Below are 56327 nucleotides of genomic sequence, written 5' to 3' on the forward strand. Positions count from 1 at the left end.
GTCAGATTATTGTCGTGGAGGTTGAGCTCGGTCAGGTGAGTGAGGTTGCCCAGCGACTCGGGCAGGGCGGTCAGTTCGTTACCGCCCAGGTCGAGCGTGGTGAGGGCGGTGAGGTGACCCAGCGACTCGGGCAGGACCGTCAGATTATTGTCGTGGAGGTTGAGCTCGGTCAGGTGAGTGAGGTTGCCCAGCGACTCGGGCAGGGCGGTCAGTTCGTTACCGCCCAGGTCGAGGAAGGTGAGGGCGGTGAGGTCGCCCAGCCACTCGGGCAGGACCGTCAGCTTGTTGACGCGCAGGTTGAGTGCGGTCAGGTGAGTGAGGGCGGTGAGCGATTCGGGAATCGTCTCCAGGCGGAGATGGGACAGGTCGAGTGTGGCCGATCCGTCTCGCAGGCAGTCGCTGATCCGTTCGGCGGCGACCGACTGGCCGTCTTCGGGCCTGACCATGTCTTCTCCTCGTCGTTGCCGGCGTTTCCGGGCTTGGCCCTGTCGCGCCAGATGCGCAAGCCGGTGACGAGGCTAGGGGCCGGTACTGGGAAACGGCTTGTAGATCACTCCAGCACATCGAGGAGAAGGCCGGACCGGATTGGGGCCGGGCCTTGAGCGACATCGGAACGGTGGATGGCGGCAACTCCGCCCGTGTCGGCTCGCTAACGCCACTGGCCGTTCCGTTGTCGATCAAGCCCCGCCACCGGGAGCCCGCTCCCATTCGCGACTCAACAACCCGATGATGACCACACCCCTGCGGTCTGCTGACCCAAACCTCACACCAAATCCCTTTGTCAGCAGGCTCTAAAGAGGAAGAAGCTTCACCAATTCCGAGAGTCCATCAATCGCTGGGCCGACACGCTCTACGTGGAAAACGTGCTGGTCCTGAGGGCAAACGGACTAAGAAGGCTCGCGCGAACTCCGGGGTTATTCCTTGAATCCGGTCCCGCCGCGCCCGGAGATCCTGACCGGACGGCGGTGGGTACACTTCAAGATCATGCGCCGACTGTTGACCGCCCTACTGACCCGCGCTGTCTTCTCGGCGCACGCGATGGCTGACTCGAACATGATCGCGGCCAAGAGGGTGTGGCGAAAGACCCCGGTCGACCCGCCGGTCGCGGAGACCGTGCGCGGGCTCACCGCCTTCGGTCACGCCCTGTTCACCGAGATCGCGGCCCCCGGCGCCAACGCCGTCCTGTCGCCGCTGAGCATCGGCTACGCCTTCGGCATGGCCAGGGCGGGTGCCACGGGGGGCACCGCCGCCGAGCTCGACAGGGTCTTCGGCTTCCCCGTCCAGGGACCGCACACCTCCCTCAACGCGCTCACCCGGCGGATCGTCACGGTCGGCGGCCCGCCACCCCGCACCGAATCGGGCGTCGAGCGGGAGGCCGGGGCCAAGCCGGAGCCGCCGGTCGTCGCCATCGCGGGCGGGCTGTTCACCCAGGAGGGGCTGAGCGTCCAGCGGGGGTTCCTGCGCACGCTCGCCGCCCAGTACGGGACGGGCGTGCGCCAGGTGGATTTCACCCGGGAGGCCGCCCAGGTCATCGACGCGTGGGCCGAACGGGAGACGGCCGGGCGGATCAGGAAGGTGTTCGACGACCTGGCGCCGCAGACCCTGCTTGTCATCGCCAACACCGTGTACCTCAAGGCCGAGTGGGAGACGCCGTTCACCGGCCCGTCGGAACGGAACGCCGCCTTCACCCGGGCGGACGGCACTGCCGTACGGACCGACCTGATCCGCCATACGGGCAGCCTCCCGTACGCCGCTGGAGAGGGCTGGCAGGCGGTGGAGCTCCGCTACGTCAAGGGTGAGCTGGCGATGTGGGTGCTGCTCCCGCGGGCGGGCGGCTCCCCCGCCGGCCTGCTCGCCCCGGAGGTGATGGCGCGGGTGGCCGCCGGGCTGAGGGAGCGTCAGGTGGAGATCACCATTCCCCGCTGGGACTTCTCGACGAGTTTGGACCTCATGAAGTCGCTCTTCGGGCTCGGGCTCACGAGGACCGACTACTCCGGCATCGCCGACGACGTCGACCTCGACCTGACCCAGGCGGTCCACCACGCCACCGTGACCGTGGACGAGTGGGGCACCGAGGCCGCCGCCGTCACCGCGCTGGCCCTCGGGTATACGGGCCCACCCGAGCCCGTGCCCGAGGTGGAGGTGGAGGTGCGCGCCGACCGGCCGTTCGCCTTCGCGATCATCCACCGGCCGACGTTGACCCCGCTGTTCATCGGCCAGGTCACCGACCCGACCGCGAAGGGCTGAGCCCTGCACGGCCCCGGCGGGCGGGGCTCAGGGATCGGCGGGGCAGGGCGGGGCGAGGTGTTCAATGACGGCGGCGATTACTTCGCTGCCGGGCCGGGTGTTCGGAGCGGGCGGGAAATTCTCGCGGTCCGGTACCGCAAGAAGGCGGCGCCTGCTCCGACTCCATGGTGAACGGCACCTTTGGGGGCGCCGCCCGACCATTGAGGGAGACGACGTTGAAGTTCATGTTGATCATGCACAACAACCCGCAGATCTGGGACGCGCTGACCGAGGAGGAGCGCAACGAGGTGATGAGCGGCCACGGCCCGTTCATGGAGACCATCAAGAAGTCCGGGGAGATGATCGGCACCACCGCGCTGGCCGACCCGTCGCAGAGCGCCGTGGTCAGGGTCCGGGGCGGCGTCCCGGCGGTGACGGACGGGCCCTACCTTGAGGCCAAGGAGTACCTCGGCGGCTACTACCTGGTGGAGTGCGACAGCCGGGAGCGCGCCCTGGAGCTGGCCGCGCTCATCCCGGACGCCGGCGTCGAGGGCCTCGGCATCGAGGTGCGGCCGGTGGTCTACGCGGGCACGGCCGACGACTGAGCACGCGGTGAAGTTCCTGCTGAGTCTCTACCCGAGCGCCGCGGCCCTACCCTGGGGAGGGCTCGACCATGAGGAGTTCCTGGCCACGGCCGGGCAGGCAGGGGAACTGATCAGTGCTCACGTGTTCGCCGATCCGTCCATCAGTGCCGTCGTACGGGCTCGGGACGGCGTGCTGACCGTGACCGAGGGCCCGTACCTGCAGACCCCGGATCATGTCGTCGGTCAGTACGTGGTCGACTGCGAAAGCCGGGAACGCGCCGTGGAACTGGCCGCCCTGATATCGAGTGGTCAGGTCGGCGGCGTGGAGGTGCGGCCGCTGATGGACTCGGCCGGGATGGAGATGTGAGCACGACCGAACGCCTCGGGGACCTGCTGCGCGAACTCGCGCCGCAGGTCCTCGGCGTGCTCCTGCGCCGCTACGGCGGATTCGAGGAGTGCGAGGACGCGGTCCAGGAGGCGCTGCTCGCCGCGGCGACGCAGTGGCCCGCCGACGGGGTTCCGGACAGCCCGCGCGCCTGGCTGGTCACCGTCGCCTCCCGCCGCCTGGTCGACCAGGTACGCAGCGAGCAGGCGCGCCGCCGCCGGGAGGTCACCGCGGCGGTGCGGGAGGCGCCGGACGCCGCCGTCGCGCCGGCGCCCGGCGAGGAAAACCCGGGAGACCAGGACGACACGCTCGCGCTGCTGTTCCTGTGCTGTCATCCGGCGCTGACGCCTGCCTCTCAGGTGGCGCTCACGCTGCGCGCCGTCGGCGGGCTCACCACCGCCGAGGTGGCGCGGGCGTTCCTCGTGCCGGAGGCCACCATGGCGCCGCGGATCAGCCGCGCCAAGCAGCGGATAAAAGCCGTCGGTGCGTCGTTTGAGATGCCGAGCGTCCAGGAGCGGGCCAAACGGCTGGACGCCCTTCTGCACGTGCTCTACCTGATCTTCAACGAGGGCTACACCGCCAGTTCCGGACCCGACCTGCACCGCGGCGAGCTCACCGCAGAGGCGATCCGGCTCACCCGTATGGTGCATCGGTCCTTGCCGGATGACGGTGAGGTCGCCGGGCTGCTGGCACTGATGCTGCTGACCGACGCCCGCCGTGCGGCTCGCACCGGCCCGGACGGCGTCCTCGTACCGCTGGCCGAGCAGGACCGGAAGCGGTGGGACGCCGCCCTGATCGAAGAGGGCACCGCGCTGGTCACCGGCGCCATGTCCTCCTCACCCCTCGGCCCCTACCATCTCCAGGCGGCGACCGCCGCGCTGCACGTCCAGGCACCGCGGGCTGAGGACACCGACTGGGAACAGATCCGCATCCTGTACGCGATCCTCGGCCGGATCGCGCCGAACCCGATGGTCACGCTCAATCACGCCGTCGCGGTCGCGATGACCCGCGGGCCCCAGGCCGGACTCGAACTGCTGGAAAGCCTGGACGGTGACCCCCGGATCGCCCGTCACCACCGCCTCTACGCCGTCCGTGCCCACCTTCAGGAACTGGCGGGCGAGTACGCCGCCGCACGAGAGAACTACCGGCTGGCGGCCCGGCGTACCACGAGCCTCCCCGAACAGCGCTACCTGCGGGACAGGGCAGAGAAGCTGGAGCGATAGCAACCGGCGAGAACGCGCCTGCTCGACGGGGACCGGTGGACGCAGCCCAATGCCGCCCCTTACGCGCCGAACGATATCGCCCGTCGTCGGCACGGCCGGTCGAGGTGGAGCTTTGTCAGGCTACTGTCGGGCGCCGACGGCTTCGGCGGGGTGCTGTCTGAGCGCCAGTCTGGCGGGTACCTCGGTGGCGATCAGGGCGAGTCCCGTCGCCACCGCGACCACCACCAGGTAGGTGACGGGAGACACCGACGGTACGGCGGAGCCGGTCATGCCCAGGCTGAAGGCCGACAACGTCGCCAGCGCGATCGCCGAGCCGAACACCGTGGCGATCAGCACCGCGGTCAGCGTCTCCATACGCAGCATGCGCAGCACCTGGCGCCTGGTGGTGCCCACCAGGCGGAGCAGGGCCAGCTCGCGCGATCGGTCCGAGGTCGACATGGCCAGCGTGTTGACCACGGCGATGGCGGCGAAGGCGATGATCAGGCCCATGGCCACGTAGTTCACCTCGGCGTTGCCCAACTGGATCTCCGTGGCCCGGATCGCCTTGAACCCGTCGAGTTCGGCGTTCCGGCCCGCGACCAGGAGCGACGGCCTCGGGTCGTCCACGTGCTCGGCCACCAGGCCGTGGGCGAGGGTGATGTCGCCGAAGCCCAGGCCGCGCGTATAGACCGCGGCCACCGTCAGCTTGGCCGGAGTGCCGTCGCCGAGGGTGAGCCTGACGGTGTCGCCGGGTTTGACGCCCAGTTGGCCGGCGGTCGTGCGGCTCACGGCGAGGGAGTCCTTACTCAGGTTCTTGATCGAGCCCGCGGTCACGCCCAGGTCCATGGTCTGGTCCAGGCCTTCCGGAGTCACGGCCTGCGCGCCGTACTTCGTCAGCCCGATCCGCACCGAGGTGCGTACCACCTCGGTCACCGCCGTCACGCCCGCCACCTTTCTGACCGCCGCGGCCGAGCCACCGGGGATGACGTAGTCGGCCTTGGTGCCCGACTCGGCCTGGACCTGGGCGGCGTTCTGCATGGTGGTCTGGACGAACAGGATCGTGCAGGTCATCGCGACCATGAGCCCCAGAGGCACGATGACCGAGGCCAGGCGCTTGGCACTCGAGCCGAGGTTCTTGGCCGCCAGCCAGCCGCCCACCCGGGAGGTCCGCAGCGGCACGGACAGGACCGCCGTGGCCGTCCTGGCCAGCAGCGGGCCGAGCACCGCCACGGCGATTATCCACAGCAACGCGGTGAACATGGTCACCGGGCTCGAGGCCGCCTCGGTGGTCAGGCCCGACAGGAGCACGGTCAGCACCACGCTGCCGGCCACGATCAGCAGGCCGAGCACCAGCCGGCCCCAGGGCAGCCGCGCGCTCGGCAGAGCCGCGTCGCCCAGCGCCTCGACCGGGCGGATGCGCGTGGTACGGCGGGCCGAGACGCGAGCCGCGGCCCAGGCGGCGCCCACGGTCGCCAGAAGCGCCGCGAAGATCGGGAACGGACTGAGAACCAGGGCCAGATTCTCCGGCATCGCGCCCAGCGCCACGAACCTGGAGCGCAGCCAGAAGCCCAGCCCTAGCCCGGTGAGCGCACCCAGCGTGCCTGCGCCCAGGCTGACCATCAGCGCCTCACCGCCGATCAGCTTGCGGATCTGCCTCGGCGTCGCCGCGACCGCCCGCAGCAGGGCGAGCTCGCGCTGGCGCTGCTGGATCGACAGCGCGAAGGTGCCGACCACCACCAGGATCGCCACCAGCAGCGAGGTGCCGCCCATCGCGCCACCCAAGCTGATCAACTTCACCCGCGACTTCTCCGCGTCGATGAACTCCACGGTGCCACGATCGTCTCCGGTGTAGGCCACCGCGCCCGGCGTGGTCGCGACCGCCGTCCGCGGGAAGACGCCGATGGCGCTCACCAGCCCGTCGCGCCCGGCCAGCCTGCGCGCCTCGGCGGTGCTGAAGAAGATCGTGTCCTGGCTCGGCAGGGCCTGCTCGGTGACACCCACGACGGTGTAAGCACCGATTTTCGCTCCCACAGGGATGTCCGCACGGGCGTCCACGACTACCTCGTCGCGGCCTTCCGGCGCCGTGCCCGCCTTGATGGTGAAGGGGGTGAGGGGCGCCGACTCCCAACCGTGCGCGAGGAAGTTCTGGAAGGGAAAGGTCACCTCGGTGACCACCTTGTCCACGCCGGGCGCCTGCTTCAGCCGATCGGCCACGGTGGCCGGAATCCAGCGGCGTTCGGCCAGCGGCTTGGCCTTGGACTTGGTCTTGCCGTCACCCTTGTCGATCGTCTCGCGGACGAACTGGTCACCGGCCACGATCACCGGGGCGCCCGCGTACCGTTCGGGGGCCACGCGGCCCCGCAGCCCGGTCTCCAGCAGCATGCCGCAGGCCGCGACCAGCGCGGCCGCACAGAACAGGGCCACGAACGCCCCGGCGAAGGCGCCCTTGCGATGGCGCAAGGACTTCAGTGCGAAAGAGAACATCAGACCCACGCCCCCAGGTGCGTCATGCGAACGGCCACCTTGTCGGCGGTCGGCGCGGCCATCGTGTCCACGATCCGGCCATCGGCCAGGAACAGGACGGTGTCGGCGTACGACGCCGCCACCGGGTCGTGTGTCACCATCACCACCGTCTGCCCCATCACGGACACCACGTCGCGCAGCAGGCCGAGCACCTCGCGCGCGGTCATCGTGTCCAGCGCGCCCGTCGGCTCGTCGCCGAAGACCACTTCGGGCCTGGTCACCAGCGCCCTGGCGATCGCCACCCGCTGCTGCTGCCCGCCCGACAACTGGGCCGGGCGGTGCGTGGTCCGGCCCTCCAGCCCGACCCGGTTCACAACCTCCGACAGCCAGGCCTGGTCAGGACGGACTCCCGCCAGCCGCAGCGGCAGCGTGATGTTCTCCAGCACGGTCAGTGAGGAGACCAGGTTGAACATCTGAAACACGAATCCGACCCGCTGCCTGCGCAGCTCGGTGAGCCTGGTCTCGTTCATCCCGGCCAGCTCGGTGCCGCCCAGCCGTACGGAACCGGAGCTCGGCACGTCCAGCCCTGCCGCGCAGTGCAGGAACGTGCTCTTGCCCGACCCCGACGGGCCCATCACCGCGGTGAAGGTTCCGCGCGGGATCGCCACCGACACCTCCCGCAGGGCGGCGACAGCGCTCTGGCCCTTCCCGTACACCTTGCTCACCGCGTCCATGCTCACTACATCTGTCATGCCCTCTACTCTGCTGAGCTGTGCTTTCTCCTTCCAGAGAGATCATCACGCGTTCGACATGACATCATCATGATTCGGACACTGGTAGACATTCCTTGTGATCAGAGTCCTTATCGCCGAAGATCAGCACGTCATCCGCGGCGCCCTCGTCGCGCTCCTCGGCCTCGAGGACGACCTAGAGATCGTCGACTCTGTCGACTCCGGTGACGCCGCCGTGCCCTCCGCCCTGGCCCACCACCCGGACGTGGCCGTCATGGACATCGACATGCCGGGCACCCTGGACGGGCTGGCCGCCGCAGCCGAGCTCCACACGCGGCTGCCCGGCTGCCGCATCCTGATGCTGACCGGGTACGGCAAGCCTGCCCACCTGCGCAGGGCGCTCGCCGCCCAGGTGGACGGCTTCCTCCTCAAGACCGCCCCACCCGAGGAGCTCGTCGCTGCGATCCGCAAGGTCGCCGCGGGGCAGCGCGTGCTCGACCCCTCCCTCGCCGTCACCGCCTGGGACCTGGCCGACAACCCCCTGACCGCGCGCGAGGCCGACGTGCTGCGCCTGGCCGCCTCGGGCGCCGGCGCCACCGACATCGCGGCCCAGCTCTTCCTGAGCGCGGGGACCGTCCGTAACTACCTGACGACGATCACCACCAAACTCAACGCCCGCAACCGCACCGACGCCGTCCGCATCGCCACCGAAGCCGGCTGGATCTAACGGCTACCCACCGCGGCGTCCTCGTACGGAGCCCAGGCCGTCAGCTCGAACCGCCCTTCCCCGTGCGAGGTGGCGAGCCGCCCGCCCAGGGTCTCGAGCCGGGTGGTCAGATTCCCCACCCCCGCCGAACCAGGACGCCCCTTCACCGAGGTCACCCCGTCATTGCGGACGCGCAGCCGTACCCCCTTCCCCTCCGTCGCCGTCGCTATCGCGCAGTGTCGTGCGGAGCTGTGCCTGAGCACATTGGTGACCGCCTCACGCAGCACCGCGCTCAGCACGGTCTCGGCGCCGGAGGCGAGCGTCTCGTGCCCAAGTGACAACGACACCTCAATCCCCGCGGCCGTCAACACGGAGCGCGCGGACTCCGCCTCGGCGGCGAGCTCCAACTCCAGCTGCCCACCGGACACGGCGCGCAGATCAGCCTTGGCCCGCTCGGCCATCTCCAGAGCCTCGGCGAGCTCCACCCGCGCCCGCGGAGCGTCGAGCCGCCTGGCCAGCTCGCACTTCAGCAAGATTGCCGCCAGGCTGTGCCCGAGCAGGTCGTGCAGGTCGCGGGCGGCGCGCAGCCGTTCTTCGACGACCGCGATCCTGGCCAGCTCCTCCTTGGCCTCCCGCAACTCCTTCACTACCTGGGCGAGCCTGCTCAGGCTGTAGATGACCAGTCCCGTCACCAGTGTGCTCACCGTGTAGTTGACCACGACGGGTGTCGGCAGCCCGAGCAGGAAGCCGATCACCGCCACGCTGGCCATCACCCCCGCCACCAGGTGCAGCCCCCATGCCCACGGGAAGACGAGCAGCAGTGGCCCGGCCAGGAACCCGGGGATGCCCAGCCAGGCCTGGCCGAACAGCGCTATCGGCGCGTACGTCAGCGCCGCCATGACCAGCAGTCCCACCGTGTGCCGTCCCCTGACCGAGCGCAGTTGCACGAAGACGATCGCCGCCAGCAGGACGAGGCCGGGGATGAGCAGGCTGGAGGGGACCTGGAGCAGTGCCTTGGCGCTGAAGCCCACGAGGATGGCGGTCAGGAGGCTGATCGACAGAGCGTAGGCGTGCTCCTCGTCGTACAGGGTGGCGCTCTCTTCGGCCGGCTGCGGGAGCATGGCCTCGACGACATGGTGGCCCTGGGGTGACAGGCTGGTGGTGAGGGTGCCGCCTGCCTCCGCAAGCCGGGCGGGCAGGTCGCCGAGAAGTTCGTCGCCGGCGTTGGGCACGCCGTCGTTCGTTACACGGAGCCGTACCTGATGGGCGAGGACGCGGGTCTCGATCGCGCAGAAGGTGGCGCCGCCGTGCCGTACGACCTGGGTGACCGACTCCCGCAACACCGCCGCGAGCAGCGCCCCCGGGGGACCGAGCGGTTCGGTGTGGCTGATCTGGATCTCGACGGGGATGCCGGCGGCGCTCAGCATCGCCCGAGCCGTGGTGATCTCGGGCGCCAGCGAGGTGGCGCGGTAGCCGGAAGCCGCGGCCCTGGCCTCGGCCAGGGCCCGGCGCGCGGCGCCGACAACCTCGGCGATGGACTCACGGCTGGGATCCTCGGCCGACAACCCCTGGGTGATCCCTGTCAGGCCCCGGCCAAGACCGTCGTTGAGCTGGGCGGCAATGCGCAGCCGTTCCTCCGACACCGCTGCGGCGGCCAGGGCGAGCCTGGTGGCCTGCACCTCGTCGACCTGCTCGACGAGCCGCGTCAGACCGTAGATGACCAGCGAGATGAGGATCATGGAGATCGTGGAGTCGAGCGATTCACGATCGATGATCGCAGCGCTCACCGCGACGGGGATCGCCAGCGGCCAGAGCCGGGTCAGCAGCAGCGAGCCGCCGAGGAAGCCGAGCAGGCCGACCGACATGTCCAACCAGGCCGTGGCGGCGTAGGCGATCACGGCCTGGGCGGGAAGGAGGCGAGCGGGACGGGAGAGCCGCAGGACGTACGGCAGCTGCATGACGAACATCGGGCCCGCCAGAAGGATGCCGTAGGGGGCGGCTAACACGTAGACGCTGGAGAACCCGGCGAGCACGGCGATGACGATCCAGCGTGCACGACGCGACACAACAACCCTCCAGAATCATGACGGATCGCTATATCACCACATGGGGGCGATGTTCCTCGCACAGGTGCCCTGGTTTCCGGCAGAACCGCGCCGTCGTGTGTCATCGCCTGGTTGTCGGACAAGACCTTCGCGCTCTTGGGTGTCGCCGTGGTCTCAGCGGCCGCCTTCAGTGGGAGGAAAGGGGACTGTGCCCGAGCTGGAACCAGACCGTTCCGCCGGTTTCGTCGTGCCGGCTGCTGCCCCATCTGCTCGCCAGGAGATTCACCCAGCTCAGGCCGCGCCCAGTGAGGCTGTCGTCGTCGGCCGTCCGGATCGCGGGCACGCTGGTGGCCGAGCCGTCGTCGATCACCTCGATGTGGATCAGGCTGTCGCCCAACCCCACCCGGACCGTCACCAGCCCGCCGGGCCTGGCCGAGTCGCTGTGCAGGACGGCGTTGGTCACCACCTCGCTGACCAGCAGTTCGAGCGTTTCCAGCGTCTCGGCGGTCGCCTGGCCGTCCAGGTGCGCAGTGAGCAGGCGCGCCGCCGCCGGGAGGTCACCGCGGCGGTGCGGGAGGCGCCGGACGCCGCCGTCGCGCCGGCGCCCGGCGCCTCGCCGCATCGCCCGGACCGCGAGGTCGTCATGTGGTGACGCCCCATCGTGGCGGATACGAGAGATGTCCGCCCGTACCGATGTCAAGAAGCTCTCGGCCGCTCCGACTAACCGGCGAAACGTCGAGAGAACAGGGAGTTTCGGATATGCGAGTCAACCGGGCATGGCTGGGACTGGTAATCCTCATACTGCCGACATTGCTCGTCGCGATAGACACGACGGCGTTGCTCCTCGCGCTCCCACAGCTGGCTGCCGATCTGGGTGCCACCAACGTCCAGCAGCTGTGGATCAGTGACAGCTACGGATTCATGGTGGCCGGTTTCGTCATTACGATGGGTACGCTCGGCGACCGGATCGGCCGCCGACGGCTGCTGATGATCGGCGGGGCGGCGTTCGCGGTGCTGTCGGTCGTGGCCGCCTTCGCGACCAGCCCGCTGATGCTGATCGTCGCGCGTGCGCTGCTGGGTGTCGCCGGCGCGACCCTGGCGCCGTCCACACTTGCCTTGATCACCAACATGTTCCGCGACGAACGGCAGCGCGGGCAGGCCATCGCGATCTGGGCGACCTGCCAGTTCACCGGCGGCGCGCTCGGACCCGTACTCGCCGGATTCCTGCTCCAGCACTTCTGGTGGGGATCGGTGTTCCTGGTCGCCGTGCCGGCGATGGCGTTGCTGCTGCTCGCCGGGCCGGTCCTGCTGCCGGAGTTCCGCAGGGACCAGGCCGGCCGGCTGGACCTGGCCAGCGTCGGGCTGTCGCTCGTGGCGGTGTTTTTGATGGTCTACGGCTTCAAGCAGCTGACCGTCGAGAGCGTGCCGGTCGTGCCGGCGGTGGCCCTCGTCGTCGGCGCAGCCATCGGATTCCTGTTCGTACGCCGGCAACTGCGGCTGGAGACGCCGCTGCTGGACCTGCGACTGCTCCGCAACCGCCCGTTCACGGCCGTACTCGTCGGGCTGGCCTTCGCCGGCATCGCCATGGCCGGTACCGGCCTGCTGGTGACCCAGTACCTGCAGAGCGTGCTGGGCTTCTCGCCGTTCGCGTCGGCGGTGCTGTTCGCACCGATGGGCCTGGGCGTGGCGGTCGGCACCATGGCCGCGCCGGCGCTGGGCCGGCGAATGAAGCAGACGACCGCGATCGCCGGTGGGCTGGCGGGGTCGGCGCTGGGCAGCCTGCTGCTGGTCGGCGTCGACGGTGCGAGCGCCCTGCCGCTGGTGATGATCGGCATCACCGTACTGGCGCTGGGCACCGGCCCACTGTTCGCGCTGGGCACCGGGCTGGTCGTCGGGTCCGTACCACCGGAGCGTGCCGGCTCGGCGGCGTCGATGTCGGAGACCGGCAACTACCTCGGCGGTTCGCTCGGTTTCGCGCTGCTCGGTGTGGTGGCCGCGGTGGTCTACCGCAGCCGGATGGACGGCACGTCCGACTCGCTGGCCGGCGCGGTCGCCGCCAGCCGGCACCTTCCCGCCGACCAGGGCGCGGAACTGCTGCACACCGCGCGGGAGGCGTTCACCGCCGGCCTGCACATGACCGGCGTCGTCGCCGCGGTCATCTTCGCCGGGCTGGCCGTACTGATCCTGACCATGCGCCCGGCAACCCGGACCACCCCGGCCGCACTACCCACGTCGACTCGCTGAGCAGGCGCGAGACGGAGCTGTTGCGACAGCTCGCGCAGGGCCACTGATCGCGATGGAGGTAGCGGTGCCCGGCCGGAGCCCGCTTCGCTCCTCGCGCGGCCGGGGTCTCAGGGGCGGAACGCCTTGAGGGTGAGGTCCACGAGGGCGTCGGCGTACTCGGACGTGAGGGGGCCGGAGCGGTGCAGCCAGCGCTGGTAGAGGGGGGCGTAGAGCAGTTCGAGTACCAGGTCGAGATCGGCGTCCGCCGCGATCTGGCCCGCTCGCTGCGCGCTGCGCAGCCGGGCTTTCTTGGCCTCGTCGACGGGGTCGGCCAGCTTCTCGCGGTACTGGGCGGCGAGGTCGGAATCGTTGATGATCTCCGTGTTGAGCGCCCGGATCGGCGCCTCGAAGTCCGGATCGGCGAACTCGGCGACGGTCGCGCGCATGACGACCTTGAGGTCGGCCTCGATGTCGCCGGTGTCGGGCAGCGCCATCCCCTCCCCGTGGGCCCCCTCGCTGAGCGCCAGGAAGGAGTCGAAGACCACGGCTCCCTTGGACCGCCACCACCGGTAGATCGTCTGCTTGCCCACGCCGGCCCGCGCGGCGATGGCCTCGATCGAGACCTTCGCGTACCCCACTTCGGAGACCAGCTCGCGCGCGGCATCCAGAATCGCCCGCCGCGACCGCTCACTGCGGCGGGCAGGGTTCGGTTTCTTGGCGGTGGACATGCCGCTGAGGATAGCAGATGGACAAGACGAGACGGTCCGTCTTGACATGGCGGGGAGGCGGGTGCAGATTAGGGATCGCAACACGACGAGACGTAACGTCTCGTCTTGAGAGACGATCCAAAGGAGGTGAGGGCCTGTGACGAACGGCCGAGTATGGTTCATCACCGGCGCGTCCCGGGGCCTGGGCAGGGCGTTCACTGAGGCCGCACTGGCCGCGGGAGACCGTGTCGTGGCCGCTGCCCGCAATATCGATCCACTCGCGGAACTGGCTGAGGAGTATCCGGGCAGCCTCGTACGGCTGCCGCTGGACGTCTCCGACCGCACAGCCGTGCGGGAGGGGGTGGACCGGGCGGTGGCGGCCTTCGGCAGGCTCGACATCGTGGTCAACAACGCCGGCGGCCTGCTGTACGGCATGCTGGAGGAGGCCACCGAGGAGCAGATACGGGCCCATTTCGACGTCAACCTCTTCGGCGCGGTCTGGGTCGCCCAAGCCGTCGTCCCGTACCTGCGGGCGCAGGGTTCCGGGCGCATCCTCCAGGTCACCTCGATGGGCTCCGGCGGCGGTTTCGCCTCAGTCGGGTTCTACGGGGCGGGCAAGGCGGCGCTCGACTCGGTCAGCGAGGCGCTGGCGATGGAGGTCGAGCCCTTCGGCATCAAGGTCACCATCGTCCAGATGGGCGGGTACGACACCGGGCTGTTCACGGTGGGCACCACGACGACACAGGCTCATCCGGCCTACGAGCCCCTGCGGGTCAAGCTGGCCGAGATGTGGGGCGAGGACGCCGGTCCCGCCCCCGGTACGGCCGCTCCCGTCATCATGGAGTTGGTCGACCTGCCGGATCCGCCGCGGCGGCTGATCGTCGGCGGTCACTCCTACGACCTCGTCCAGCAGATGGATCAGGCCCGCACCGAGGAGTACCGCGCCTGGGAACACCTCAGCCGCAAGGCCCCGGGCTGACCGGCGAACGCGAGGTGGCGCCGGCTGGGAATCCCCCGCACCGTGGACACCTCTTGTTCGTGGCCTTCCAGTCGCCGCCGGACGAGGTGGCCGCATTGGTCATGCGCGCTCTGGTCACCTTGTCTTCACCCGCGAGACCGGGCTCCACGATCACGCCTGCGCCCTGTCGGCAGTGATCCGCTGGTATCGCCCGCCGCCGCGCTCGCCTGGCTGACGGCGAGTTACCTTGACTCCGTACGAGGTCAGGTCATGCGGTGATTCGTTCGATGTAGTCGGCGGCGGCGACCCGCGCATCCGCTTGGGCGAGCAGATCACCGATCGATGAACGACCGGTTGCCGGACAAGACCGGCGCGCTCTTGGGGGTCACCATAGTCGCACCGACTGCCTTCACCGTGCGGGAAGGGGATGGTGTCCTGATGAGAGGGGGCTCTGCTCGAGCTGGAACCAGACCGTTCCGCCGGTTTCGTCGTTCTGGCTGCTGCCCCATGTGCTCGCCAGGAGATTCACCCAGCTCAGGCCGCGCCCAGTGAGGCTGTCGTCGTCGGTCGTCCGGATCGCGGGCACGCTGGTGGCCGAGCCGTCGTCGATCACCTCAATGTGGATCAGGCTGTCGCCCAACCCCACCCGGACCGTCACCAGCCCGCCGGGCCTGGCCGAGTCGCTGTGCAGGACGGCATTGGTCACCACCTCGCTGACCAGCAGTTCGAGCGTTTCCAGCGTCTCGGCGGTCGCATGGCCGTCCAGGAGTTCCAGCACCCACTTGCGAGCGGCCCCCGCTGACTGCGCGATGCCGGGAAAGTCCCGCTGGCCCAGGATCCGAAGCCCGTCCCAGCGCTTGACCGCCGCGTCTGCCGCGCCGGGGCCGTCATGTCCCCGCGCGCTCACGCGGTCACCGCGGATGCGATCATGTCGGCTGCGTTGTTCGCCTCGGCCCAGATCCAGTCACGCCGCCAGATTACCGACCACCAGGGACGCCAGATGAACACCCAGCCGCAGGCACGGCGGGATACCTGGATGCGGACCCGTACTCCTTGGGAGGACATGAGCTCCAGGATCGGCGGCCCTTCGACGGGGACGACGAGCGCGGTGGACACCCCGAGAGCTCGCAGGTCCCAACCGAGTCGCATCAGGTGGATGTACTGCTCTTGCTGGGGATCGCGCCTTCGCGCCGGTATCGCCATCCCTCCACCATTTCTGTAGTCGTTCGATTACACTCCGCTAAGCTACCTTGGGTTGTATGTCCTTGGTAGTTACCTCCAAAAATTTCCTTAGGTAGTTCCCAAACACGAGATCCAGAGAAAGGTGCGGCCATGACCGCCGACACGAGTCCCACCGTGCGCAGGCGTCGCCTGGCATCGGAACTGCGCCGGTTGCGTGTCGAGCGCGGTCTGTCCATGCAGGAGGTGGCCGAACGTATGGAGCTGACGGCGGCCTCGATCAGTCGGATCGAGACGGGCCGTAGAGGCATCCGGCCGCGTGACCTCCGCGCCTTTCTCGACATGTACGAGGTCCCCGAGGCCGACCGGGACCCGATGCTGGCCCTGTCCAGGGAAGCGCGACAGCGAGGATGGTGGCAGAACTACGGGGACGTGCTGCCTGGCGAGTACGCGACACTCATCGGCCTCGAAGCCGAGGCGACATCCGTCAAGACCTATCAGCAGACGCTGGTCCCCGGTCTGCTGCAGACCGCGGACTACGCGCGGGCGGTTGTCGCGGCCACTCGCCCCGGAGACATGCCAGAGGAGATCGAACGCAGGGTCTCCGTGCGGATGGAGCGTCAGAAGCGGCTCGCGGACGACAACCCGCTGGAACTATCCGTAATTCTCGGGGAGGGTGTGGTGCGTCAGCATGTGGGAACAGCCGAGATCACTGCCAGTCAGCTCAAGCACCTCGCCGAAGTCGGCCGGCAACCCAACATCATGATCCAGATCCTCCCCTACCGGGCCGGCGCGCATCAGGCGATGACCGGATCATTTAACATTGTGGGTTTTCCTGCTCCGAGCGACCTGGACGTCATCTACCTGGAGAACATGTCCAGCGGTCTGTACCTGGAAGACAGCGCTGACGTCCGACGCTACGTCGCGGTGTTCGACTACCTCAGAGCAGCGGCACTCAGCCCGGCGGACACGACGGTTATGCTGATGAACGCGTCAAACAACCTGGTATGAGTGTCCAGCGGAAGGGCCGTGCGATGTCCAACCCGGTAGACCTGACCAAAGCCGTGTGGCGAAAGAGTTCGCTCAGCGGAGGCAACGGAGACTGCGTAGAAGTCGCGAACCTGGACGATGCCGTAGCCGTCCGGGATTCCAAGGACCCCGAGGGGTCCAGGCTCGTCTTTGCCCGTAACACCTGGGCGGCATTCGTAGCAGACCTGAAAAACGGCGCGTAGACCGTGGCGCAACCAGCATTCCACAGCGGGATGGTGGAGCCGGTCTCGGTGACTTCACCATTCTGTCGGTTAGCGCTAGTGCTGTGTCACGATCCGTTGCTGTCTATGATCGAGACGCGGGCGCCGCTTTTCTCATCGAGGATCGATCGTCCTGCTAGAGGGGCCTTCAGGGGCAGGTCCACCTTCAACGGGTAGCCCACCAAGGTGGTGGCTTCCTGCTCCCAAGGAAAGACGGGCGCGCAGTTATTGCGCAGCTGAATCCCGATGATCACCTGAGAGGCGAATTCCTCTACCTTTTTCTCCACCACCTCGTAACAGGAAGTGCCGTCGGCCTTGGGAGGCCCTATGATCATCTCTGCGGTGATTGTCAGCTCATCGGCCGAGACTGTCGCGACGGCGATCTGATCCCAGTAGGCCTGCCTGCCGCATGCCCCTAGAACCAGTGTCTGACATGCTAAGACGAAGACGAGGCCGGATTTTCTCAGAGCAGAGGCGGGCGTGCAAGGCATGTCCATTAACTGATTTTCCGTTTCTTGGTATCACCGCCAAACTCCCCGATGACGTCGTGGATGGCCTGAACAGGCGGTAATGTGCGTGCCACGAGCGCAGGTCCTTGTGTCGTGCGAACCTTGGTCGGTTCAATACGGCAACCTACGCTCGTTCCTTTTTGCACCGTATCCTGGACGCGACCCAGCTGACCAGAGGCATCGCAACACCCATTGAGGAACGCGGCACCGGTACGTGCAGGATGCATTACTTCACGAATCGCCGGATGGCTGTTTCACCCTAACGGGCCATCGGTTCTCCTTTTCTAGGACAGCCCGTTCTCCGAGCGGCTTCTTCAGATTGAGCTTCACCGGGAATATGTAGCCAACGTCGAAAGTGTTTCTTTGTTCCCAGGGGAAGGGGGCGGCGCAGGTGTTGACCACTTGGATCCCGATGACTACTTGGGAGGAAGATTCGAGCACGTCCGTGTCCGTCACCTGCTCACAGTAGGTGCCGTCAGGCTTGGGCTGCCCAAATAGCAGCTCCACAGTCAAAGTCAGCCCATCAGAGGACAGTGTTGCGATGCTAATCGCCTGCCAGGATGGTTGACTGCCGCACGCCGTCAGCAACAGCATTTGGCAAGCCATGATAACTATGAGGCCAAGCCTTAAAGGGGCAGGGGCGGACACGAGTGCTCCTTTTGTTAACCTAAGTTGCGCTTCTTGACGTTGCCGCCGAATGCCTTGATGGCGTCATGAATATCGGTAAAGTATTCGACGCAATCGTTATACCCCCGCCGCAGAACGCGGTCGTCGTCCGCGCCGATGAGTCGGGGCCGGTAACCCCACGCACCTTCCCACCCGCACCCACTTGGTCACCGGACGGCCACCGGATCAAAGTGTCACTGGCACGCCTTTGACCAGAGAAGCGATGGTTGAGAATCATCATTTCCGTCTCCGTGCTCGGACGGCCATGACCGTAAAGGCGACAGTCGCCGTCAGAGACGTCACTAACACTGGATTGACGTAGGTCGGCACCAGATCGCTTGTCGTTCCATCTTCCCAATGACAGAGATGCCGGAGCGGGAACCATGTCCAGGAAACAGGCGGGGAGCCCAAAGGCTTGCTACTGCAGCACTCACTGAGTGGGAGAAGTGTCGCGAATTCACCGTTCCAGAGCCCATGCGCATAGACGGTGCCAGCCACAAGCAGAGTCATACACGACATGGCGGCCCAGCGGCGATAACTCACAGATCATCACTCGCTACCACACTGCAGCGATTGAATGCGCGCACTCTCTTCGTTCACCAGCGTCATTCGAGGATCTCGGTAGCGTTAGCGTATCGCGTTTCCATCAAATTCGTCAGCCTTTGAAGCAAATCTCGATTCTTTATAATAATCGCGTTTTGGGCATCGACATAAGCGGCCCGCCTAACACCGCTGTAGTTAACTTGCAGTCGGCACTGCTCATCAGCAACAGCGGTCTTGATCTCTAGCGTGCTCACGGTACGGCGGCCGCGACCAGAGTCTCCCGCCTGCCAACGTGGGTCACTTTGAGCCTCGAACGGCTCCTTGTACGAGAATCCTTTGCTCTTCATGCAGCCACTCCACCACACTGCGGCTTCGGCGATCCGCTTATCCTTAAAACCTATTACAGCTGCGTCCTCCATCAGAGAGTGCAGCCGTTTGAAGTCGTATTCTTTAACAAGCTTGGTTCCGTCCAGGCCGGTTGCTCCAGCGTTGAGCGCTCGCTCGGCTTCGCCCGCACATCCCATCTTGGGAACCTTGATTCCATTGACTCTCGAAGTGCTGTGCCCTGAATGCGCGGCATCCTGCTCAGCCGGAATCACGAACGCGCGAAGCCCGTCGAGAGCGGCAAACTCTTCAGCGCCTTGATTTTTCGGCCCGAGGTAGCCGTAGTGCGCGACGTCTTTCTCGCCCAGCCAACCCAGGTAGGCGGCATTCTTTGGATACCGTATAGGTGTTACATCATGCTTCGGCATCGTGAATCCAAACTTTTTTAGACAGGATCCCAGAACCTTGAAGCGAGCTTCCTGTACATACGCGCGCCGAACATTGTCCAAATCATAAACATCCATCGGCAATGTGAAATCTTCCATCGAATCAAAAGGTGGATAATTGCTTTGAGTCACCCCTTGCTTGCCGTGCCATGTGTCGAAGTTGAATGCAGAACAGCCACTCAAAAGAAAAACAGTCAATGTCGAGAAAGACAGAAATCGCCATGTTCTCGATAAATCTCTTATCATGAAGCCCCATTTTAAAATCATGGTGCTGGACACCCGTGTCCAGCACCATGAATCGTCGCCGGACGAGGTGGCCGCGTTGGTCATGCGCGCTCTGGTCGCCTTGTCTTCACCTGCGAGGCCGGGCTCCACGATCACGCCTGCGCCCTGCCGGCAGTGATCCACTGGTATCGCCCGCCGCCGCGCTCGCCTGGCTGACGGCGAGTTACCTTGACTCCGTACGAGGTCAGGTCCTGCGGTGATTCGTTCGATGTAGTCGGCGGCGACCTGCGCATCCGCTTGGGCGAGCAGATCACCGATCGATGAACGACCGGTTGCCGGACAAGACCATCGCGCTCTTGGGTGTCGCCATGGAGGCCACCGTAGTCTCGCCAACTGCCTTCATCGGGAGAAAAGAGGATTATCGTGGGCTTTCCTGCTCCGAGCGACCTGGACGTCATCTATCTGGAGAACATGTCCAGCGGGCTGTACCTGGAGGACGCCGCTGACGTCCGACGCTACGTCGCGGTGTTCGACTACCTCAGAGCAGCGGCACTCAGTCCGGCGGATACGGCGGTTATGCTGATGAACGCATCAAACAACCTGGTGTGAGTGTCCAGCGGAAGGGCCGCGCGATGTCCGACCCAGTAGACCAGACCGCCGCCTGGCGGAAGAGTTCGTTTAGCGGAGCCAATGGAGACTGCGTCGAAGTCGCAGACCTGGGCGATGCCGTAGCCGTCCGGGATTCCAAGGACCCCGAGGGGCCCAGGCTCGTCTTTGCCCGTAACACCTGGGCGGCATTCGTAGCAGACCTGAAAAACGGCGCGTAGACCACGGCGCCACCAGCCTTCCGCATGGCGCAAGAGCAGCCGCAGTGGTGGCAACGGCCGGTGCGTCGAGGTGGCCGGCAACCTCACCGGCATCGTGGCCGTCCGCGACAGTAAAAACCCACACGGCCCCGCGTTGGTCTTCTCGCCTTGGACTGCCCGGAGGGCGGCGCGGCACATGACCTCGGGGCCTGGGCACGCGCAGGCCTGAGGTTTGTGCGTCACACGGCCTGTGCGGGCGGGAGGCCTCAGCCGGCGGTGACCCTGCTGTACTCGTAGAAGGTGCGACCGTTCTCATCCCCCTGGTGCCGGCGGCCGGTCATGACCAGAGGGGCGAACGCCTGCGAGGAGTGGTTGCTCTCCGTCATGGCCGCGGTCCACTGCCGGGAGGTGATCCGCACCTGACTTCCGCGCCAGTGCAGCGTGCCGACGAGGTACCACGTCAGACCGTTCTCGTCGCCCTGATGCCTCCTGCCGATGAGGACCTGATCGGCAGAGGCGGAGAAGTACGAGTTGCTCTCCTTCATGCCGTAGCTCCAATTTCCGGTCTGCACGGTGACCGCTTCACCGTCGATGCGGATCTGGCCGCACCGGTAGCGGGTCCAGCCGTTCTCGTCCCCCCAGTGGGCGCGGTCGATCAGCACCTCTCCGGCTGAGCAGACGAAGGTGCTGTCCGGTTCCCTGAGGGTGATGGCGGGTCCGAAGATGGTCTCGATTGTCGGAGCCGCAGACGCGGGTGCCGGGGCCGGCGTGGACAGGACGGCCGCCGCCATCGCGACGGTCAGGGCCTTCTTGTACATCTCCATGTCCTCCGGTTCGCGTTCCGCTTCGTCCGATATGCACTGAGAGCGCATGCGCCGACAGCTCACGCCATCAGGTCTGGGGACAAGGTTGCGGGCGGCACTGAAGATCGTCTTGGAGCTGACTTGCGGGTTTCTGGGAACGATCCGGCTTCCGTTCCTCACGGCATCGACCCTGCGCTGTGTCGGAGAGACACGCGTCAGCTACGGCGATCAGCCTGAGCGGTCTCGTCGCGAGAGCTTCAGCATCGGACAGCCCACTGAGCGGTCGGGGAGTGAGCGACTACGGTTCGCACGCCGCACGGCGGGGTGGAAGGCGCGGAGGTGGGTGGGTGCTCCGGCCGGCGTATGAAAGCCCGCAACCACCGCGCCCGAGCAGGCCGGAGGCCTGAAACACCAGAGAGCGACTGAGACGGCCGGCCGGAGCACCCACCCACCGGAGCGCGCACGCCCGATCGCCCGTGACGGCGTGGGAACACCCGATCAAGCGACAGCGGGCTAGGGAACGCGACACCACAGGTGCCGCCCCAAGTCGAACAGATGACTTTAGGTAAGGTGCCTTATGTCTAATTGGTGATGACATAAAGGGATACCTCATGGGCGTTTCTGCGGCGTACGTGACCTTCGCGGACCCGGACAAGCTCGACGACGAGCAGGGAATCGTCGTCGCGGCCTGGGCCGAGGTGGGAATCACCGGCCACATCGTGCGCTGGGACGATCCCGAAGTCGACTGGGCCGGGTTCGACGCCGTCGTGGTCCGTACCCCCTGGGACTATGTGACGAGGCGGACGGAGTTCCTCGACTGGGCCCGTCACGTCGAGTCCGTCACCCGGTTGTTCAACCCGGCCGCCGTGCTGGAACGCAACACCGACAAGGTCTATCTGAAAGACCTGAAGGCGCCGATCATCCCCACCTCCTGGGTCGCGCCGGGCGAGGCCGCGAACCTCCCGCTCCTCGACGAGTACGTGGTCAAGCCGTCGATCTCGGCCGGAGCCCGCGACACGATCAGGACAGCGGACCGCGAACAGGCCGAGGAACACGCCGCCAAGCTGGCCGCCAACGGGCGGACCGCGATGATCCAGCCGTACCTGGACATGGTCGAGGGCGAGGGGGAGACCTCGATGCTCTACTTCGGCGGCAGGTTCAGCCACGCCGTCCGGCGCAACCCGATGCTGACCGAGAGTGCCAGCAAGCCGGGACAGGGCAACGACCACGGGGAGCTTCGCACCCCCGAGCCCGACCAGTTCGCCCTGGCCGAGCAGGTACTCGGCGAGTTTCCCGAACTGCTCTACGCCCGGGTGGACCTGGTCCGGCTGGCCGACGGCAGCCCGGTCCTCATCGAGATCGAGCTCACCGAGCCCTACCTGTTCCTGAGCTACGCGCCCGGCGCCGCCGCCAACCTGGCGACCGCCCTGGCCAAGGCGATCTGACGCCCCGCGGAGAACAGGCTCACAAAGAACAAGCTTGCAGAAAACAAGCCCGCAGAGAACAGGCCCGTAAAGCAGGCCCACAGAGACGCACCGGAAACGGCGCGCGCCCCGCGAAGGGACGCGCGCCGTACCGGATTACTGCGGCAGCACCACCGCGAGCGGAGAGACCCCCGCGGCACGCAGCGCGTCGGGGACCTTCCGCGCCCAGGGGTGCTCGTGCGCGTCGAGACCCTCGGGGTTGGCCACGACGAACCGGACCGTGCCGCCGGAAGCGGCCTGCTCGGTCCAGGTGGCGCCGAAGCCGTTCAGCGCCGCGGCGGCCTTGTCACGGTCGGAGGCGGGAACCGTGACCCGGAGCGGTGACTCGTGCTCCGGGATGGCCGCGGCGGCCTGCGAGGCGTCCGGGGCCGGGGCGAGCGTCCGCGCCCGCGCCGAGGCGGACGGCAGGTCGGCGGTGATCGCGTTGGCGACGATCTTCGCCGTGCCGTCGCTGAAGGCACGGAAGTTCGGCTCGGCGGCGAACAGCACCGCGTGGCCGGTGCCCACCGGCTCGTCGACCACCGCCGCCGTTCCGGCGAGTTCCTCGGCGCCCAGCGCGAAACCGGACAGGAACCAGTCGGGCGAGTCGGCGGCCGGGTAGGAGGTCACCACGTGCGAGGGGTTCGAGGCCCGCATGACCAGGTCGTACGCGTAGAACTGCATGACGCTCGACCCGACGTCCTTGCTCAGCGGCCCCTGGGCCACGTTCGTCCGGAGGAGCGTGCCGGGGATGTCCGAGGTCGGCTCGGTCAGCGTCACGCTGGAGACACCGGCCAGGGCGGCCAGCCGGGCGCCGCCCGCCCAGCCGACGTAGCGCCCGCCGCCGCCGACCCAGTCACGCAGCGCCGCGCGCCCGGCCTCGCCGAGGGCGTTGTTCGCCGAGTTGGACGAGCCGTCCGGTACGAGCAGCACGTCCAGCCCGCCCAGCTTGCCCGCGGCGACGTCGGCCGGCGTGAGCACCTGGTAGGACAGCTTCCAGTCGCGGTCCAGACGGTGGCGGAGCCAGCCGGAGGACTCGGCCGCGTTCTGCGCGGTGCCACCGGACAGCTGCAGGACTCCGATCTTGCGGGAGGTGGTGACCTTGACCGAGGGGGCGTCCACCGCCTGCACCGGCGTCGCGGCGGGCAGCAGCACCTGGCCCGAGGAGCCGCCGGAGACGTTGCCGAGCAGCGGCAGGCTCCACGCGGTCACGTCATAGAAGTAGGGGAACGGGGTGTAGGTGTCCTCGTTCAGCATGGACTGGACCCAGTGCTTCTGCGCCTGGGCCAGCGGGATCCAGTAGGTGCCCTTGGGCAGGGTGGTCTTCGCCTCGGGCCTGCCGTACGCCTTGAAGTCCTTGACCGTCAGCGGCGTGGCCAGCTTGTACACCTGGACGTCCATCCGCTGGAGCCGCCGCACGACGAGGTCGGTCTCCGCCTTCTTGGCCGGGTCGTCGGCGCGCAGGAAGTAGTGGCGCACCTTCCGGTCGGGCACCTGGGTGATGACCTCGTGGCCCGGGTTGTAGACCTGGTTCGGCTCCAGGTGGCCTTCGGTCCCCTGCTTGAGGGCGTCGGCGTACATGCCGTGCCAGGTGGTGAGGATCTCGGTCTTCTTGGCCGCCGCCGCCGAGAGCGAGACCCACTGGGTGAGCCACTGCTCGAAGGTCCGGGCCGCGATCGGGGAGGCGTTGCCCTTCTCGAAGGTCATGCCCGCCGCGTTGAACCCGCCTGCCGGGACCGTGTCGCCGTAGCCCATGTAGAACATGTCGTAGACGCTGCGGTTGAAGAACGGGATCCCGCGCTTGGTGAACTCGCCGATCATCGCGGCGCCGTAGGTGTTGTTGATCCAGTCGACCGTCGGCTCGGCGATGTCGTGGTAGATCGGGTCGGCGTTCGGCGGGAAGAAGTACTCGGTGCCGCCCATCTCGTGGGCGTCGATGAAGAGCTGCGGCGGATACTTCCGCATCAGCTCGATCTTGCCGTCGGTCTCCGGCTGGGTCCGCGCGAACCAGTCGCGGTTCATGTCGAAGGCGTAGGCGTTCCGCCTGGTGTCGGCCTCGCGGCCGTCGGGGTTCTGTGTCGGCAGGATCACCACGACGGCGTTGTCCAGGATTCGCCTGGCCGCGCAGTCGTCCCGCCCGGCCAGGTCGTAGAGGGTCTTCAGCGCCGCGTCGGTGCCGCTCTCCTCGCCGCCGTGCACGTTTCCGGCGACCCACAGGATCGCGGGCGTGTTCCTGGCGAGGACCTTCGCCGCGGGGGCGGGGGTGAGGGGGTCGCGCAGCCGCTTGATGGAGTTCTCGATCGCGCGCAGGTTCCGGATGTTCTTCGGGGTGCCGACGATCGCGTACTTCAGCGGACGTCCCTGGGCGGTGGTGGCCAGGGTGCCGGAGACGACCCGGTCGCTGGCCGCGTCGATCGCGGTCAGCAGCGTGTCGGACTCGGCCGAGGTGACCTCCCGCTCGCCAAGGTCGAAGCCGAGGACACTCTTCGGCGTCGGCACCTTGCCGTGGTAGACGGCGGGAGTCTGGGTGGCGTCACAGGTGGTCACGGGTGGTGCGGCCGGAGTGGGGTCCGCCTGGGCGGCACCGGCTGGGAGGGCGATGGCGACGGCCAGAACGGCCGGCGCCACCACCTTGAAGCGCTTCTGCATGAAGTAAAGCTGTCATCTGTGAGAAATGACAGCAAGAGGTAAAATTTTACACTTGCGTTACGAATGGTGCTTTTGGGGCAAAGTGTGATTGAAGGAGCGGATGATCCGGTCGTGGGTGGAGAGTCCGGGAGCTACGCGTGCCCGGAGATGCCGCCGTCCACCGGGATCACGGTCCCGGTGAGGTAGGCGCCGGCGCGCGAGGACAGGAAGATCGCGGTGCCCGCCATGTCGTCGGGGTGGCCGATCCTGCCCAGCGGGACGTGGGAGGCGACCGCCGCGCGCATCCTCTCGTCCTGGAGCGCGAAGGCCATCATCTTCGACTCGAACGGCCCGGGGGCGATCGCGTTGACCGTGATCGACTCCTTGGCGAGCCGCTGGGACAGGTGCCGGGTGAGCATGTGCACCGCCGCCTTGGCCGCGGAGTAGGCGTAGTTCTCCATCGAGGGCACCCGGATACCGTCCACCGAGCCGATGTTGATCACCCTGGCCGGGGACTCGGGGCTCGCGGCGGCGCGGAGCAGCGGCAGGAACCGCTGGGTCAGGTAGAACACGCCCTTGACGTTGATCCCCCAGAGCTTGTCGAACGCCTGCTCGGGGTATTCCTCCAGCGGCGCGCCCCAGGTCGCCCCGGCATTGTTGACCAGCACGTCCAGCCGGGACTCCCGTTCCGCGACCGCCTCGAACAGGGTGGAGACCCCGTCCTCGGTGGACAGGTCGGCCGGGATGGCCGTGCATCCCAGCTCCGCGGCGGTTTTCTCGACCTCGGCCGCCTTGCGGGAGGAGATGTAGACCGTGGCTCCCGCGTCGACGAACCCGGCCGCGATCATCCGGCCGATTCCCCTGGAGCCGCCGGTGACGACGACGATCTTGCCTTCCACCGAGAACAGAGTCATGTTCTGTAGCATGCCGCACCCCGACCGCCTCGTCCATACCGGACGGTCGGTCCAGCATTCCGCGGCAACCCCCGGGGACACATAAGCCCCTTTGTGTCGATTCGTGCCGAAGGGAGTGAAAAATAATGTCGGTAAATAAAACGAGAGTGAAACAATCTTCCACCGCTCGTTGACACGCGCCGTTTGTATGGTGTGCCTTCGTTGTCAATAAGTCACCGATCCGAAGGTGGGGCACACCATGGTCAGAACGGGGACGCGCCTGGCGGCGCTGAGCCTGGCGCTGTCGATGGCGACACTTTTCGTGGCGCACGCATCACCCTCTGCCGCCCAGACCTCCCAGACCTCCCAGGGGACGGCCGTGCGGGCACCCCAGACCGAGAAGAGGATCGTCCGGCTGGGCGCGACGCAGAGCATGGACTCGATGAACCCGTTCCTGGCGGTCCGGGTGGTCTCGACGTCGATCCACCGCTGGATGTACGGCTTCCTCACGGTGCCCGATTCCAAGACCCTGAAGCCCAGCCCCGACCTCGCCGAGTCGTGGGAGACCTCACCGGACAAGCTGACCTGGACCTTCACCATGCGTGCCGGAGCCACCTGGTCGGATGGCAGGCCCATCACCGCCCAGGACGCCGCGTGGACCTTCAACAAGATCATGACTGATGACGGGGCCAAGACGGCCAACGGCCCCGCCGTCGAGAACTTCGACACCGTGACCGCGTCCGACGACCGGACCCTGGTGATCAAGACCAAGAAGCCCCAGGCCTCGATGCTGGAGCTGCCGATCCCGATCATGCCCAAGCACGTCTGGGAGAGCGTCCCCGACATCGGCACCTACGAGAACGAGACCTACCCCGCCGTCGGCAGCGGCCCCTACATCGCCGTCGAGCACAAGAAGAACGGCTATGTGAGGCTCAAGGCCAATCCGTCGTACTGGCGCGGCGCCCCCGGCATCGACGAACTGCACGTCATCTTCTACGAGAACCCCGAGGCGGCGATCGCCGGTCTGAAGAAGGGCGACATCGACTGGATCGGCCGCCTGCAGGGCCCGCAGTTCGAGGCCCTCGCGGGCGATGTGAACATCACGCAGTGGAACACCCAGGGCCGCAGGGCCAGCTACCTGCAGTTCAACCCGGGCGCCGCGACGGCCGGCGGCGAGCCGATCGGCGACGGGCACCCCGCGCTGAAGGACGTCAGGGTGCGCCGGGCCATCCATCACGCGATCGACAAGAAAGCCCTCGTCGAGCAGGCGCAGAACGGTCTCGCCGTACCGGCGGACGGTTCGATCATCCCGCCGATGTACCAGGAGTTCTTCTGGAAGGCCGAGGGTGACAAGGCCGTCACCTTCGACCTGGCGGAGGCCAACCGCATCCTCGACGAGGCCGGCTACGCCAAGGGCGCAGACGGCGTTCGCACCATGCCCGACGGCGGGCGCAAGCTGGAGATGCGCTTCAGCATCCACACCGACGAGCCCGTCGAGGACAAGATCGCCCAGTTCCTCACCGGCTGGCTGAAGGACATCGGCATCCAGCTCACCACCCGCAGGCTCGACTCCAACAAGTTCACCGAGGAGACGGGCAGCACGGCGCTCTACGACATCGCGATCAGCGGCTGGTCGGTCAACCCGGACCCGGAGGAGATCCTGGCCACCCACCTGTGCAGCCGCAGGCCCACCGCGAGCGGGCAGGGCGGCGGCACCGAGTCGTTCTTCTGTGACAAGGAGTTCGAGAGGCTCTACCAGGCGCAGCTGGCCGAACTCGACCGGCCCGCCCGGGTCGAGCTGATCAAGCAGATGCAGGAGCGGCTCTACACCGAGGCCCCCGTCGTCGCGATCTACTATCCCAACAACCTGGAGGGCTACCGCAAGGACCGGATCGCCTCCATCACCCCGATCCCCGAGGACAAGGGCATCCTGTACGGCGGGAGCAGCTACTGGCCGGTCTACTCGCTGCGTGCGGTGGAGCGCGCCGCCGCCCCGGCCGGGAGCGGTTCGGGAAGCGGCACCGTGGTGGCCGTCGTGGTGGCCGTCGTGGTGGTTCTCGGCGCCGGGGGCTTCCTCCTCCTGCGGCGCCGCCGCGCCGCCGCCGACGACCGCGAGTAGCGGCCGATGCTCACATCGCCGCAACAGGCGAGGGGCGACACCGAGGAGGGCGGTACCCGCCGGGCCGTGGCGCGCTACGCGCTGGTCAAGCTCGGCGGGGCACTGCTCAGCATCGGACTGGTGATCGTCGCCACGTTCTTCCTGTTCCGTCTGATCCCCGGCGACCCCACCATCGCCTACACCCGCGACGTGCCGGTGACCCCGGAACAGCTCGCCCTGCTCAGACGGCAGATGGGCCTGGATCGGCCGCTGGGCGCGCAGTTCCTGGACTTCGTGGGCCGGACCCTGCGGCTGGACCTGGGCACCTCGTACGAGTACCGCAGGCCGGTCGCCGAGCTCATCGGCGACCGGGTGGGGCCGACGTTGCTGCTGGTGGGCACCGGGCTGGCCGTCGCGGTCGGCCTGGGCATGTGGCAGGGCACCAGGGCCGCCTGGCACCACGGCGGCCGCTTCGACCGCCTCTCCACCGGGACCGCGCTGACCCTGTGGTCGGTGCCGACCTTCTGGCTGGGACTGCTGCTGCTCATGGTTCTCGCCGCGGGGATCGGCCCGGTACCGGGCCTGTTCCCCACCCGGGGCATGGAGGATGTCGACGCCCCCGACGGGCCGCTCTACCTGCTGCACGTCGCCCACCACCTGGTGCTGCCCTGCCTCACCCTGGTCGCCGTCGTCTACGCGCAGTACCTGCTGGTCATGCGCTCCTCGCTGCTGGAGGAGATCGGCCAGGACTACGTGACCACCGCCCGCGCCAAGGGCCTGCGCGACGACGACGTCCGGCGCCGCCACGCGGTGCCGAACGCGCTGCTGCCGACGGTGACCCTGGTCTTCATGCAGATCGGGTTCGTGGTCGGCGGCGCGGTCTCGGTGGAGTTCGTCTACTCCTGGCCCGGTCTCGGGCTGCTGTTCGTCGAGGCGATCAGGGGACCCGACTACGCCGTCATGCAGGGCACCTTCATGCTCGTCTGCGTCGCGGTGATCGTCATGAACACGCTGGCCGACGTGGTCTACCACGTCCTGGACCCGAGGGTGAGGTCGGCTTGAGCACGATCGCCCGCACCCGCCGCCGCGCCGCTCTGGCGCGGTTCTGCCGCCGGTACGCCAGGCAGCGAGCCGGGCTGTACGGGGCGGCGATCCTGCTGGTCGCCGTCCTGGCGGCCCTGCTCACGCCGCTGCTCACCGACCCGTCAGGGATGGACGTGACGAGGGCGACGGGCGCCAGGATGGCACCGCCGAGCATGGAATTCCCGCTCGGCACCGACGAGTCCGGCCGCTCGGTGGCGCTCATGCTGCTGTGGGGCGCGCGGGTCTCGCTGCTCATCGGGTTCATGTCGGCGCTGCTCAGCATGGTGATCGGCACGGTGTTCGGCATCGCGGCCGGGCACTTCCGGGGCTGGGTCGCCGCCGTGCTGATGCGCGTCACCGACTGGTTCCTGGTGCTGCCCGCGCTGGTCCTGGCCATGGTGCTCGCGGCCATCCTCGGCGGTGGCCCGTCCACGATCATCCTGGCGATCGGGGTGACCTCCTGGGCGTCCACGGCGAGGCTGATCCGGGCGCAGACGCTGGCGGTCGAGGCCAGGCCGTACATCGAGAGGTCCAGGGCACTGGGCGCCGGGCACTGGCACGTCATGACCCGGCACGTGCTGCCGAACGTCGCCCCGCTGGTCCTGGCCAACACCACGCTCATGGTGGCCAGCGCCATCGTCACCGAGTCCACCCTCGCCTTCCTGGGCGCGGGCTCCGGCCAGGTCTCGTGGGGCAGCATGCTGCGCGGCTCCTACGACTGGGGCGCGGCCACCTCGGGAGCCTGGTGGTACGTGCTGTCGCCCGGCCTGTGCATCGTGGCGGTGGTCCTGGCGTTCACCCTCTGCGGGCGCGCCCTGGAGACCGTACTCAACCCGCGGCTGAGAGGAGCCTCGTGACCCTGCTCGAACTGCGCGACCTGGCGGTGACCTACCGGGGCGAGGCCGGGGACGTGCCCGCCGTGCGCGGCGTCTCGCTCGGCCTGGAGGCCGGTGAGGCCCTCGGCGTGGCGGGGGAGTCGGGGTCGGGCAAGTCGACGCTGGCCATGTCCCTGCTGCGGCTGCTGCCCAGGAACGCGCTGGTGTCCGGGGAGATCCTGCTGGACGGCGAGGACGTCCTGGCGATGAGCTGGGGGCGGTTGCGCGCGGTCCGGTGGGCTTCGGCCTCGCTGGTCTTCCAGGGTGCCCAGCACGCGCTGAACCCGGTGCGCCGGATCGGCGACCAGATCGCCGAGCCGCTGCGGGTGCACGGCATGGCGGCCGGGGCCGAGGCGCGGCGCAGGGTGGCGGAGCTGCTGGAGCAGGTCGGCCTGCCGGCCTGGCGGGCGCGCGGCTACCCGCACGAGCTCTCCGGCGGCCAGCGCCAGCGGGTGATGATCGCCATGGCGCTGGCCTGCTCACCCCGCCTGATCATCGCCGACGAGCCGACCACCGCGCTGGACGTGATGATCCAGGCGCAGGTGCTCTCGCTGATCCGCTCGCTCATCGCCGAGCACGGGATCGGCCTTGTCATGATCTCCCACGACCTGTCGGTCCTGGCGTCGACGTGCGACCGGCTGGCGGTCATGTACGCGGGCCGGGTGGTCGAGTCCGGCCCCTCGCGCGAGGTCTTCACCGGCGGGCGGCACCCCTACAGCAGGGCGCTGGCCGAGGCGTTCCCCACCGTCGGGGACCCCGCCTCCAGGATGGCGCCCAGGGGACTGGGCGGTGACCCGCCCGACCCCGCGCACCTGCCCGCGGGGTGCTCCTTCCACCCGCGCTGCCCGGTCTCGCTCGTCTCGTGCGCGTCGGAGCCGGTCGAGTTGCGGGCCGCGGGCGACGGCATCGGAGCGCCGCACACCGCCGCGTGCGTCCACGTCAGTGAGGAGAGCCGATGACCCTGCTCGAAGCGCGGGAGGTACGGGTGGAGTTCGCCTCGCGCGGGCGTCGCGCCCGCGCGGTGGACGGGGTGAACCTCGCCGTGGGCGAGGGGGAGATCGTCGCGCTGGTCGGCGAGTCCGGCTGCGGCAAGACGACACTGGCCAGGACCCTGCTCGGCCTGGAGCGGCCCACCTCGGGGTCGGTCCGCTACGGCGGTGTCCCGCTGGCCTACTCGTCGCGCGCCCTGCGGGCCCACCGCCGCGAGGTGCAGCTCGTGCTCCAGGACCCCACCGGATCGCTCAACCCCCGGCACACCGTCTACGAGGCGGTGGCCGAGGGGCCGCGCATCCATCGCCTGCCCGGCGAGGGCGACCTGGTCGCCTCCGCTCTGTCGAGGGCCGGGCTGCGTCCTCCCGAACGGTTCTTCGACCGCTACCCGCACGAGCTGTCCGGTGGCCAGCGCCAGCGCGTCGTCATCGCCGGAGCCCTCGCGCTGGAGCCCAGGGTGCTGGTCGCCGACGAGCCGGTGGCCTCGCTGGACGCGTCGGTACGCGGCGAGATCCTCGCCCTGCTGCTCCGCCTCCGCGCCGAGCTGGGCCTGTCGGCCCTGGTCGTCACCCACGACCTCGGGCTGGCCTGGAACATCGCCGACCGGGTCGCGGTGATGTATCTCGGCAGGATCGTCGAGTCGGGGCCGGTGGAGCGGATCCTCACCTCGCCCTCGCACCCGTACACCCAGGCACTGCTGTCGGTCCTGCCGGAGTCGCGGTCGCCCGTGGTGCTGGGCGGCGAGCCGCCGGACCCCACCCGGATCCCGGCCGGCTGCCGCTTCCACCCGCGCTGCCAGGTGCTGGCCTCGGGCGCGGCGGCCGAGGCGGGGGTCGAAGGGCTGTGCGCGTCCGGGGAACTGCCGGTCCTGCCCTCCTCGGCCGGGGCCCAGGTCGCCTGCCACCACGCCGAGGCCCGCTCCGCCCGGCGCGAGGCGGAGGCGGAAACTGAGCCGGAAACGGAGGCGGAGCGGCGGTGAGATGAGGCGACCGGCCCCGGGCGCGGCCCTTCCCGAAGGACGTTCACGGAGAACGGTTCCGGAGCCCGGCTTCCGAGGCCGATCACAGGGGCTGATCTCGGGGGCCGATCACGGGGGCCGCTCTCGGGGGCCGGGCCGGCAGGCCGGGCTCAGAGGCCAGGGAGGAGGCCGTTCCTGAACAGGTCGACGAAGAGCCCGTGGTCGGCCCTGGCCCGTGCCCCGTAGGCGTGCGCGAAGTCGACCAGGGTGCGGGTGAAGCCCTCGGTGTCGCCGTCGATCACGGCCACGATCGCGTCCTCGGTGGAGAAGTCGACCAGGTCGTGGCTGGACTCGTCGTCGGCCACCGAGTGCATCCTGGCCACCGCCCGGCCCAGGTCGCGAATCACCGAGGCGAGCTCGTCCGGCTCGTTGACGTCGCCCCAGTCCAGGTCGGCGGTGTAGGGGGAGACCTCGGCGACCATCTGGCCGACGCCGTTCAGCGTGGTGTAGCCGAGCCACGGGTCGGCGTACGCCTGCAGGGCCCGCTGCGATTCGGCGGTGCGGTGGCCCTGGTGCTTGAAGTAGCCGTGCACCTTCTCGTCCGTCACGTACCGCGCCACGGCCGGGACCTGGGCCTGCTTCATGTAGAGGATGACGTCGTTCTCCAGGGCCTGGGTGTGGCCCTCAAGCAGCATGTTGTACGAGGGCAGCCCGGCCGAGCCGATCCCGATGCCGGTGCGGAGCGCGAAATCCTTGATCTTGTGCTCGACCGCCGAGACGGTGGGAAGGGTCGTCAGGTAGTCCTGGAAGGCCGCCTCCACCAGCTGCCGGGTCTCCTCGTCGACCGAGTAGCGGCCGTCCATGACGGCGAACCTGCGGTCGAAGTTCTCGACGGTGGTCTCCAGCTCCAGCAGCGCCACCCGGGTGTTCAGCCGGGCGTGCTGCAGCACCCGGTGCAGCACGCCGGTGGTGGTCTCCAGGGTCAGCGAGCCGATCGCGTCGTCCCCACCCTCGGAGATGCCGGTCAGCTCGGCGAGGTAGGCGCCGGCGAACTCGGTCACCAGGGCGGTGATGACGTCGTCGGACAGCGCCTTGGCGTACCCGATGAGCGCGATGCTGGCCGAGAACCGCCGCAGGTCCCAGATGTACGGTCCGACGTAGGCCTCGTCGAAGTCGTTGACGTTGAAGACCAGCACGCCGGAGGCGTTCATGTAGGTACCGAAGTTCTCGGCGTGCAGGTCGCCGTGGATCCAGACCCGCCTCGTCTGGTCGTCCAGGAAGGCGTCGTCGGCGAACTCGCCGGTCATGTCCGCGTAGAACAGGCAGGCGCTGCCCCGGTAGAAGGCGAACGGCGAGGCGGCCATCTTCCGGAACTTGCGCCGGAAGGCGGCGGGATCGCGCTTCATGGAGTCGCCGAACTCGGTGATCAGGACGTCGAGAATGTGCGCCGAGCGCCCATCGATGGTCATGGTCCGCACGCTAGGGCGTACAACCGAAACTCCGCCAGTTCTCCGAGATTACAGATCTGGAACGCACCAATGGCCGGGCACGGCCCACGCGGCGTGGCGGGCGTCGACAGCCGCACCGGGCGATCGTAGATTCGACGATGAGATGAGTTCCGCGAGGGGAGTGGAGGTCGATATGGCGGTGCTGGAGGGCAAGGCGGCGGTGGTCACCGGGGGGTCGCGGGGCATCGGCCGGGCGATCGTGGAGCGCCTCGCCCGCGACGGGGCGGACGTGCTCTTCAGCTACGCGAGCGATGCCGGCGCCGCGGCCGAGGTCGAGCGGACGGTCAAGGAGGCGGGCGGGAGCGCTCGCGCCGTCCAGGCCGACCTGGCGGAGCCGGGCGCCGCCGAGCGGCTGATGGAGACCGCTGAGGAGTTTCTCGGCGGCCTCGACATCCTGGTCAACAACGCCGCGCTGAGCTTCACCCCGACCCCCGTCGCGGAGACCGGTGAGGAACTGTACGACCGCGTCATGGCGGTCAACGCCAGAGCCGTCTTCCTGACCATCCGATACGCCGCCAGGCACATGCGCGACGGCGGGCGCATCGTCAACATCTCCACACTCAACACCGTCCGCCCGGCACCCGGCATCGCCCCCTACGCGGCGAGCAAGGGCGCGCTCGAACAGCTGACCGCCGTCACGGCCCGAGAGCTCGGCGGCCGGGGCATCACCGTCAACACGGTCTCGCCCGGTGCCACGGACACCGATCTGCTGCGCGGCACCAACCCCGCGGCGGCCCTGGCCCAGGTCGCGGGCATGACCTCGCTCGGCCGCCTCGGCGAGCCCTCGGACATCGCCGACGTCGTGGCCTTCCTGGCGGGCCCCGACGGCCGCTGGCTCACCGGCCAGAACCTCCACGCCAACGGCGGCCTCGGCTGAGGGTGCGGATGTAGGCGAGCCTCTCCCGGCCGCCCGCCCGGTCGCGACCGCTGTTGCGCTGTGCCGTGTTCGGCCTCAGGGTTCGCGGGCGCAGAGGTACACGTCCAGGTCGGCGGCGCCCTTGAGCATGGCGCGGCCCCGGGCGGACAGACGGGCCTGCCAGTCGCGCAGGGTCGACTCCAGCGGGGCGACGCCTCCGGCGGAGCGGACCTGAGCGATCAGCGGGGCGATCTGCTCCAGCAGGTAGCCGCCCCGCCTGAGCTGGTGGGTCAGCCGGACGTCCCGTATGTCGGCCGCGCTGTAGATCCGGTAGCCCGTCTGCGGATCGCGGCGCGGCCGGACCAGCCCGGCGTTCTCCCATTTGCGCAGGGTGGCAGGGCGGATGCCGAGCCTCCTGGCCAGCGGGCCGATGAACGTGTCGCCGCGCTCCTGCGGCACGGGTGCCAGATCGCGGAGCGCGGCCTCGACGGCTTGGAGGGTGCGGCGGTCGTCGAGGAGTTGGCCGTGGCTCTCGTCGATGAGCCGCAGCGCGTCCTCGGTGGCACCCCGGTTGACCGCCTGCATGATCGACGTGGCCGTCTGGTGACCGTGCCCGGGCATGAGGGCGAGGAACGCGCGCAAGGCCTGCGCGTGCAGCGGCGTATAGGTGCGATAGCCGTGGACGGTGCGTTCGGCGGCGGGCAGGATGCCGGCGTCCTCGTAGTTCCTGATCGCCTGGGTGGACAGGCCGTGCTCGCGCGCCAGGTCCACTGGCCTCATGGATGCATCACCGATTGAAGGTTCGTCGCGATAAGAGCGGGGATTTCCACGGAAAAGTTTACACCGGAGGTTCAACGATACCGTTAAAGGTATGGATATCAAGGACACGGCCCGGCCGTTCGACGGCACAGGCGTCTCGGCGTTCCTGCGGTCGCTTCCCGCCAAACCCCTGCTGCTCGGCCTGGGCGAGGCCAGGCACTTCGTGGGGGAGCTGGGCGAGTTGCGCAACGAGATCTTCCGGCATCTGGTCGAGCACGAGGGCTACCGGTCGTTCGCCATCGAGAGCGACTGTCTCATGGGCCTCGTGGTCGACGACCACATCACGACGGGCGCCGGCACGCTCGATGACGTCATGGAGCGCGGCTTCAGCCACGGCTTCGGCGCGTCACCGGCCAACCGCGAGCTTGTGCGCTGGATGCGGGCGTACAACGAGGAGCATGACGAAAAGCTTCGGTTCTTCGGTTTCGACGGCCCTCTGGAGTATTGGGCGGCGAGCCCGCGCCAGGCGCTCACCGCCCTCTACGCCCTCCTCGACGGCCCGCTGCCCTGCACCGTGGAAACCCTCGACGCGCTGCTGGGCACGGACGACCGGTGGACGAACGAGGCCACGGTCATGGATCCGTCCCAGTCGATCGGCCGGTCCGCCGACGCCCAGCGGCTGCGCCTGATCGCCGACGACCTGGTGGCGCTGCTCGACACGCAGGCGCCGCGGCTGAGCGCGGAGGACAGGGATCGGGCGGCACTGTACGGGCGCACCGCCGTCGGCCTGCTCCGCTACCACTCCTGGATGGCCGACACCTCCCCGGCCCGGATAGGCAGGCTGTCGGGCCTGCGGGACGCGATGATGGCCGCCAACCTGCGTGCCGTCGCCGAGCGCGGCCCGGCCCTGGTCTTCGCCCACAACCTCCACCTGCAGCGGAACAAGAGCCTCATGTCGTTCGGCGACCAGCAGTTGGAGTGGTGGAGTGCGGGGGCGATCGCCGAAACGCACCTGGGCGACCGGTACGCCTTCCTGGCCGCGGCCTTCGGCACGGTCGGCGACGACACCCCGCCCCCGGACACCGTCGAGGGCATCCTGTCCACGCTCCCGTGGGACCGCTCTCTCATCGACGCCCGCCGCCTGGCCGAGGCCGTCACGAAGCCCGCCCCGCGCATCTCCCACGATTTCGCCTATTTCCCGCTGGACCCGGCCCAGCTCGACATGATCGACGGTGTCGTCTTCCTCAAACAGGCTGTCAGGCTGGGTTGACCGGCGCGTGCGTGTCAGGCTCTGCTGACACGCACGCGCATCAATCACCGAAGGCGGCGCCCGGGATCGCCAGGCGATCGCCGCTGTGCGGGCTGGTCGCCGGCCCGCTTCGACGGTAACCGGCTGCGCCGGCAAACCGAGGGCTTCCCATGTCGGCGGCCTGTCCTGACCGGCCTTCCGTTCCCGGGCGGTCAAGCGGGCGGCCGTACGGTTCGAGCCGGGCGGGAGGCGTTGTTTTGGGCCTTGTAGGCATCCGGCGCCGGAGTTACGATCCGCGTAATTATTAGGAAACTTTCCTAAATGGAAAGGCATTTACGTGCGCCGATTAGCCTCCATGCTGCTGGTTCTCGCCATGGCAGCCACTCTCGCCGCTCTCTCGTCCCCCGCCTCGGCCGCCGCCAGGCTCACCGCGGTCTTCACCCTCACCGGCACCCAGGGCAAGTTCGTGGTGAGCAACCCCGGCACCACTCCGGTCACCGGCTGGTCGATCACCTTCGACCTGCCTGCGGGCATCACGGTCAGCGGTGCCCAGAACGCCACCACCACGCAGAACGGGACGCGGGTCAAGCTGACCCCCGCCTTCTACATCAACACGGTACGGGCGAACGGCAACACCGAGCCGTACAGCCCCACCTTCACGCTCAGCGCGGCGGCCCAGCCGGTGAGCTGCACGATCAACGGCGCCAACTGCGACGGCAGCGGCGACCCGCCACCCCCGGACGCGCCCGTCACCGCGACCTACTCGGGGAGTGGCACCCAGGGCAGATTCGTGGTCGCCAACAACACCGACACCGCGCTCAACGGCTGGTCGATCACCTTCGACCTGCCCGCCGGGGTCACCGCGAGCGCCGCGCAGAACGGGTCGCTGAGCCAGAGCGGGCGCCAGGTCACGCTGAGCCCGGCCCACTACAACACGACCGTGGCGGCACGCGGTACCACCGAGCCGTACAGCCCCGCGTTCACGCTCAGCAGCGCGTCCGCCGAGCCGGAGAACTGCAGGATCAACGACGTCAGGTGCGACGGCGCCGCCGACACGCCGCCCGGCGCGCCCGGCAACCTGCGTTCGCCGGTCAAGACCACCAGAACCGTCTCGCTGGCCTGGGACGCCGCGACCCCGGGCAGCCTGCCGATCTCCGGCTACCAGGTCTACCGGGGCGCCGACCTCGCCGCGACGGTCACCGGGACGAGCACCACCGTCACCGGCCTGACCTCGAACACCGAGTACACGTTCACCGTGAAGACCAGGGACCGGAAGGGAACCCTCTCCCCGGCGAGCGCCGCGCTGAAGGTGACCACCAACAACGCCGGTGACGACACCCAGCCGCCGACCGTGCCCGCGAACCTGCGCGTCACCGGCAAGGACTCCTCCAGCGTCTCGCTCGCGTGGAACGCCTCGACCGACAACAAGGGCATCGCCGGGTACGAGGTCTACACCGGCGCCACCCTGGCCACGACGGTGACCGGCACCTCCGCCACGGTGAGCGGGCTGTCGCCGTCCACCGAGTACACGTTCACCGTGAAGGCCCGCGACCTGTACGACAACACGTCGGCGGCGAGCACCGCGCTGAAGGTGAGCACCGACGACATCATCGGCAGCGGATACGCCAGGATCGGCTACTTCGTCCAGTGGGGCATCTACGGCCGCCAGTACTTCGTGCGCAACCTCGACACCACCGGTGCCGCCGCGAAGCTGACCCACCTCAACTACGCCTTCGGCAACATCGACCCGGTGAACCTGACGTGCCTGCAGGGTGTCACCAAGGGCACCACCGCGAACCCGCAGGACCCGAACCAGGGCGACGGCTCCGGCGACGCGGACGCCGACTACGGCAGGCCGATGAGCGCGGCGCAGTCGGTGGACGGTGTCGCCGACACCGGCTGGGAGAAGCTGCGCGGCAACTACAACCAGCTCCGCAAGCTCAAGGCGAAGTATCCGAACCTCAAGGTGCTGATCTCGCTCGGCGGCTGGACGTACTCGAAGTACTTCTCCGACGTGGCGGCCACCGACGCGGCGCGCAAGAAGTTCGTGAGCTCCTGCATCGACACGTACATCAAGGGGAACCTGCCGGTCTACAACGGCGCGGGCGGCCCCGGCAGCGCCGCCGGGATCTTCGACGGCATCGACCTGGACTGGGAGTGGCCGGGCTCGGAGGGGCACGCAGGCAACCACATCGGCCCGAACGACAAGGCGAACAACACGCTGCTGATCGCCGAGTTCCGCAGGCAGCTCGACGCGCTGACCCAGGAGACCGGCAGGCGCTACCAGCTCACCGCCTTCACCCCCGCCGACCCGGCGAAGATCGCCGCCGGCTGGGACCTGCCCGAGGTCGCCAGGTCCCTGGACATCTTCAACGTCCAGGGCTACGACTTCCACGGCGCGGGCAGCGACAACTCCTGGGAGCCCAACCGGGCCGGACACCAGGGCAACCTGTACGCCGACGCCGAGGACCCGTACCCGTTCCACTTCAGCGTCGAGAACTCGGTCGACGTCTATCTCCAGGCGGGGGTGAACCCGCGCAAGATCACCATTGGTCTCGCGTACTACGGGCGGGGCTGGCAGGGCGTCGCCGACGGCGGGAGGTTCGGCGAGTGGCAGACGGCCACCGGCGCGGCGCCGGGGCAGTTCCCGGACGAGGCGGGCACTCGCGGGTACGCCAACCTGCTGGCCTCCGTGCCGGGATGCGCGGTGAGACACGACGAGCAGTCGGTGGCGACCTACTGCTACACCGGCAACGGCGGTCAGTGGTGGACCTTCGACGACGTCTGGTCGATCGGGAAGAAGACCGCGTGGCTCCGGAGCAAGGGCCTGCTCGGCGCGATGGTCTGGGAGATGTCCGGTGACCCCGGCACCCTGACCACCGCCCTGGACGCGGGTCTGCGGTAACCGTTCCGCCCGGCTCGCCGGGACGTCGCCCCCCGGTTCACCGCGGGGCGACGTCCCGGCCCATCACCCCCGCCAGGCGCAGGGCGCCCCTGGTAGCGCTCGGGCCTGCCGGGGCGAGGAAGGGGAACTCGTGGACGGCGTCGATCGCGTACAGGTCGGCGGACCTGTCGGGCATCGCGCGGTGGAAGTCGTCGACCAGGAGATCGGCGGCCACCACCTCCCCGGCACGGGCGAGCAGCAGGCCCGGCAGCGCCCGCAGGGCGGGCCCGCCGACGCCCACCTCGCCGCCGTCGTCGTGCCACACCCGCGTGGTACCCAGGATCCCGAAACGCGCGGGGGCAATTGTCGCCCTTCGCGAGGCTCCCCGGCTTTCCGCGGGAGTCGCGGCGTTTCACGGAGGTCCGCGTACGTCGTACGACCCGGCGCCTCCCTAAGGGTGCCGGTTGGAGACCGAGACGACCTCGCCGGTCATGTACGTGGAGTACTCGCTCGCCAGGAAGACGATCACGTTGGCCACCTCCCACGGTTCCGCCGAGCGGCCGAAGGCCTCGCGGGAGGTCAGTTCGGCGAGCAGCTCGTCGGTGGTGACCTTGGCCAGGAAGGGGTGCATGACCAGTGAGGGGGCCACCGCGTTGACCCGGATGCCGTGCGGGGCGGCCTCCAGGGCGGCGCACCTGGTCAGGGCCATCACCCCGGCCTTGGCGGCCGCGTAGTGCGACTGGCCCTCCTGGGCGCGCCAGCCGATCACCGAGGAGTTGTTGACGATCACTCCGGAACCCTGGGGGACCATCAGCCGCAGGGCGGCCCTGGTACAGCGCATCGTGCCGGTGAGGGTCACCCCCAGGACGGCGTCCCACTGCTCGTCGGTCATCTCCACCAGCCGCGCCGTACCGCCCAGGCCCGCGTTGTTGACCACCACGTCCACCCGCCCGTGCGCCTCGGTCACCGCGTCGAACATGGCGCGCACCTCGGCCTCGGAGGTGACGTCGCAGGGCACCGCGAGCGGCTTGACCCCACTCAGCTCGGCCAGCGCCTCGGCGGCCTCGCCGAGGCGCCGCTCGTGCCGGTCGGAGACGACCACGGTCGCGCCCTCCTCGGCGCAGCGCCTGGCGGTGGCGTACCCGATGCCCGTCCCGGCCGCCGCCGTGACCAGGACGACCTTTCCGTCAAGCAGGCCGTGGGCGCGGGGGTAGGGGGGAGGTGTCGCCATACGGGCTCCGTTCCGGTGGTCGTGTCTCAGCCCTTGGGCAGGCCCAGGGTGCGCTCGGCGATGATGTTGCGCTGGATCTCGCTGGACCCGGCATAGATGGTGTCGGCGCGGCTGAACAGGTAGAGCCGCTGCAGCGCGTTGAGGTCGTACGGCGGGGCGTCGGCGACCAGACCCGCGCGCCCCTGGACGGCCTGGGCCAGCTCGCCCAGCCGCCGGTGCCACTCCGACCAGTACAGCTTGCCGATCGACACCTCGGGTCCCGGTTCGCCCGCCGACAGTGAGGTCATGGTGCGCAACGCGTTGAGCCGCATGATGTCCAGCTCCAGCCACGAGCGCACCAGCCGGTCACGGAGCACCGGGTCCTCGGCGGCCCCGGTGCGCCTGGCGGTGGCCACCACCTCCGCGAACTCCCGCTGGAAGCCGATCTGCTGGCCCAGGGTGGAGGCGCCGCGCTCGTAGCCGAGGGTGGCCATCGCGATCCGCCAGCCCTCGCCGGGAGCGCCCAGGATGTTGCCCGCCGCGGTGCGGGCGCCGTCGAGGAAGACCTCGTTGAACTCGCTGGTGCCGGTCATCTGGAGGATGGGCCGTACCTCGATCCCCGGCTGGTCCATCGGGACCAGCAGGTAGGACAGGCCGCGGTGGCGTGCCGAGCCGGGCTCGGTCCTGGCGAGCACGAAGCACCAGTCGGCCACGTGGGCCAGCGAGGTCCACACCTTCTGGCCGGTGATGACCCACTCGCCGTCGTCCAGGCGCGCCCGCGTCTGGACGCCTGCCAGGTCGGAGCCCGCCTCCGGCTCCGAGTAGCCCTGGCACCACAGCTCCTCGCCACGCTGGATGGGCGGCAGGAAGCGCCGCCGCTGCTCCTCGGTGCCGTGCTCCAGGATGGTCGGCCCGATCAGTCCCTCGCCGATGTGCCCGACCCTCGCCGGGGCGGCGGCACGGGCGTACTCCTCGTGGAAGGCGACCTGGTCCGCCAGAGTGGCGTCCCGGCCTCCGTACTCCCTGGGCCAGCCCAGGCAGGTCCACCCGGCCTCGCCCAGCCGCCGCTCCCAGGCGAGCCGGACCTCGTGCCCCTCGTGCTCGCGGCCGGGCCCGCCCAGTCCCCGGGCGTGCGCGAACTCGCCCGTGAGGTTCTCCTCCAGCCAGGAGCGTGCCTCCTCGCGCAGGGTCATGGAATACCTCCGGTGTGGGGACGTCAGGCGTGGAAACGGCCGTAGCCGCCCCTGAAGAAGAGCAGCGGGCCGCCGTCGCCGTGGACGCCGAGCCGGTGGACCCTGGCGACGACGATGACGTGGTCGCCCGCGGGATGCTCCGCCTCGATCGAGCAGTCGATCCAGGCCAGGCTCTCCTCGATCACCGGGTTGCCCCCCGGGGAGACCGTCCAGTCGAGCCCGGCGAACTTGTCGCCGCCCCGGCCGGCGAGCGCGGCGCAGACCGGTTGCTGGTGCTCGGCGAGCACGTTGATCGTCTGGGTTCTGGCGGCGCGCAGGCGCGGCCAGCTCGTGCTGCTGTGGGCCACGCAGAAGGCCACCAGCGGCGGGTCCAGCGACACCGAGGTGAAGGAGTTGGCCGCCAGGCCGCACGGCTCGCCGGTGTCGGGGTCGATGGCGGTGATGGCCACCACGCCGGTGGCGAAGTGGCCGAGCACGGAGCGGAACCACCGGCCGTCCACGGCGCCGCCCTGGTGCGTGGCCCCGTTGATCTCAGGTCTCTCGGCTCCGTTGGACGGGCCCTGCGAAAGGCCACTCTGCATGGCGACTCCGTTGGCGGTGGTGCCGCGCCCGGCCAAGGTGGCGCGGGGGTGGTCGGCGGTCTCCAGCAGCCGGGCCGCGTGAGTGCTCATGGTGCTACTCGCCTCCTCAATCGCGCCCGATCGGCCTCCGAGGGGGTTCGGCGGCGGACGGCGTCCTCCACCGTCTGGCGCCATCTTACCAAGCGCTTGCTTGGATTGTAGGGGAGTGCCGGAAAAAGTCCCCGGTCGCCGTCGGCGGCGCGCGCCCGTCGTTGACATCCGCGATTCGCCCGGCCTAGCCTCTGGCCAAGCGCTTGCTTGAGATCGGAGGCTCGTACGTGGGTGGTTTCCGGGACCGCACGGCCGTGGCGGGCGTCGGGTACACCCGGTTCTCCAAGGATTCCGGGGTCAGCACCCTCACCCTGGCCTGCGAGGCCGTGCTGGCGGCCCTGGACGACGCGGGCCTGACCGCCGACGACGTCGACGGCATCGCCACCCACCGGGTCGGCGACTCCGCCGCGCCCTGCCTGGTCGGTCCCGCGCTCGGCATCCACGAGCCCTCCTGGTACCTCGACCAGTTCGGCGGCGGCAGCGTCTCCCACTCGGTGGTCGGCCAGGCGGCGCTCGCGGTCGCGGCGGGCGTCGCCGAGACCGTCGTCTGCTACCGGGCGATCAACGCGCGCTCGGAGTTCCGGATGGGCGGGACCGGCCAGGGGTTGCCGGTCAGCCCCGAGGTCCAGTACCAGGCGCCGTACGGCTACTTCGCGCCGCCGCAGCAGTACGCGATGTTCGCCCGCGCCCACATGTCGAGGTACGGCACCCGTCCCGAGCACTTCGGCGCGCTGGCGGTCGTCCAGCGCGCCAACGCGGCCAAGAACCCCCGGGCGCTCATGCGCACCCCGATCACCCTGGACGACTACCTGGCGAGCCGGTGGATCGCCGAGCCGTTCCGGCTGCTCGACTGCTGCCTGGAGACCGACGGCGCCTGCGCGCTCGTCGTCACGAGCGCCGAGCGGGCCGCCGACCTGCGCAGGCCGCCGGTGCTCATCTCCGCCGCCGCGTGGGGTGGCGGCGACTCCTTCCTGTCCGGCGGCCGGGCGGACACCACGGTGACCAGCGCGGCCGAACTGGCCCCGCGCCTGTACCGCCAGGCGGGCATCGGGCCCGCCGACGTCGACGTGGCCGAGATCTACGACTGCTTCACCTACTCGGTGATCGTGCAGCTGGAGGACTACGGCTTCTGCGCCAAGGGCGAGGGCGGCCCGTACGTCGCCTCGGGTGCCGTCGCGCCGGGTGGTGAGCTGCCGGTGAACACGCACGGTGGGTTCCTGTCGGAGGGGTACGTGCACGGCGTCAACCACATCGCCGAGGCCGTCTCACAGCTGAGGGGGGACGCGGGGGACAGGCAGGTGGAAGGGGCCGAGGTGGCGCTCTCCACGGCCCAGCCCGGCTACATCCTGCCCGCCACCTCGGCGCTGATCCTGCGGAAGGGGTGAGGGGTGCGTCCGGTTGCCGATCGCGACTCGGCGGAGTGGTGGAGGCGGACCGCCGGCGGGGAGTTCGTGCTCCAGCGGTGCGACTCCTGCGCCACGCCGCGCTTTCCCGCCCGCGCCTACTGCCACCGCTGCAGGACCCGCGAGTGGCACTGGGAGTCCATCGCCCCGGCCGGCCGCGTCGAGAGCTGGATCGTCAGCCACCAGCCCTTCCTGGCCGGGGTGAGCGAGCCGTACACGGTGGTGATGGTACGGCTGGACGAGGCGCCCGAATGCGTCATGTACGGCAACTGGCGCGGTGCGGAGCCGCCGGTCGCGGGCCTGCCCGTCCGGGCGTGCTTCAGGAGGGTGGACGAGGAGCTGTCGCTGATCGACTGGCGTCCGCTCGGCTGAGGCGCGTTCGCGGTGGGGCTCATCGTCGGGGCCGCGTCACGGGTGCGTCCCGGCGGGTCCCGTTCCCGCCGATCGCGCTCCGGAGATGGGGAGCGCGCCCTGGCGGGCGTGGGGGACCCGCCAGGACGCGTTCCGCTCCGGCGCGATGGGCGGAGGACCCCGGCGAGGGGTGGGGTCCTCCGCCGGTTAGTCGCGCTCGGAGTCTGTGTCGGCGAAGGCGCGGACCTGGTGGTCCGCCTCCTCCTCCGCGAGGTCGTCGTCAGGCGTGGGCCGCCGGTAGTGCTGCGAGATGAGGCGGGCCGCCCCAGCCGGGTCGTCGGCCGGATGCGAGGACTCAACGCCGTCCTCGTTCCAGACAAAGAGCCCGTTCTTGCACCAAACGGTTAGATCGGTCAGCACCGAGAGCACGGACATCCCGCTTCCGTTGCTCTGGTAGGTGTGGGTGAACCCCTGGCGGTGCAACGCGTAGCGCAGTAAACGCGTCGCCTCGCGGGGGTCGCGCCAGGGCAGGTACGGCGCATCCACGCGGACCGACAGCACCGGCCTCCACCCCCTCGCTGGCCTTTCGATGGATTTGTACCAACGATTGGATGATGCGGGTCTTGGGAGGTTGGGTCAAGGGGCTGTTCCCCGCTAGAACCAGATCGTCTAGTTTTGTTGGCACAAAGGGGACTTAATGGCGCGGTCAACGCTGTATCAACTGGTGGCCTCCGATCTGAGGAGGACCATCTACTCCGGTGCGCTCGGACCGGGGGATCAGCTGCCGACCGAGGCGGAGCTCATGCTCGTGCACCAGGTGAGCCGGAACACCGTGCGGCTGGCTCTCGGCGAGCTGGTGAACGAGGGCCTGGTCACCCGCACCCCCCGCAGGGGCACCGTCGTGCGGGAGCGCCGTCCGCTGCTCATGCACCCCCAGCGCGAGCTGCAGCCGCGGGGCGAGGAGACCCTGGAGGCCTTCGCCTGGGCGGTCTCGCAGGAGGGGCGCGCGCCGAGCCAGGAGATCGAGGTCTCGATCGTGCACCCGGCCGAGGAGATCGCCAGCAGGCTGGAGCTCGCGGACGACGAGCTCGCCGTGGTCCGCCGCAGGCTGCGCTTCGTGGACGGCCAGCCGTACAACACCAACGACTCCTACTTCCCGCTGGCCCTGGTCGCCGACTCCGAGATCACCCGTCCCGGCGACATCAGGCGCGGGGCCAACAAGGTCCTTGAGGAGCTCGGCCACCGGCAGGTGCGGATGGTGGACGACATCTGGGCGCGGATGCCCAACAGCGCGGAGACCGAGCGGCTCCAGCTCCAGCTCGGCACGCCGGTCGTCGTCTACGTCCGAGTCGGTTACGACGTGGAGGACACCCCCGTGCGCGTGGCGGTGTCGGTACTGCCCGCGGACAAGCACCTGATCAGGTACGAGCTGGAAAGCCGTTGACATCTCGGTAACCGCCCTGACGGGCCGGCCCTCACTCCGTCCGCGCCGCGGGCGCCCGGCGGGCCGCGCCCGCAGGGCGGCCGTTCTCCCTCCGGCCGGCGCACTCCGGGCCGGGCCTTCCCCGGGCCCGGCCGTCTCGCCCGAGCTCCCCCCGCCCGGCGCCCTCCCGTCGGGCTCTCTCGCGCCGCCCGCGCCTCTCACCCCGACCGGCGTCTCCCCGCCGCTCGCCCCCAGCCCCTAGGCATCCGCCTAGCCCGACATGGGTGCCGTGCGCCATCAGGCGACCACGCTCCGTGTCAACTCGCGTACCGAACGCAACGAAGGGATGAACCATGCACTCGAACACCGCCAGTCCCACCACCGTGCGCCCGTTCACGCTGCGCAGGGCCACGGACGGTGATCTCGACGGGGTGCTCGCGCTCCTCGCCGAGACCGCCGGGTGGCTGAACCGCCGCGGCGTGCGGCAGTGGCCCGCCGCCGGCTTCCCCGCCGAGCGCATCACCCCGCTGATCGACGAGGGCGTCATGTACCTGCTGGACGGGGAGGACGGGCCCGCCGCGACCCTCGCCCTGGACGCTCACGCCGACCCCGAGTTCTGGGCTCCGGGAGACGACCCCGGCTCGGCGCTCTACGTCCACAAGCTGGCCGTGGCGCGCGCCCACGCCGGCCGGGGGCTGGGAGAGGCGCTGCTTGACTGGGCGGGCCTGCGGGTCCTGGCCCTGGGGAGAAGATGGCTCAGGCTTGACTGCTCCAAGGACAACTCGCGGCTCCAGGACTACTATCGGGGACAGCGTTTCGCGCATCTCCGCACGGTCGACCTGTCGCATCGCGCCTCCGGCGCCCTGTTCCAGCGGCCGGGGGGCCTGCGCGCCCACGCGTCCGGCCTCGCGCCGTCCTTCTCGGACCGGCGCGGGTCGTCCGTCCCCGAGCATGTCTGAACCACGGCGATCCCAGGGCAAACCCATCCGATAGCCTCCATTCATGACCGGATCCTTGCTTGAGGTGATCACGCTTGACGTGCGTGATGCCGTCGCGGCCGAAGCCGGTGGCGCCGATCGCCTGGAGGTCGTCGCCGACATGGCCGTGGACGGGCTCACCCCGGCTGCGGAGACAGTCGCGGCGATCTCCAAGGAGTGCGCGCTGCCGCAGATGGTGATGCTGCGTGGCGAGGCCTCGTTCCTGGCCACGCCCGAGTCGCTGAAGGCCCTGAGCCGCGAGGCCAGGGCACTCGCCGACGCGGGCGCGGCCGGGTTCGTGTTCGGGTTCCTCGATCGGGCGGGGGCGGTCGACCTGGCCGCCACCGAGGCGCTCATCCACGCGGTCGCACCCCTGCCCTGGACCTTTCACCGGGCGGTGGATCACGCGGCCGACACCCAGGCGAGCTGGCGTGCCGTCCGCCTGCTGCCCAACCTCGCCACCGTGCTCACCTCGGGTGCGCCCGGTGGCGTGGCGGACGGGCTGCCGCTGCTCAAGACCCGGTGCGAGGCGGGCGACGGCCCGCTGATCATGGCCGGGGGCAGGTTGAGGCCCAGCCATGTCGGGGTGCTGTTGGAGTACGGCGTGCGGGCCTTCCACGTCGGCAGCGCCGTGCGGGCGTCCTGGTCGGACCCGGTCGACGAGCGCCGGGTCCGCCAGTGGCGCGCCCTGATCGACTGAGGCGCGCCAGGTCTCGCGGTGATCGGCCGGGGCGCCGGGAGCCGGGGGGACCGGCGATCGAGGTCAGGCCGGTGGAGCCGGGGCGGGGCCCAGGGCCAGGTCGGCGCGGCGCAGGGCGGCGGTCATGGTCTTGATCGTGGCGGGCTCGTCCATCACGCCCCCGCCCGCCTCGCGCCGCTCCTGCCAGGCGCGCACCCGGTCGGCGTACTCCTGGTAACGGGACAGGTGGAAGGCATAGACCGTCGCGTACCGGCTGACCAGGTGTGACGGGTGCATGTCCCAGCCCTGGTAGAAGCCGTGGCCCAGGGAGTGCCCGACCAGCTCCGCGTGGCGCCGCCACAGCTCCTGCACGGCCCGCCTGTCATCCGAGGCGGGGGAGGCCGCCAGCGAACCGTCCGACAACTCCACACCGGTCCCGGCGAAGACCGTCTGCATGACGTTCCTGGCGTGATCGCAGACGGGATGGTCCAGCCGCTGCTCGTGCGGGGGCAGGGCGCAGCTCGCCGTGTAGTCGAAGACGCCGAAGTGCGCCGCGGCCAGCCGGCCCCGCAGGGAGGCGACCAGAGCGGAGTCGAGGAACAGCACCGTCTGCGGCGCCTCGACCTGGATCTCGAACCGGAGCGCGCCCTCGTCGAGGCCCAGCCCGTCCTCCAGCGCCCGCAGGCAGTCGGCGAACTGGTGGAGGTAGGCCCTCATCAGCACCTTCGGGAAGGTGACCACGAATCCCCCGGGCAGCCGCCCGACCCGCTCGACCACGCCGGTGAGAAAGCCGTCCAGCGTCCTGAGGGAGCGGACCGGGTCGCCGTCGGCGAACGACTTCACCCGCAGACCCCAGCGGCGGGGGAGCGTTCCGGCCGCGTGCATGGCCGCGATCGCCTCGGCGGCGGTGGAGGCGTGACCGTCCTCCTCCGCGGGACGCGACCCGTACCCGTCCTCGAAGTCGACGCGCAGGTCCTCGACGGGCTCCTCGCCGAGCTTGGCGGCCACCCGGCCGTGCACGGCTCCGGCGAGGTCCCCGCCCACGCCGAGGATCGCGGCCAGCTCGCCCTGCGGCAGGTGCCGCCGCATCAGCTCCAGCGCGGCGTCACCCCACGCCCGTACCGTCCCGGCGTCGAGGCGGTCCGCGGGGACGTAGACCGTGTGCACCGGCTGCCACCCGGCCGGCCCGTACGGGTACAGCGCCGACTGCTCGCGGTGGACCCGCTCGAAGCCCGGGATCAGGGCGGACGGGTCGGCGAGCGTGACGCGCATGCTGGTGCTCCTCTGTGGACGTGCCGATATGGACGTGCCGTTTCGAACGCACCTTAGCCGCAGCCCTCCGCCGCCGGTCCCCCCTGCCACCGTCGCCCCACGCCGATCAGTGGACTCAGCCGGTCCCAACCGGATCACAAGTCACCATGGCTAAACTTTGCCATCGGAGTTCGATCACTCGGCGATGGGATGACATGAACAGACTCAAGGGGCTCTCCGCGCTGGCCGGGTCCCTACTGGCCGTACTGCTGATGACGCAGGCGGCTCCGGCCGCCGCGGCGGCCGCGCCCGCGAAGCCCAAGGTGGCCGTGGCGGTGAAGGCGGGTCCGGCCAAGCACACCGGTAAGTGCCCGGTGACCGTCGGCTTCACGGCGAAGATCAAGGTGAGCGCGCCCACCGTGGTGGCCTACCGCTGGCTCAGGGGCGACGGCTCCAAAAGCGCGGTGAAGACCGTCAAGGTGAACGGGACGAAGATCCTGAAGGATCGCGCCACCTTCCGCGGCAACCTGAAGGGCTGGCAGGCGCTCGAGGTGCTGAGCCCGCGCAAGGTCGTCTCCAAGAAGGCGACCTTCGCGATCTCCTGCGCGCCGCAGAGCGGCGGCGGTAACGGTGACAACGGCGGTGACGGTGGCGTCGACCCGCAGGGCCCGGCGGAGGGCCAGGGCGGCACCGAGAACGGCGAGTAGCGCGAACAGCGCCCCGGCCGCGGCCACCCTCCGGCTCTCCGGGCGTGGCCGCGGCCGTGTCATTGACGGCCGCAGGCGGTGAGCATGGCGGCGATGCCGAGGAGTTTCACCCGCTCGCCCCGGTCGAGGGACCTGGCCAGTGCCGCCTCGGCGGCCTCGATGGCCAGCCAGTGCTCGTAGGTGATCGGCGAGATGCCCCGGGAGGCGAGGAGCTCGTCCGGGTCCGTGCGGTGTACCGGATCGCGGCCGGCGAGATCGGCGAGGAGGGTGCGGACCGTCTCGGCGGCGTCGGACTTGTTGGTGCCGATCACACCGCTGGGGCCGCGCTTGAGCCAGCCCGCCACGTACTCGCGGTCGCGGACCCGGCCGGCCTCGTTCGGCACGGTCATGGTGGCCTCGGAGAAGGGAACGCCGGGTAGCGGCACGCTCTGGTAGCCGACCGAGCGCAGCACCATGCCGACCGGGAGGGTCTCGAACTCGCCGGTGCCGACCACCCGGCCATCCAGCAGCCGGGTTCGCTCCAGCTTGAGCGCCTCCACCCGCCCCTCGCCGAGGATCTCCACCGGGCGCATCCAGAACCGCACGTCCAGCCGCCGGGGACGGCCCGTCAGGCCGCGGGCCGCCCAGCTCTGCAGGACCTCGACGTTGCCCCTGATCTGCCGAGACGCCGTCGAGACGTCCGCGGCGCTCTCCTCGGGCCGCACCCGCACGTCCGCGTTGGTCAGCTCGCCCAGCTCCCTGAGCTCCTTCAGGGTGAACTTGGCGTGCTCGGGCCCCCGGCGGCCGATCATGTGGATGGCCTTCACCTCGCTGGCGGCCAGCCGGTCGAGCACCTCCTGCGGCACGTCGGTGGCGCGCAGCTCGTCGGCGGTCTTGGCCAGGATGCGCACCACGTCGACCGCCACGTTCCCCACGCCGATCACCGCGACCTCGGGGCTGTCGAGGACGAAGCGGTCACCGGGCATGTCGGGATGGCCGCAGTACCAGTTGACGAAGTCGGTGGCGGCCACGCTGCCCGGCAGGTCCTCGCCGGGGATGCCCATCCGCCGGTCCACCATCGCGCCGGTGCAGTAGACCACGGCGTCGTAGCAGTCGAGCAGATCGGTGACGCCGATGTCCCTGCCGAACTCGACACCGCCGAGGAACCGCACGTCCGGAAGCTCCAGCACGCCGCGCAGGTAGCCCGCTATCGACTTGATCGAGGTGTGGTCGGGGGCGACCCCGTAGCGCACCAGCCCGTACGGGGTCGGCAGCCGCTCCAGCACGTCCACCCGCAGGGGCACGGTGGCCTGTTTCCTCAGGGCCTCGGCCGTGTAGATCCCGGCGGGCCCCGACCCCACGATCGCGACTCGCAGCGACACATCGCCTCCCAGGGTGCTGGCTGTCATGACGCGATTCTCTATTACCGGTGCCCGCCGGGCCAGTCTCGGCGGTCCGTTGTGATCGAACCGGTCATCCGGCACGGGGCGTCCGGCGGATACGTTTCCAATATTTCCGAACATTCCCTGCGAACACGGTGTTCCCGGCGGGCCTGGTCCTCCGTGGGAGCACGTGCCTCGGAGGTTCTCTGCATTTCCCGCGAACACGGTGTGCCCGGCGTGCCCGGTGCCCCGTGAGAGGACGTGCTCGTGCGCCCGCCCACGGGGTCGCTCGCGCGCTGTCTACGGGGTCGTCCGCGCGCGCAGGGCGCGTTTGTCTATCTTCCCGTTGCCGGTGACGGGAAGGGCGTCGACCACGATCACCCGCCTGGGCACCTTGTAGTTGGACATGTTGTCGCGGGCCCAGGAGATGACCTTCTCCGGCTCGACGGCCGCCCCCGGCCTCGGGACCACGAACGCCCAGCCGACCTCGCCCATCCGCTCGTCGGGTACCGAGACCACCGCGGCCTGGGCCAGGGAGCCCTCCCGCAGCAGGAGCCCCTCCACCTCGGCGGGGGAGACGTTGAACCCCCCGGCGATGAACAGCTCCTTCTTACGGTCCACGATGGCGAGGTCGCCGCGGGTGTCGAGGGCGCCGATGTCGCCGGTGTGCAGCCAGCCGTCCCTGATCACCTCGGCTGTTCTTTCCGGCTCGCCCCAGTAGCCGCGCATGACCCCGTACCCGCGGACGAGGACCTCGCCGCGCTCGCCGCGCGGCACCTCCAGGCCGTCGTCGTCGACGATCCGCACCTCCATGCCCGGCACGGGGCGGCCCGTGCTGCCCGCGATGACCTCCACGGGGTCGTCGGCCCTGGTCATGGAGACGACCGTGCCCTCCATCAACCCGTACGCGTTGATCATGCGTTCCAGGCCGATCCGCTCCAGCAGCCTGCGTACCAGCTCGGAGGGGACGGAGGCCGCCCCGCAGATCGCCACGCGCACCGAGTGCTCGCCGATCTCGGTCTCCTCGAGCAACCGGTGGAACAGCGTCGGGGGCCCGGCCAGGATCGTGATCCCGCCGTCGCGGATCAGGCCGGCCAGCAGGTCGGGGCCGAACGTGGCGATCGGCATCATCGTGGCCCTGCGCATGACCGAGGCCAGCAGCCCGGCGTTGAGCCCGAAGCCGTGCGCGAACGGGGCGATCACCGGGTAGCGGTCGCCGGGGCCGAGCGTGACGATCTCCGCCCAGTCCCAGTAACCGCGCAGCATCCGGTCGTGTTCGAGCATCACGCCCTTGGGCGTGCCCGTGGTGCCCGAGGTGGAGATGATCTCGCACAGGTCGTCAGGTCGTACGGCCAGCGCGCGCTCCTCGGCCTCGGCGCGCCCGATGAGGGAACCGGCGGCGAGCACCTGCGAGGGCTGCGCAGAGCCGGGCCGCTCCAGCCCCTCGGGCACGATCGAGTGCCGCAGGTCCGGCAGGCCGGCGAAGGGCAGGCCGCCGCCCGTCTCGCCGGCGGCCTCGGCCAGCAGGTCGGCCAGCACGGCGCCGTCGTGACCGTGCCCGGTGATCAGCACGCTCGCCCCGGTCGAGCGGAGCGTCGCGGCGGCCTCGATGCCCTTGTAGCGCGACGACAGCGGCACGAGCACCGCGCCGGTGTCCCAGACGCCGAACGCGGTGATCACCCAGTACGCGTCGTTCGGGCCCCAGACGGCGACCCGGTCGCCCGGCAGCACGCCCAGCGCGATCAGGCCTCTGGCGACCTCGCCCGCCCGGTCGCGCAGCTCGGCGAGGGTCAGCCGGACCGTCCCGTCGTCCACGACGACGTCCGAGGGGTGATCGCCGGACAGGGCGCGGAGCATGCGGGGAATCGTCCGCCAGCCGGGTACTTCCATAGCGGTCGCGCCTTTCGTGGATCAGCGGGCGATGGCTGTGCGATCCCTGCCCAGGTGGTGGCCTCGCGTGTCGTTCACCACGCCGGGGGAGACCGTCTCCGAGATCCGGTCGGAGATCTCGACGGCGATCGTGACCGGGGTGAGCGCCTTGAGCGACTGCTGGAGGCGCGACCTCCACATGGGATTCCCGACGAGGCTCTCCCGCTTGAAGGTCACGGTCAGGACCGCGGCGTCGAGCGTGCCCTGCCGCGAGACGCCCAGCTCCCAGCCGGAGACTCCGTCGATCTTGTTGAGCGCCCGCTGGATCCGGTTCAGCGACACCCACACCCCGCGCACCAGCACGTGGTCGCCGACCGTGTGCTCGGGGGCGGGGATCGCCTCCCCGCCGGAGACCCTGACCACCTGGCCGGTGCGCACCGCCTCCCCGGCCCGCGCGCCGGCGACGACCAGCTCGGCCGGCCCCGAGGCGTACGGCGGTGCCTGCAGCTCGTCCTTCTCCAGCGGGGCCAGGCCCACCGAGCCGGGTACGAGCAGGGTCAGCGGCGCCGACTCCGAGGACCGCCAACCCAGCGGCGTCGCGGTGAACGGCGAGCAGTAGACCTCCGTCACCCGTGCCCCGAACTCCGTCGCCAGATGCGACATCGTGCGGCGCGAGGCGATCTCCCCGGTCAGCACGACGTGCCGCAGGCCCAGGTCCAGCGGGTCCAGCAGGAATTCCAGGTGTAGCCGGGCCAGCAGGTCCATCGCGCCGGTCGGCGTGATCACCAGGGTGGTCGCGCCCAGCGACTCCAGCGCGTGGTGCAGCCTGAGCCTGCCCCGGGGGCCGACGGAGGCACCCGCCCCCGCGACCTCGGCGGCGGCGCGCGCCCACTGCGGGCCCGCCAGCTCGCCGTCGCCCGACAGCGCCGCCACCACCCGGTCCCGCCCGTCCACGCCCACCGCCCGCAGCGCGGCGGCGTAGGCGGCGGTCAGCTCGCCGAGCTCGCCCGCGGGGGTCACGCTGCCGGCGTCGGCGGAGACCAGCAGCAGCCCGGACGCGCTACGGCTCCCGGTGGCGAGGTCGTCCCTGGTCAGCCATACGGAGGGCGCACCGAGCGGGACGGCTCCGGCGGGCGCCGCGTTCGGGGCGGGCGCGGCGCCGTCGCCGCCGGCCGCCGGGTTCGTCGTCAATTGATCACCTCGGTCATGAAAAGCCGCATCGACTCGCAGACGTGTTCGTGGGCGAGGCCGCCCACCTGTGCCTGCAGGATCAGGTCGGTGGCCCCGGCCTCGGCGATGCGGGCCGCGGCCTTCCGGGAGCCCTCCACGTCGTCCACCACGACCATGTGGTGCTCGCGGAGCGTGGCCATGGCCTCCTCGGGGGGCATGCCGGCCGCGAGCTGGCCCAGGACCTTGTGGGTGGCGTGCCGGGCGTCGTAGTAGTCGGGAGGGGTGACCAGGTTGACCTGGCGCCGGATGTACCACAGGACCGGATCGGAGGCGATCTCGAACGCCCGCTCCCTGGTGCCGCCGACGAACCACGGGATCATCAGCGCGATCCGCCGGCTGTCGGGGTCGAAGCCGTTGTCGGCCAGGCACTGCCGGTAGCTCGCGATGTCCTCGGCGACGTCGTCGAGGCCCTTGAGCATCGTCATGCCCAGCAGGTTGTAACCGTGCCTGGCCGCGGCCAGGTAGCCCTCCAGGGAGGTGGACGCCACCCACACGGGAGGGTGCGGCACCTGGGCCGGTCGAGGGTAGACGGAGACGTCGGGGATCTCGAAGAACTCGTTGGACCGGCTGATCGGCTCGCCGTCGGCGTTCCAGATGGCGAGGGTGGCCTCCAGCGAGTCCTCCCAGATCTGCCGCGACTTCTCGAAGGGCTTCTGGAACGCCTGGTACTCCAGCGGGGACGCGCCCCGTCCGGTGCCGAACTCCACCCGGCCGCCGGAGATGACGTCGAGGGTCGCGACGCGTTCGGCGGTCCTGATGGGCGACTGGAAGGGCAGCAGCACCACGCCCAGGCCGAGGTGGATCCGCTCGGTGCGCTGGGAGATGGCGGCCAGCACGAGGTCGGGGGCCGATGAGTGGGAGAAGCCCCGGGTGAAGTGGTGCTCGACGAACCACGCGGTGTCGAAGCCCAGCCGGTCTCCGAGGACCACCTGGTCGATCACGTTGCGGAACGTCTGCTGTTCGACCTCGCGGGAGCGTCCGCGGACCTCCAGCTCGTAGCCCAGGCTGATCCTTAGGGACGTCATCCACGCCTCCGTTGTGTCCATCCGACCCCCGGCCGAGGCCTTCCACTTAACCAAGCGCTCGCTTGGCGAGATTACCAGCATGCCGGGACGTCAACAAGCCGACCCGTGAGGCGCTCTCCCTACAGGCCTGCGGCGGCGGCCAGGCGGGCGCGGTGCGCCTGCGGGGTGCCGAGGAGCTGGGCGTCCGCGGTGGCCCGCTTGAAGTAGCGATGGGCCGGATGCTCCCAGGTGACGCCGGTGCCGCCGTGGACCTGGATGCTCTCGCCCGCGGCGGCCAGGTAGGCCTCCGTGCAGTAGGAGCCCGCGACGGCGGCCCGGACGGGAAGCTCCTCCGGCGGGGCGCCCGCGGCGGCCAGGGCGGCCGAGCGGGCCGACTCGACCAGCAGGAGCACGTCGGCGAGCTTGTGCTTGATCGCCTGGAAGGAGCCGATCGGGCGGCCGAACTGGTGGCGCTGTCTCGCGTGGGCCACCGCGGTCTCCAGGCAGCGGGCCGCCCCGCCCACCTGCTCGGCGGCCAGCGCGGCGACCGCCAGGTCGCGGACCCGCTCGTGCGCCGTGCCGGAGCCGATCCGGACGACGGGGACGGCGTCGAAGGCGAGCGCGGTGAGCGGGCGGGTCTGGTCCAGGGTGGGCAGCGGCGTGCGGGAGGAGGGGGCGGCCTCAAGGAGCGCGCCGCCCGCGTAGGCCAGCACCAGCTCGCCGTCCAGGGCGTGCCGGGCGATCCCGGTCAGCCGGTCGCCGTCCAGCACCAGCTCGGCGTCGCCGGGGAGCAGCACGGTCGCGGTGACGGCGCCTTCGGCGATGCCGGGAAGCAACCTGGCCATGGCCGCCCGGTCGCCGGTGGCCTTGATCGCCTCCACGGCCAGCACCGCGGTCTGCAGATAGGGATGGGGTGACAGGGCGCGGCCGACCTCCTCGCACACGACGGCCGCCTCGGCCATGCCGCAGCCCGCGCCGCCGTACTCCTCGGGGACCGCCAGGCCGGCCACGCCCAGCTCGGCGGCGAACCGGACCCAGGGGGCGTCCGGGTACCGGGCGAGGAAGGAGCGGACCGCGTCACGGAGCTCCAGCCGCTCCTCGGAAAGGCTTGGGGAAACGCTCGCGAAAAGACTCACGGCAACAGCATAACCAAGCGCTCGCTTGCCTCGTAAAATTTGCCCCACTCTGGGTATTAGTGCAGGTCAGATATACTGCCGATGGCCACGAGTACATGTGATCGGGGGATCGGTGGCTTTGGCAGAAAGCAACTACACGCTTGACTTCGTCGCGGGGGACCGACGGGATCGCGCCATTCTCCGGCACATGGTCCTCTCGCTCTTCGTGGGGATGCTGCTGGGTGGCGTCGGAGCGCTACTGCTCTACGGCCCCGGCCTGCCTGGTGCGATCTACAACCCGTACGCGTACGTCCTCCTCGCCGTCGTCGTGGGGCGGACCGCGGCCGGTTTCGGCTGGGCGGTGCTCTCCAGCGTGCTCGCCGCCTTCGGGGTGCTGCTCTCGATACTGACCGCCACCCTCTTCGAACCGGGAGACTGGCTCACCAGGCTCGGCGACGACGGCGCCACGATGAACCTCACGGTCGTCAATCTCGTGACGACCGGGGTTCTCGCCTACCTCGCCAAGCGCCCCGACCGCTGGGGAGCCCTCGCGGCCGGCGGGGCGGTCGGGCTGGTCCTGTTCGGAGGCATCGACAAGATGATGCCCGGCCCCGGGCACGTCCCCGGCTTCTGGCCGTGGGGAGCCGCGGTCGTGATC

54 protein-coding genes and 1 pseudogene (1 of these 55 cut by a window edge) are annotated in these 56327 nt (G+C 69.6%); 28 read left to right on the forward strand and 27 right to left on the reverse strand.

The window, feature by feature from the left end; genetic code table 11:
- On the reverse strand, nucleotides 1–446 hold a 446-nt coding region (locus ABT061_RS05295; protein WP_350912916.1), incomplete at its 3' end, for a leucine-rich repeat domain-containing protein.
- 538 nt (nucleotides 447–984) lie between these two features.
- On the opposite strand from ABT061_RS05295, the gene ABT061_RS05300 reads away from it, so the two are divergent.
- The 4 genes from ABT061_RS05300 to ABT061_RS05315 all read left to right on the forward strand — a co-directional run bounded on the left by ABT061_RS05300 (nucleotide 985) and on the right by ABT061_RS05315 (nucleotide 4418).
- Nucleotides 985–2247 carry a serpin family protein gene (locus ABT061_RS05300; protein WP_350912918.1) on the forward strand — a complete coding sequence of 421 codons (1263 nt, stop codon included), beginning with the start codon at nucleotides 985–987 and terminating at the stop codon, nucleotides 2245–2247.
- Between the two features lie 224 nt (nucleotides 2248–2471).
- Entirely contained in the window at nucleotides 2472–2831 is a 360-nt protein-coding gene (locus ABT061_RS05305; RefSeq protein WP_350913425.1) for a YciI family protein, read from the forward strand.
- A gap of 7 nt (nucleotides 2832–2838) precedes the next feature.
- Nucleotides 2839–3177, forward strand: coding sequence for a YciI family protein (locus tag ABT061_RS05310; protein ID WP_350912920.1), 339 nt, complete (start codon nucleotides 2839–2841; stop codon nucleotides 3175–3177).
- Nucleotides 3174–4418: an RNA polymerase sigma factor gene (locus tag ABT061_RS05315; protein ID WP_350912922.1), complete on the forward strand. Its 1245-nt coding sequence runs from the start codon at nucleotides 3174–3176 to the stop codon at nucleotides 4416–4418. Before ABT061_RS05310 ends, ABT061_RS05315 begins: the two co-directional genes overlap by 4 nt.
- 120 nt (nucleotides 4419–4538) lie before the next feature.
- On the opposite strand, the gene ABT061_RS05320 is transcribed toward ABT061_RS05315, so the two are convergent.
- Both ABT061_RS05320 and ABT061_RS05325 read right to left on the reverse strand, forming a co-directional pair.
- Complete coding sequence (locus tag ABT061_RS05320) at nucleotides 4539–6881, reverse strand: FtsX-like permease family protein (protein WP_350912924.1); 2343 nt, start codon at nucleotides 6879–6881, stop codon at nucleotides 4539–4541.
- Nucleotides 6881–7612, reverse strand: coding sequence for an ABC transporter ATP-binding protein (locus tag ABT061_RS05325; RefSeq protein ID WP_350912926.1), 732 nt, complete (start codon nucleotides 7610–7612; stop codon nucleotides 6881–6883). The genes ABT061_RS05320 and ABT061_RS05325 overlap by 1 nt, the downstream gene beginning before the upstream one ends.
- A 97-nt stretch (nucleotides 7613–7709) precedes the next feature.
- On the opposite strand from ABT061_RS05325, the gene ABT061_RS05330 reads away from it, so the two are divergent.
- Nucleotides 7710–8318 (forward strand): response regulator transcription factor, encoded by a 609-nt coding sequence (locus tag ABT061_RS05330; RefSeq protein WP_350912928.1) that lies wholly within the window; start codon nucleotides 7710–7712, stop codon nucleotides 8316–8318.
- Here the strand turns inward: ABT061_RS05330 and ABT061_RS05335 are convergent.
- Nucleotides 8315–10363, reverse strand: coding sequence for a sensor histidine kinase (locus tag ABT061_RS05335; RefSeq protein WP_350912930.1), 2049 nt, complete (start codon nucleotides 10361–10363; stop codon nucleotides 8315–8317). The genes ABT061_RS05330 and ABT061_RS05335 overlap by 4 nt on opposite strands.
- Before the next feature lie 166 nt (nucleotides 10364–10529).
- Complete coding sequence (locus tag ABT061_RS05340) at nucleotides 10530–10964, reverse strand: ATP-binding protein (protein WP_350912932.1); 435 nt, start codon at nucleotides 10962–10964, stop codon at nucleotides 10530–10532.
- 137 nt (nucleotides 10965–11101) lie between these two features.
- Between ABT061_RS05340 and ABT061_RS05345 the strand changes: the two genes are divergently transcribed.
- Entirely contained in the window at nucleotides 11102–12586 is a 1485-nt protein-coding gene (locus ABT061_RS05345; protein ID WP_350912934.1) for an MFS transporter, read from the forward strand.
- Nucleotides 12587–12693: 107 nt separating this feature from the next.
- Here ABT061_RS05345 and ABT061_RS05350 read toward each other — a convergent pair whose 3' ends face one another.
- A complete protein-coding gene (locus tag ABT061_RS05350) occupies nucleotides 12694–13293 on the reverse strand; it encodes a TetR/AcrR family transcriptional regulator (protein WP_350912936.1) in 600 nt (199 codons plus the stop codon).
- Between the two features lie 136 nt (nucleotides 13294–13429).
- Between ABT061_RS05350 and ABT061_RS05355 the strand changes: the two genes are divergently transcribed.
- Nucleotides 13430–14251, forward strand: coding sequence for an SDR family NAD(P)-dependent oxidoreductase (locus ABT061_RS05355; RefSeq protein WP_350912938.1), 822 nt, complete (start codon nucleotides 13430–13432; stop codon nucleotides 14249–14251).
- A gap of 388 nt (nucleotides 14252–14639) precedes the next feature.
- Here the strand turns inward: ABT061_RS05355 and ABT061_RS05360 are convergent, their stop codons facing one another.
- On the reverse strand, nucleotides 14640–15137 hold the full coding sequence (locus ABT061_RS05360) for an ATP-binding protein (RefSeq protein ID WP_350912940.1): 498 nt from the start codon (nucleotides 15135–15137) through the stop codon (nucleotides 14640–14642).
- On the reverse strand, nucleotides 15134–15433 hold the full coding sequence (locus tag ABT061_RS05365) for a hypothetical protein (RefSeq protein WP_350912942.1): 300 nt from the start codon (nucleotides 15431–15433) through the stop codon (nucleotides 15134–15136). The genes ABT061_RS05360 and ABT061_RS05365 overlap by 4 nt, the downstream gene beginning before the upstream one ends.
- 129 nt (nucleotides 15434–15562) lie before the next feature.
- Between ABT061_RS05365 and ABT061_RS05370 the strand changes: the two genes are divergently transcribed.
- Nucleotides 15563–16420: a helix-turn-helix domain-containing protein gene (locus tag ABT061_RS05370; RefSeq protein WP_350912944.1), complete on the forward strand. Its 858-nt coding sequence runs from the start codon at nucleotides 15563–15565 to the stop codon at nucleotides 16418–16420.
- A gap of 23 nt (nucleotides 16421–16443) precedes the next feature.
- Entirely contained in the window at nucleotides 16444–16641 is a 198-nt protein-coding gene (locus ABT061_RS05375; RefSeq protein ID WP_350912946.1) for a DUF397 domain-containing protein, read from the forward strand.
- Nucleotides 16642–16727: 86 nt separating this feature from the next.
- Here ABT061_RS05375 and ABT061_RS05380 read toward each other — a convergent pair whose 3' ends face one another.
- The 3 genes from ABT061_RS05380 to ABT061_RS05390 all read right to left on the reverse strand — a co-directional run bounded on the left by ABT061_RS05380 (nucleotide 16728) and on the right by ABT061_RS05390 (nucleotide 19528).
- Nucleotides 16728–17156: a hypothetical protein gene (locus ABT061_RS05380; RefSeq protein ID WP_350912948.1), complete on the reverse strand. Its 429-nt coding sequence runs from the start codon at nucleotides 17154–17156 to the stop codon at nucleotides 16728–16730.
- 243 nt (nucleotides 17157–17399) lie between these two features.
- The gene (locus ABT061_RS05385; RefSeq protein WP_350912950.1) at nucleotides 17400–17762 is read right to left on the reverse strand and encodes a hypothetical protein; all 363 of its coding nucleotides are present in this window, start codon (nucleotides 17760–17762) and stop codon (nucleotides 17400–17402) included.
- A gap of 677 nt (nucleotides 17763–18439) precedes the next feature.
- Nucleotides 18440–19528: a hypothetical protein gene (locus ABT061_RS05390; RefSeq protein ID WP_350912952.1), complete on the reverse strand. Its 1089-nt coding sequence runs from the start codon at nucleotides 19526–19528 to the stop codon at nucleotides 18440–18442.
- Between the two features lie 267 nt (nucleotides 19529–19795).
- Between ABT061_RS05390 and ABT061_RS05395 the strand changes: the two genes are divergently transcribed.
- The 3 genes and pseudogenes from ABT061_RS05395 to ABT061_RS05405 form a co-directional block, all read left to right on the forward strand.
- Nucleotides 19796–19981: a Scr1 family TA system antitoxin-like transcriptional regulator gene (locus tag ABT061_RS05395; RefSeq protein ID WP_350912954.1), complete on the forward strand. Its 186-nt coding sequence runs from the start codon at nucleotides 19796–19798 to the stop codon at nucleotides 19979–19981.
- Nucleotides 19982–20004: 23 nt separating this feature from the next.
- Nucleotides 20005–20199, forward strand: coding sequence for a DUF397 domain-containing protein (locus ABT061_RS05400; protein WP_350912956.1), 195 nt, complete (start codon nucleotides 20005–20007; stop codon nucleotides 20197–20199).
- 34 nt (nucleotides 20200–20233) lie between these two features.
- Nucleotides 20234–20407: pseudogene (locus tag ABT061_RS05405) on the forward strand (DUF397 domain-containing protein); the annotation flags it as partial.
- Between the two features lie 37 nt (nucleotides 20408–20444).
- On the opposite strand, the gene ABT061_RS05410 reads toward ABT061_RS05405, so the two are convergent.
- Nucleotides 20445–20996, reverse strand: a complete 552-nt coding sequence (locus ABT061_RS05410; protein WP_350912958.1) for a hypothetical protein — start codon at nucleotides 20994–20996, stop codon at nucleotides 20445–20447.
- Nucleotides 20997–21592: 596 nt separating this feature from the next.
- Between ABT061_RS05410 and ABT061_RS05415 the strand changes: the two genes are divergently transcribed.
- Nucleotides 21593–22426, forward strand: a complete 834-nt coding sequence (locus ABT061_RS05415) for an ATP-grasp domain-containing protein (protein WP_350912960.1) — start codon at nucleotides 21593–21595, stop codon at nucleotides 22424–22426.
- A gap of 135 nt (nucleotides 22427–22561) precedes the next feature.
- Here ABT061_RS05415 and ABT061_RS05420 read toward each other — a convergent pair whose 3' ends face one another.
- Together ABT061_RS05420 and ABT061_RS05425 are read right to left on the reverse strand one after the other, a co-directional pair.
- Complete coding sequence (locus ABT061_RS05420; RefSeq protein WP_350912962.1) at nucleotides 22562–25093, reverse strand: M14 family zinc carboxypeptidase; 2532 nt, start codon at nucleotides 25091–25093, stop codon at nucleotides 22562–22564.
- Nucleotides 25094–25224: 131 nt separating this feature from the next.
- Complete coding sequence (locus ABT061_RS05425) at nucleotides 25225–25986, reverse strand: SDR family oxidoreductase (protein WP_350912964.1); 762 nt, start codon at nucleotides 25984–25986, stop codon at nucleotides 25225–25227.
- A 238-nt stretch (nucleotides 25987–26224) separates the two neighbouring features.
- On the opposite strand from ABT061_RS05425, the gene ABT061_RS05430 reads away from it, so the two are divergent.
- The 5 genes from ABT061_RS05430 to ABT061_RS05450 are packed head-to-tail and all read left to right on the forward strand — an operon-like array spanning nucleotide 26225 to nucleotide 31990.
- Nucleotides 26225–28084, forward strand: coding sequence for an ABC transporter substrate-binding protein (locus ABT061_RS05430; protein WP_350912966.1), 1860 nt, complete (start codon nucleotides 26225–26227; stop codon nucleotides 28082–28084).
- Between the two features lie 6 nt (nucleotides 28085–28090).
- Nucleotides 28091–29125, forward strand: a complete 1035-nt coding sequence (locus tag ABT061_RS05435; protein WP_350912968.1) for an ABC transporter permease — start codon at nucleotides 28091–28093, stop codon at nucleotides 29123–29125.
- Nucleotides 29122–30003: an ABC transporter permease gene (locus tag ABT061_RS05440; protein ID WP_350912970.1), complete on the forward strand. Its 882-nt coding sequence runs from the start codon at nucleotides 29122–29124 to the stop codon at nucleotides 30001–30003. The genes ABT061_RS05435 and ABT061_RS05440 overlap by 4 nt, the downstream gene beginning before the upstream one ends.
- On the forward strand, nucleotides 30000–30980 hold the full coding sequence (locus ABT061_RS05445) for an ABC transporter ATP-binding protein (protein ID WP_350912973.1): 981 nt from the start codon (nucleotides 30000–30002) through the stop codon (nucleotides 30978–30980). Before ABT061_RS05440 ends, ABT061_RS05445 begins: the two co-directional genes overlap by 4 nt.
- Complete coding sequence (locus tag ABT061_RS05450; protein ID WP_350912975.1) at nucleotides 30977–31990, forward strand: ABC transporter ATP-binding protein; 1014 nt, start codon at nucleotides 30977–30979, stop codon at nucleotides 31988–31990. Before ABT061_RS05445 ends, ABT061_RS05450 begins: the two co-directional genes overlap by 4 nt.
- A gap of 149 nt (nucleotides 31991–32139) precedes the next feature.
- Here the strand turns inward: ABT061_RS05450 and ABT061_RS05455 are convergent, their stop codons facing one another.
- Complete coding sequence (locus tag ABT061_RS05455; RefSeq protein ID WP_350912978.1) at nucleotides 32140–33438, reverse strand: DUF2252 domain-containing protein; 1299 nt, start codon at nucleotides 33436–33438, stop codon at nucleotides 32140–32142.
- A 142-nt stretch (nucleotides 33439–33580) separates the two neighbouring features.
- On the opposite strand from ABT061_RS05455, the gene ABT061_RS05460 reads away from it, so the two are divergent.
- Nucleotides 33581–34354 (forward strand): SDR family oxidoreductase, encoded by a 774-nt coding sequence (locus tag ABT061_RS05460; RefSeq protein ID WP_350912980.1) that lies wholly within the window; start codon nucleotides 33581–33583, stop codon nucleotides 34352–34354.
- Between the two features lie 75 nt (nucleotides 34355–34429).
- On the opposite strand, the gene ABT061_RS05465 is transcribed toward ABT061_RS05460, so the two are convergent.
- A complete protein-coding gene (locus tag ABT061_RS05465; protein WP_350912981.1) occupies nucleotides 34430–35113 on the reverse strand; it encodes a TioE family transcriptional regulator in 684 nt (227 codons plus the stop codon).
- A 91-nt stretch (nucleotides 35114–35204) separates the two neighbouring features.
- Between ABT061_RS05465 and ABT061_RS05470 the strand changes: the two genes are divergently transcribed.
- Together ABT061_RS05470 and ABT061_RS05475 are read left to right on the forward strand one after the other, a co-directional pair.
- Nucleotides 35205–36362, forward strand: coding sequence for an erythromycin esterase family protein (locus ABT061_RS05470; protein WP_350912982.1), 1158 nt, complete (start codon nucleotides 35205–35207; stop codon nucleotides 36360–36362).
- A gap of 316 nt (nucleotides 36363–36678) precedes the next feature.
- A complete protein-coding gene (locus ABT061_RS05475) occupies nucleotides 36679–39246 on the forward strand; it encodes a glycosyl hydrolase family 18 protein (protein WP_350912983.1) in 2568 nt (855 codons plus the stop codon).
- Nucleotides 39247–39283: 37 nt separating this feature from the next.
- On the opposite strand, the gene ABT061_RS05480 is transcribed toward ABT061_RS05475, so the two are convergent.
- From ABT061_RS05480 to ABT061_RS05495, 4 genes are all read right to left on the reverse strand, one after another.
- Nucleotides 39284–39550 (reverse strand): hypothetical protein, encoded by a 267-nt coding sequence (locus tag ABT061_RS05480; protein ID WP_350912985.1) that lies wholly within the window; start codon nucleotides 39548–39550, stop codon nucleotides 39284–39286.
- A 126-nt stretch (nucleotides 39551–39676) separates the two neighbouring features.
- Entirely contained in the window at nucleotides 39677–40456 is a 780-nt protein-coding gene (locus tag ABT061_RS05485) for an SDR family oxidoreductase (protein ID WP_350912987.1), read from the reverse strand.
- A 26-nt stretch (nucleotides 40457–40482) separates the two neighbouring features.
- On the reverse strand, nucleotides 40483–41628 hold the full coding sequence (locus tag ABT061_RS05490) for an acyl-CoA dehydrogenase family protein (protein ID WP_350912990.1): 1146 nt from the start codon (nucleotides 41626–41628) through the stop codon (nucleotides 40483–40485).
- Nucleotides 41629–41651: 23 nt separating this feature from the next.
- Complete coding sequence (locus tag ABT061_RS05495) at nucleotides 41652–42299, reverse strand: flavin reductase family protein (protein WP_350912992.1); 648 nt, start codon at nucleotides 42297–42299, stop codon at nucleotides 41652–41654.
- A gap of 227 nt (nucleotides 42300–42526) precedes the next feature.
- Here ABT061_RS05495 and ABT061_RS05500 point away from each other — a divergent pair, with 227 nt between their 5' ends.
- Together ABT061_RS05500 and ABT061_RS05505 are read left to right on the forward strand one after the other, a co-directional pair.
- On the forward strand, nucleotides 42527–43684 hold the full coding sequence (locus tag ABT061_RS05500; RefSeq protein WP_350913427.1) for a thiolase C-terminal domain-containing protein: 1158 nt from the start codon (nucleotides 42527–42529) through the stop codon (nucleotides 43682–43684).
- Between the two features lie 3 nt (nucleotides 43685–43687).
- Nucleotides 43688–44074 (forward strand): Zn-ribbon domain-containing OB-fold protein, encoded by a 387-nt coding sequence (locus tag ABT061_RS05505; RefSeq protein WP_350912994.1) that lies wholly within the window; start codon nucleotides 43688–43690, stop codon nucleotides 44072–44074.
- Nucleotides 44075–44260: 186 nt separating this feature from the next.
- Here the strand turns inward: ABT061_RS05505 and ABT061_RS05510 are convergent, their stop codons facing one another.
- A complete protein-coding gene (locus tag ABT061_RS05510; RefSeq protein ID WP_350912996.1) occupies nucleotides 44261–44614 on the reverse strand; it encodes a hypothetical protein in 354 nt (117 codons plus the stop codon).
- Nucleotides 44615–44750: 136 nt separating this feature from the next.
- On the opposite strand from ABT061_RS05510, the gene ABT061_RS05515 reads away from it, so the two are divergent.
- From ABT061_RS05515 to ABT061_RS05525, 3 genes are all read left to right on the forward strand, one after another.
- A complete protein-coding gene (locus ABT061_RS05515; protein WP_350912998.1) occupies nucleotides 44751–45497 on the forward strand; it encodes a GntR family transcriptional regulator in 747 nt (248 codons plus the stop codon).
- 332 nt (nucleotides 45498–45829) lie between these two features.
- On the forward strand, nucleotides 45830–46435 hold the full coding sequence (locus ABT061_RS05520; RefSeq protein WP_350913000.1) for a GNAT family N-acetyltransferase: 606 nt from the start codon (nucleotides 45830–45832) through the stop codon (nucleotides 46433–46435).
- A 43-nt stretch (nucleotides 46436–46478) separates the two neighbouring features.
- Nucleotides 46479–47153, forward strand: a complete 675-nt coding sequence (locus ABT061_RS05525; RefSeq protein WP_350913002.1) for a copper homeostasis protein CutC — start codon at nucleotides 46479–46481, stop codon at nucleotides 47151–47153.
- A 63-nt stretch (nucleotides 47154–47216) separates the two neighbouring features.
- On the opposite strand, the gene ABT061_RS05530 is transcribed toward ABT061_RS05525, so the two are convergent.
- Nucleotides 47217–48404 carry a DUF6986 family protein gene (locus ABT061_RS05530; RefSeq protein WP_350913004.1) on the reverse strand — a complete coding sequence of 396 codons (1188 nt, stop codon included), beginning with the start codon at nucleotides 48402–48404 and terminating at the stop codon, nucleotides 47217–47219.
- A gap of 194 nt (nucleotides 48405–48598) precedes the next feature.
- Between ABT061_RS05530 and ABT061_RS05535 the strand changes: the two genes are divergently transcribed.
- Nucleotides 48599–49090 (forward strand): hypothetical protein, encoded by a 492-nt coding sequence (locus ABT061_RS05535; protein ID WP_350913007.1) that lies wholly within the window; start codon nucleotides 48599–48601, stop codon nucleotides 49088–49090.
- Between the two features lie 59 nt (nucleotides 49091–49149).
- On the opposite strand, the gene ABT061_RS05540 is transcribed toward ABT061_RS05535, so the two are convergent.
- The 5 genes from ABT061_RS05540 to ABT061_RS05560 all read right to left on the reverse strand — a co-directional run bounded on the left by ABT061_RS05540 (nucleotide 49150) and on the right by ABT061_RS05560 (nucleotide 55690).
- Nucleotides 49150–50478 (reverse strand): FAD-dependent oxidoreductase, encoded by a 1329-nt coding sequence (locus tag ABT061_RS05540; RefSeq protein WP_350913009.1) that lies wholly within the window; start codon nucleotides 50476–50478, stop codon nucleotides 49150–49152.
- 273 nt (nucleotides 50479–50751) lie between these two features.
- Nucleotides 50752–52341, reverse strand: a complete 1590-nt coding sequence (locus tag ABT061_RS05545) for an AMP-binding protein (protein WP_350913011.1) — start codon at nucleotides 52339–52341, stop codon at nucleotides 50752–50754.
- A 21-nt stretch (nucleotides 52342–52362) separates the two neighbouring features.
- Nucleotides 52363–53511, reverse strand: coding sequence for a class I adenylate-forming enzyme family protein (locus tag ABT061_RS05550; protein ID WP_350913013.1), 1149 nt, complete (start codon nucleotides 53509–53511; stop codon nucleotides 52363–52365).
- A complete protein-coding gene (locus ABT061_RS05555) occupies nucleotides 53508–54575 on the reverse strand; it encodes an LLM class flavin-dependent oxidoreductase (protein ID WP_350913015.1) in 1068 nt (355 codons plus the stop codon). The genes ABT061_RS05550 and ABT061_RS05555 overlap by 4 nt, the downstream gene beginning before the upstream one ends.
- A gap of 119 nt (nucleotides 54576–54694) precedes the next feature.
- A complete protein-coding gene (locus ABT061_RS05560) occupies nucleotides 54695–55690 on the reverse strand; it encodes an acyl-CoA dehydrogenase family protein (protein ID WP_350913017.1) in 996 nt (331 codons plus the stop codon).
- Between the two features lie 112 nt (nucleotides 55691–55802).
- On the opposite strand from ABT061_RS05560, the gene ABT061_RS05565 reads away from it, so the two are divergent.
- On the forward strand, nucleotides 55803–56327 hold the 5' portion of the coding sequence (locus ABT061_RS05565; protein WP_350913019.1) for a hypothetical protein. Its footprint extends 114 nt past the window's final position; only the first 525 of its 639 coding nucleotides appear in the window; it begins with the start codon at nucleotides 55803–55805; its stop codon lies off the right edge, out of view.

Source organism: Streptosporangium sp. NPDC002544 (genome assembly GCF_040295965.1).
Taxonomy (GTDB): domain Bacteria; phylum Actinomycetota; class Actinomycetes; order Streptosporangiales; family Streptosporangiaceae; genus Streptosporangium.

Bases quoted from the DNA above. Each gene is read 5' to 3' on its own strand.
- ABT061_RS05300 (WP_350912918.1), top strand. From the start codon at position 985: ATGCGCCGACTGTTGACCGCCCTACTGACCCGCGCTGTCTTCTCGGCG.
- ABT061_RS05305 (WP_350913425.1), top strand. From the start codon at position 2,472: ATGTTGATCATGCACAACAACCCGCAGATCTGGGACGCGCTGACCGAG.
- ABT061_RS05320 (WP_350912924.1), bottom strand. From the start codon at position 6,881: ATGTTCTCTTTCGCACTGAAGTCCTTGCGCCATCGCAAGGGCGCCTTC.
- ABT061_RS05325 (WP_350912926.1), bottom strand. From the start codon at position 7,612: ATGACAGATGTAGTGAGCATGGACGCGGTGAGCAAGGTGTACGGGAAG.
- ABT061_RS05340 (WP_350912932.1), bottom strand. From the start codon at position 10,964: ATGCGGCGAGGCGCCGGGCGCCGGCGCGACGGCGGCGTCCGGCGCCTC.
- ABT061_RS05345 (WP_350912934.1), top strand. From the start codon at position 11,102: ATGCGAGTCAACCGGGCATGGCTGGGACTGGTAATCCTCATACTGCCG.
- ABT061_RS05350 (WP_350912936.1), bottom strand. From the start codon at position 13,293: ATGTCCACCGCCAAGAAACCGAACCCTGCCCGCCGCAGTGAGCGGTCG.
- ABT061_RS05365 (WP_350912942.1), bottom strand. From the start codon at position 15,433: ATGGCGATACCGGCGCGAAGGCGCGATCCCCAGCAAGAGCAGTACATC.
- ABT061_RS05370 (WP_350912944.1), top strand. From the start codon at position 15,563: ATGACCGCCGACACGAGTCCCACCGTGCGCAGGCGTCGCCTGGCATCG.
- ABT061_RS05375 (WP_350912946.1), top strand. From the start codon at position 16,444: ATGTCCAACCCGGTAGACCTGACCAAAGCCGTGTGGCGAAAGAGTTCG.
- ABT061_RS05380 (WP_350912948.1), bottom strand. From the start codon at position 17,156: ATGGACATGCCTTGCACGCCCGCCTCTGCTCTGAGAAAATCCGGCCTC.
- ABT061_RS05385 (WP_350912950.1), bottom strand. From the start codon at position 17,762: ATGCTGTTGCTGACGGCGTGCGGCAGTCAACCATCCTGGCAGGCGATT.
- ABT061_RS05400 (WP_350912956.1), top strand. From the start codon at position 20,005: ATGTCCGACCCAGTAGACCAGACCGCCGCCTGGCGGAAGAGTTCGTTT.
- ABT061_RS05410 (WP_350912958.1), bottom strand. From the start codon at position 20,996: ATGTACAAGAAGGCCCTGACCGTCGCGATGGCGGCGGCCGTCCTGTCC.
- ABT061_RS05415 (WP_350912960.1), top strand. From the start codon at position 21,593: ATGGGCGTTTCTGCGGCGTACGTGACCTTCGCGGACCCGGACAAGCTC.
- ABT061_RS05420 (WP_350912962.1), bottom strand. From the start codon at position 25,093: ATGCAGAAGCGCTTCAAGGTGGTGGCGCCGGCCGTTCTGGCCGTCGCC.
- ABT061_RS05425 (WP_350912964.1), bottom strand. From the start codon at position 25,986: ATGACTCTGTTCTCGGTGGAAGGCAAGATCGTCGTCGTCACCGGCGGC.
- ABT061_RS05430 (WP_350912966.1), top strand. From the start codon at position 26,225: ATGGTCAGAACGGGGACGCGCCTGGCGGCGCTGAGCCTGGCGCTGTCG.
- ABT061_RS05435 (WP_350912968.1), top strand. From the start codon at position 28,091: ATGCTCACATCGCCGCAACAGGCGAGGGGCGACACCGAGGAGGGCGGT.
- ABT061_RS05450 (WP_350912975.1), top strand. From the start codon at position 30,977: ATGACCCTGCTCGAAGCGCGGGAGGTACGGGTGGAGTTCGCCTCGCGC.
- ABT061_RS05455 (WP_350912978.1), bottom strand. From the start codon at position 33,438: ATGACCATCGATGGGCGCTCGGCGCACATTCTCGACGTCCTGATCACC.
- ABT061_RS05460 (WP_350912980.1), top strand. From the start codon at position 33,581: ATGAGTTCCGCGAGGGGAGTGGAGGTCGATATGGCGGTGCTGGAGGGC.
- ABT061_RS05465 (WP_350912981.1), bottom strand. From the start codon at position 35,113: ATGAGGCCAGTGGACCTGGCGCGCGAGCACGGCCTGTCCACCCAGGCG.
- ABT061_RS05470 (WP_350912982.1), top strand. From the start codon at position 35,205: ATGGATATCAAGGACACGGCCCGGCCGTTCGACGGCACAGGCGTCTCG.
- ABT061_RS05485 (WP_350912987.1), bottom strand. From the start codon at position 40,456: ATGGCGACACCTCCCCCCTACCCCCGCGCCCACGGCCTGCTTGACGGA.
- ABT061_RS05490 (WP_350912990.1), bottom strand. From the start codon at position 41,628: ATGACCCTGCGCGAGGAGGCACGCTCCTGGCTGGAGGAGAACCTCACG.
- ABT061_RS05495 (WP_350912992.1), bottom strand. From the start codon at position 42,299: ATGAGCACTCACGCGGCCCGGCTGCTGGAGACCGCCGACCACCCCCGC.
- ABT061_RS05515 (WP_350912998.1), top strand. From the start codon at position 44,751: ATGGCGCGGTCAACGCTGTATCAACTGGTGGCCTCCGATCTGAGGAGG.
- ABT061_RS05520 (WP_350913000.1), top strand. From the start codon at position 45,830: ATGCACTCGAACACCGCCAGTCCCACCACCGTGCGCCCGTTCACGCTG.
- ABT061_RS05525 (WP_350913002.1), top strand. From the start codon at position 46,479: ATGACCGGATCCTTGCTTGAGGTGATCACGCTTGACGTGCGTGATGCC.
- ABT061_RS05530 (WP_350913004.1), bottom strand. From the start codon at position 48,404: ATGCGCGTCACGCTCGCCGACCCGTCCGCCCTGATCCCGGGCTTCGAG.
- ABT061_RS05535 (WP_350913007.1), top strand. From the start codon at position 48,599: ATGAACAGACTCAAGGGGCTCTCCGCGCTGGCCGGGTCCCTACTGGCC.
- ABT061_RS05540 (WP_350913009.1), bottom strand. From the start codon at position 50,478: ATGACAGCCAGCACCCTGGGAGGCGATGTGTCGCTGCGAGTCGCGATC.
- ABT061_RS05545 (WP_350913011.1), bottom strand. From the start codon at position 52,341: ATGGAAGTACCCGGCTGGCGGACGATTCCCCGCATGCTCCGCGCCCTG.
- ABT061_RS05555 (WP_350913015.1), bottom strand. From the start codon at position 54,575: ATGACGTCCCTAAGGATCAGCCTGGGCTACGAGCTGGAGGTCCGCGGA.